The sequence below is a fragment of the Methylobacter sp. Wu8 genome (assembly GCF_036440755.1).
GTDB lineage: Bacteria > Pseudomonadota > Gammaproteobacteria > Methylococcales > Methylomonadaceae > Methylobacter_A > Methylobacter_A tundripaludum_A.
Genome location: NZ_JAZGVT010000068.1, coordinates 1 through 57,671 on the forward strand (window position 1 = coordinate 1; position 57,671 = coordinate 57,671).

Here is a 57,671-nt window from a genome sequence, read left to right on the forward strand (position 1 = left end):
ATTTATACTGCACAGTTGTTAATCGTTGGGACGAAAGTGGGGGTGTGTTGACTTTAGAAAGTGATACCCTCGCCCCGTCGTATCAACGCAGTTATACGACGGGGCGAGGGTATCACTTTCAAGAAGAAACAACAACATAAAACCTCTTTTGTTTCAATCGATTAACGTATCTATGGGGTATAAATGTTGGCTAACGTAATATATACGACATCGATTGTCGTATAAAAAAATCGTGTTGTCGTATATTCTTCATAAAACCATCTAATTATCTGTTTTTATTAAGCCAACTTTACAGCAACAGGACATATCGCACAAACAAATACGACACCATCAACCCCAAAAAAATCACTCCCCCAACAACGCCAAATATTCCTCTTCACTAATAACCCGCACACCTTTTTCCGTAGCGGCAGCGATTTTTGCCGCCCCCACATCCGAACCGGTAACCAAAAAATCGGTCTTCCCGGTTACCGATGCGCCAACTTTTGCGCCCAGGCGCTTGGCTTCCTTACTCATGTCATCGCGTTTGCCGTGGATCATGGTACCGGTAAAGACGATGGTTTTGCCGGAAATCGGGCTGATGTTTTGCTGCTGCTCGGCGATTAACGGCGTTGGCATTAAATTAAAACCCAGCCGGTAGATTTGCATGAAATCGGTTTTGATTTTCGCCAGACATTCAACCACGGCGGCGCTGGTTTTCTCGGCGAAGCCTTCGATATTGATCACGTCTTCAACGGTCAGCTTGAAAATATCCATCAGGTGATGATGTTGCAGCAGGCGCTCGCAGTTGCCCAGCCCCATCCGATGAATACCGAAAGCGCCGAGGAATCGCCAGTCTTCTATGGCTTCGCTACGGCTGCGTTGCAACTGGTCCAGCAGGTTTTGCGCGGTTTTGTCGCCAAAGCCCATGTCCTGCAATTGCTCCATGTCCAGCTGGTAAACGGCATAAACCGAGTTGATGCCGCAAGCGTGGAGTTTTTCCACGGTTTTCCCCCCGAAACCGTCGACATTCGCCAGAGTCCTGAAAAAATGCTCGATGGTGTTTTCAATTTGCGCGGGGCATTTTGTGGTATTCAGGCAATAAAGATAATCGCTGTCCCAAACCAGCTCGCTGCCGCAACTGGGGCAATGCTCCGGGATTTGAGGTTTTTTCGGGGTAATGACCCGCTCGATTTTGGGTATCACCAAGCCTGAGCGCGTTAATTCAATTAACGTACCCTTACCGATACCCAGCTCCTTGACCATGCCGTAATGATGCGCGGTTGCCCTGGAAATCACCGCACCGCTGAGTTTGGTCGGCGTCAGCTCGGCAACCGGATTGACCCGGCCGGAACGGGAGGTTTGCGGGGTGACATTCAGCACGATAACTTCGGCGGTTTCGACATTGCTTTTATAAGCTATCTGCCAGCGGTGATGGTGCCGCGTTGCGCCGAGGTATTTTTTTATCTGTTCATTGCCGACCAGCTCGAAAACGACACCGTCCACATCGTAATCGACCAATGTGTACACTTTTTCGATAACGCGGTCGAAATCGGCCAGCACTTCGGCAGCAGTGCCTTGCCAAGCGGGCAACTGGGAGAACGGGAAGAAAACCGCCGCATGGTTTTGTATGGCTTCCAAAGCGTGTTGCTCCAGCTCTTTTTCTTTGATGATGCTGGCCTGGAAGTTCCGGGAGTTTTCAAAATATTCGGCCAGATGGCTGTTGAAATAAGTCTGGCTGACCACGATTTCGCCTGCGCCCTGCCCTCGCTTGCCGTTGCCGCCGACTTTCAGGCCGCGCTCGAAAACCCGGCTGATGTCGGTGCCTTTGCGGCCGTCGCCGCGCGTGTACAGCAGTTTTCCGTCATCGTAAGCCGCATAACCGTCCAGCTTGGGCGTGGCGCGAATCAGCAGCGTGGAAAAATCCACATCGCAGTCATCGGCGGCTTTTTCCAGCCGGGCCAGCCATTTTTCGATGCCGCTCTGGGAATAAGTTTTTTCGGTCGAGAGCATAGGCTCCGGCAACGCAACGGTCTTGCCGACAAACCCGGCTTCCGGTTCGACGGTTTCTAAATAGGGGTGGTGCGGGTGACGTTTTTGCAGTTCGGACAGGAAAACGAAGTCATAATCCGCATCGGAAATTAGCGGTTCGCCGCCTCGATACAGCGCGTTGCAGACCTGCAGAAACTGAAGCAGCTGTTCGTCGGTCAGTTCTTTGGGATTGGCTTGGGCTGCGATTTGAGCGATCAGCTCAGTGGATAAGCTGAAATCAAGATCGGCTTCTTTTAAAAGCGCCAACTGGGTATTGCTAAGGGATGGCATCTAAATAACCTGAACAGGTAAACGCAAATGTGTAGGTCGATTCGTAGTTTCGTAGAGTATGCGGTGCATACCCATTAGGCATTCAATAGTACGCACAGCGCACCCTACAAAGGTGTGGATTAGCTGAAAATTTTAAACAGAATGGAAACAGACATAGCTAGATTAAAACCAATCATCCATTTTACAAGTGTGAATTCGCCTTGTATTTTTTCAAATCGAGTGTCAATCTTTAGTTCCAGCTCTTTGATGTCGTGCTTTGTAGCCACCTCGGTGTTAAGCACTTCCTTTAACGCTTCTGATTGCGCTCTGGCTTGATTTTCTGGGACACCGCCATTTTTCAAGGCTTCCACATATTTCAAAGTGTCGAAAGTAACTGTACTCATAATTTTTCCCTTTCACCCATTAGCACACGATGGCGGACTTAAACGGATATTTTAAAGGATAAGGTCAAATACCTTATCCGTGTTTATCCGTCAATTCCGTGTCATCTGTGTTCTATTTTCTAAGTTAGAACATCAAAATCACAAACTCTGCCGAATGGCCTGAATGGTCGCTTCGGTCAGCGGCTGTCTTCTGTGATCGAGTATCACGCCGTCCAGTTTATCGGCTATCAAGTTGATTGTTTCTATATAGTCGTCGAAAACGGCCGGTGCATCATCCAATGCTTCAGGCTGCATGAAAAACACGATGCCGGGGCAGTAAAACTGGTCTAGGTCTTTTTCCGGGAAAGTACCGGGCTCCACAATACAGGCCACGCCGAAATCGACCAGCCGGTTGGAATCCAGACGTTCAAATATTTTCAAATTGCCGTATTCAAGGCCGACCATTTCAAAGGCTTCAACCAGATCGGCGCCGTTAAAATCTTCGTCCGCCTTGGTGATAATACTGAACTGAATGATCGCCGGCGCGGCGGCGCGTGGCGGCGGCTCTACGTCGTCATCCTGTTCATAGTAATCATCTTCGCCATCGTCTTCATCATAATAGCGATCCGCTTTGCTATGGGCATGATGGACACCGGCGCTACTTTTAGCGGCTCCCAGCGGAATAATATCAAAGTCGTCCCTGGTGTCCCTGAGGGTATCTGCTTCCAACGACTCATCGTCATCATAATCGCCCTCGTCATCGTAAAGTTCCATTTCTTCCTGGGCCTTTTTGTCCTTGATATATGCCCAGATCAACATGCCGATGACTACAACCATGCCGGTTGCAATAATTACAATTCTTAATATCTCTTTATCCATTAGTTTTCCGCCAGACTAACTGCTTCTTCAATATCAACTGCGACCATCCGGGACACGCCCGGCTCTTTCATAGTAACACCTGCCAGCTGTTTTGCAATTTCCATAGTCACTTTGTTGTGTGAAATATACAAAAACTGCACCGATGCCGACATTTCTTCGACCATTTTTGAAAACCGCCCGACGTTAGCGTCATCCAGCGGCGCATCAACTTCGTCCAGCAAGCAAAAAGGCGCAGGATTGAGCTCGAAAATCGAGAACACCAATGCGACCGCCGTTAATGCTTTCTCTCCACCGGATAACAAATGGATGGAGCTGTTCTTCTTGCCGGGAGGCCGGGCAATAATGTTTACGCCCGCTTCCAGCTCGTCCTGTTCGGTCAATTCCAGATAAGCGTGACCGCCGCCGAATAATTTTGGGAACTTCTCCTGCAAACCGGTGTTTATTTTATCGAATGTTTCCTTAAAACGCAGCCGGCTTTCCTTGTCGATCTTGCTGATCGCCTGATCCAGGGTTTGCAGCGCCTCGACTAAATCGGCATGTTGCTCGTTAAGAAAATCCATCCGCTCGGACTGCGCCTTGTATTCTTCTATAGCAGTCAGGTTAATGGTACCTAATCTTTCGATTTGAGCCAATAAGTCGTCAACCGTTCTTTTCCAGCTGTTTTCTTCGGCCTGCTCAGGCAAGTTTTGCAGCACCTGCTCGACATCCGCATCGATTTCTTTAAGCTGTTCGTTGACGGTTTGCTGGCGCACCTTGCTTTCCTGCAACTCAAAGCGGATCGTATCCAATGCTTCTTTTTGCTTTTCCAAGGCGCGTTGCACCCGGACATGTTCTTCGGACAGCTCAGTTATTTCCGCTTCAAGCTCTTCCTGAAGCCGGCGTTGTTGCTTCAGCGTCTTTTCCATCTGTTCCTTATCCACAACCATCTGCTCCAGCTGCTTTTTTTCCTCGTCCATCGGGGTCAGCGTTTGGTTTAGGTTAAGCTCCAGTTCGGCAATGCGTTCAAGCGACTGCTGGTGTTGCAACTGTAACCTGTCGAGCTGTTTACCGGTTAAAGTTTCGGATGATCGTAGCGATTCGATCTGCGACTTGATACTGTAAACCCGTTGGCGGGCTTCATTGGCCGCCTGATCGATTTGCTGTTGCCGGGATTGCAGCTCCTGATTTAACGCCTCCAGGTTTTGCTTTTGTTGCTCCTGCTCGGCCATGACCTGTTCGGCCTGTTCCTGCAATAGCTGGGATTCGGCAATCGTCTCGGCGTTTTCGGCCGTTTCGCGGCTTAACTCATCAATATCGTTGCAGACCTGCCCCAGACGACGTTGCTGATGCTCCAGCCGCGCCGAATGCGCGCTGAATTCGGCGCTTTTTGCCGACAATTCAGCGCCCAGGCTATTATCCTGTTGCTGGATCGATTCGCGCGTGGCTTCCGCCTCTTTCAAACCGGTTTCGACCGTTTCCAGCTGGTCTTCAACCAACTCGATTTCGCTATGCAGTTCTTCCTGGCGTTGCTTTAACAAACGCAACTCTTTTTCGCGCTGCAACACGCCGGTTTTGCTGTCTTTGGCGCGGATGATCTTGATCCAGCCGGAACCGAACCAGGTGCCGTCCGGGGTGATGACCGATTCATGCGCTTTCAGTTGGGCGGATAAAGCTCTAGCAGTTTCGGCATCGTCGGCGCAGTAAACCCCGGACAATAAATTACTCAAATCCCACGGGGCACTGACTTTATCTAGTAACATCGCCCCTTCTCCCTCAGGGAGAAGGATGGGATGAGGGGATTCAAATAAGCTTTCTTCCTTATTTTGGTTTCCCCTCACCCAACCCTCTCCCTCTGGAGAGGGCTTTGCACGGCCGGTTTCAACCAGCATCAACGATTCATCGGTCAAACGCTGCAAGCCCGGAATAACCTGATCGGCGCTCTCAATGCAAATCGCCTCAAGGTAACTGCCCAAAACCGTTTCAACCGCCTTATCCCAGCCTACCTGCACGTCCAGAAACTCGGCCAGACGCCGGTTTTCGGTCAAATCCACGGACGCAAGCCATGCGCTTAGGTGCTTGTTGTCTTTACCCATCGCATGCTGCTGCAATAACTCCAGCGAAGTGATTTTGCCTTTTACGCTTTGCATTTCCGAGCGGCGCGCATGCAGCTCATCATGATACTGCTTGATCTGCTGCCGTTGCTCGCGTATCTGCTGATGCAGGTCTTCAAGCTGTTGGTGCAGCTCGGCGCGCTGAGTCTCGATAATTTCGATGCCGGCATCCAGCGATTCAATCTCGCTTTGCAAGTCGCCGGCCTCCAGTTCACTGCGCTCGCCGTGCAGCTTATCCAGACGGATTTGCAACTGGCGATTCTGGTTTTCCAATTGCACCGATTTTACCCGCTGCACTTCGGATTGTTCTTTGTAGCTGGAACTGGTCGTCCGGTACGCTTCCCACTGCTCCTGCCAAGCTGTTTTTTGTTGCTGGACTTCCTGTTGGTTATATAAAACGTCTTCCTGCCGCTCCTCGGCAACAATCAACGCTTCTTCCGCTTCAAGCAGAGCCTGTTTGATTTCTTCCAACTGCTGCACATCGGCTTCGAGTTCTTTTAACGACTGGTCGGCCTGCTGGCGCAAACGGTTAATTTCAATTTCGGTTTGTTCGCGGCTGCTTTCGCTGTGTTTGATGGTCTGCTCAAGACCGCTGACCTCAGCGACGATCTGGTAATAATCGCCCTGAGAGCGGGTGGTCTGCTGCTGTTGGGTTTTATGTTCCGTGCGTTTGGCTTCGATGTTGTTATCGATGTCGCGCAATTCCACAAACAAACGGTTATGCTCGTGAGCCACTTCCTGCAATTTTTCATCCAATTGCTTGGCGGCCTGATGGTAGGTATTCCAGCGCATCGCCAACAGTTCCAGCTTGTATTGGCGCTCCTGTTTTTTAAGCTCGGTATATTTTTCGGCCTTTTCGGCCTGCTTTTGCAGGTGCTTGATTTGTTTTTCAACTTCGTCGCGCAAGTCGTCCAGCCGCTCCAGGTTTTCCCTGGTATGTTTCATCCGGGTTTCGGTTTCGCTACGGCGTTCCTTGTATTTGGACACGCCCGCCGCTTCCTCGATATGAATCCGCAAATCATCCGGCTTGGCTTCGACCATCCGGGAAATAGTGCCCTGCTCGATGATCGCATAGCTTCGCGAACCCAGTCCGGTGCCCAGGAATATATCGGTGATGTCCTTGCGGCGGCAACGCGAACCGTTCAGCATGAAAACGGAGGTGCCGTCGCGGCTGACCTGGCGCTTGATCGCAATGGTATCGTATTGAGAATATTCTCCGCCCAACTTGCTGTCGGTGTTATTGAAAACCAGCTCGACCGAAGCCGTGCTGACCGGTTTGCGTCCCGACGAGCCGTTAAAGATCACGTCGGCCATGCTGCCGCCGCGCAAATGCTTGGCCGAACTTTCGCCCATCACCCAGCGCACTGCATCGATAATATTGGATTTGCCGCAGCCGTTAGGCCCGACGATGGCGGTCAGATTACCGCTGATCGGTATGACCGTTTGATCAACAAAAGATTTGAAACCCGAAAGCTTGATTTTTTCCAGTTTCATAGTACTGGTATGAATATCCCGACAGTTGAATTAAAATAACGGCCTATTATTAACGATAATTAGCCGAGTATCGAATTTTTTCGCCTAAAGCGCCTACTTTTGGTACCCCTTTTGATTTTATATACAAGCTGAAAATGACAACACAACCAAGCAAAGATCTGGAAACTTTCGACAACCCAAAACCAGGCCGCGATTACACGATCCGCATCGACGTGCCTGAGTTCACCTGCCTGTGCCCAAAAACAGGCCAGCCGGATTTTGCCACCATCCAAATCGAATACATACCCGGAGCGCTGTGCGTGGAACTCAAAGCGCTGAAACTGTACATGTGGGCATTCCGCGACCAAGGCGCATTCCATGAAGCGGTCACCAATGAAATCCTCGACGACCTGGTAAAAGCCATAGCGCCGAACTTCATGCGCATTCGCGCCGAGTTTAACGTGCGCGGCGGCATCTACACCACCGTCGTCGTCGAACACAAAAATCCCGATTGGCAAGCGCCGGAACTGGTTACGCTGCCTTAAAGCGATATACAGCTAAGATATACCATGCATATCCGACTCTATTATTCACCACGAAGACACGAAGAACACGAAGCTTATGTTTTTCTTCGTGCTCTTCGTGTCTCGGCAACTGCTCCTGCGTTGCTCTACCTCCTGCATCCATGCAGTCGTTCGTGGTGAGTAAAAGCCACCATGGCGAAGACCTACTACACATCGGACATTGCCGTCGCATTAAAATACGACGGCAAAAATGCGCCCAAGGTTACCGCATCAGGCACGGGTCTTACCGCAGAACAAATCCTACAAATCGCCGAACACCACGGAATACCGCTACAAACCGAGCCGGAACTGGCAAGAATTCTGGCTCAAATCCCGTTAGGCGATGAAATCCCCAATGAACTCTATGTTGCCGTCGCCGAAATCATCGCTTTCGCGTATTTCTTAAGCGGCAAAACACCCGACAATTACAAACCATGAATTTTAAAGAAGCCCTGACCACCCTGCCCCAATACGTTCTACCGCATCACGCCCTGTCCGCGATGATGAGCAAACTGACCCATTGCGAAAACAGATCCTTTAAAAACCTGTTTATCAAACAAATCATCAGGCATTACGGCGTCAATATGGACGAAGCGCTGGAGCAGGACATCAACGCCTACAAGAGCTTTAACGACTTTTTCACCCGCAAACTAAAACCCGGTGTTAGACCCATCAGCAGCGAAAGAAACGCGATTGTCTGCCCTGCCGACGGCGCAGTCAGCCAGGCCGGAGACATCACCGACGGCCAAATCTTCCAGGCCAAAGGCAAAAGTTTTACCGCAGCCGACTTGCTGGGCGGCGATGCTGCTCGCGCCGAACCGTTTAACAACGGCGTATTCACCACCATCTACCTGTCGCCCAAAGACTACCACCGCCTGCACATGCCGCTGACCGGCACCTTAAGGGAAATGGTGCATATACCCGGCCGTTTGTTCAGCGTCAATGCGGCCACCGTCAATTCCGTCCCCGGATTATTCGCCAGAAACGAGCGCGTTGCCGCGATATTCGACACCGAAATAGGTCCGATGGCCTTGATATTGGTCGGCGCAATCTTCGTGTCCAGTGTGGAAACCGTCTGGCACGGCGTCGTCACGCCGCCAAGCATTAGCTCAGTGCAAAGCTGGCAGTATGGCGATGATGCGCCTACGTTGAAAATCGGCGAAGAAATGGGGCGGTTTAATATGGGCTCTACGATTATTGTATTGTTTGGTGAGGATAAGGCGCAGTGGGATGACGAGTTTAAAGCGGGTAAAACGGTTAAGTTGGGGGAGTTGATTGGTCGGGTTGCGGGGGACTAACGTTTAAAGTTATTATTCCCCGCTGTGCATATTTTGGATTGGATCACTCATACTTTTAGGTGATGCTGCCTGGATTTACACAACAGAATAACAAGGATTTTTGATTTTTATAAATTCACAAATAACCAAATTACGCAATATTTTGCGTTTAGGATATCTATATTAGTTAAGAGCCACAATTGTCCATTACCACAAAGGAACATCCATGCAACAATTAAATAAAGTAATCATCCTATCTGTCACTTTTCTCTTATCCTTTGCACTTACTGGTTGCTCCGGTGAGCCATCCGTCAGCGATATTGAAAAAGCTATCAAGGCTACTGTTGATCAGGCTACTCAACAAGCGAAAAGCGTAGGTGGTTCTATGATCTCTGACGATATGCTACCCAAAGTATATGAGGTCAAAAAATTAGGGTGCGCGGCAGCGCAAGACGCCTCAGGATATAACTGCGACGTCGAAGTGGACTCCTCCGCACCATTTATTGGTCGTAACAAGCGGGTATCGAAAATCCGCTTTGTAAAAGGCAGTGATGGTTGGGTTATAACTGAATAACCAAAAACGCCAAGCGGGCCGGGGTTTGTAACCCCGGCCCTAACGTTTCTGAGCTATCTGAACGAAGCAGTCCTGTAGGCCGGAATAAGCTGGTTTGAGAGGCAGCTAAAATCGGCGTTTCCAGCAAACACTACCCAAACTACTGTTTTGAGAGCTGCCCATGAGTCCCGTAGGGTGCGCATCGTGCTCCTTTTCGGTGTCCAGCGTAATGAAAATCTTGATACCCTAAATGGATTGTCCATTAGAATGCTTTAAAATTTCAAAATCATTCTGGCATTCGTAAATGGTGCGCGATGCGCACCCTACCTGACTTATATCCATTCTGATATGATTAATTTATGAAACCTTCCATTGCACTTAACTTAAAGCGAGACGCAGTGCGCGAAGCTGCGAACCGCTTCCATACCGCAAACCCTCGAGTGTTCGGCTCCGTCCTTCATGGAGAAGATCAAGACGGCAGCGACCTTGATTTGCTGGTGGACGCATTGCCCGGTACCACTTTATTTGATCTTGGCGGTTTGCAAGTTGAACTGGAAGAGCTTCTCGGCGTCCCCGTCGATTTGCTGACTCCCGGCGATCTACCTCCGAAGTTCCGAGATCAAGTGCTTGCGGAGGCTCGGTCTATATGAATGAAAACCGTCTCCCCGACTACTTGGACCACATGTTCGAAGCCGCGCAACAAGCGTGCAACTACACAGAGGGTCTGAATAAGAATGACTTTATTGCCGACAAGCGCACTCAGCAAGCGGTGATCCTGAACCTCGTCATCATCGGTGAAGCCGCCACCAAGCTGCTCAAGGACTACAGCAAATTTCTCGACCAGCATCCTGACGTACCGTGGCGAAGCATGAAAGGCATGCGCAACCGCATCGCGCATGGTTACTTCGACATCGACCTTGATGTGGTATGGGAAACGGTGCAGACTGCATTGCCGCAACTGCTTGAACGGCTGCCCGCCATCCGTGAAGATGCGAACAATGAAGGAAATGAAGCCCTGTAGCCTCCTGGTGCGAATCAGCCCTGTAGGCCGGAATAAGCCGGTTTGAGCGGCAGCGAAAATCGGCGTTTCCGGCAAACACTACCCAAACTCGCCGGAAACGCCACCTCGCGCTACGCGCTTGCTGGTCTTATTCCGGCCTACTGTTTTGAGAGCTGCTCATGAGCGATTACCGACGCTTGTATATTCCCGGCGGGACATATTTCTTTACCTTGGTCACTTATCGTCGTCAACCGATCTTCTCCGATGACGAATGGGTGGAGCAGCTTCGCAAATCCTTTCGTGGGGTAAAAGAGAAACGCCCTTTCGATCTGCTGGCGGCGGTGGTTTTGCCGGATCATCTGCATTGTCTTTGGCGTTTACCTGAAGGCGATTCCGACTTTTCCACCCGCTGGCAAATGGTCAAGGCCGACTTTTCACGACATATTCCTGCAAAAATCCGAAAAAACGGAGCAAAAACGGTTTGGCAACCGCGCTTTTACGATCACTGTATCCGCGACGAAAACGACTTCCATAAACATCTGGATTATATCCATTACAACCCGGTCAAACACGGCTTGGTCTCCACGCCCGGCGAATGGCCGCATAGCTCTTTTGCGCGTTTTGTTGCGCTTGGTTGGTATGCAAACAACTGGGGCGATATTGCGCCTCCCGATGTGGAAGACATAGAACACGAGTAGCACCGTAGGCCGGAATAAACCGGTTCGAGCGACAGCGAGAACTGGCGTTTCCGGCAAATACCACCGGAACTCGCCGGAAACGCCACCTCGCGCTACGCGCACTTCGACAAGCTCAGGACAGGCTTGGATGGTCTTATTCCGGCCTACGATCATTTAAGACTGTGCAATCTTGAATAATTTGTAAAAATTCTCAGTCGATAATTTTGCAATTTCATCGACCGTCGTTCCACGCAACTCCGCCAGTTTTTCCGCAACGTAGCGCACGTAGGTCGGATAGTTGGGTCTGCCGCGAAAGGGTACTGGCGCCAGATAAGGCGAGTCGGTTTCGATCAGGAAGCGGTCGGCGGGCACTTTTTTGGCGACTTCCTGGATTTCCTTGGCGCTGTTAAAGGTGACAATGCCGGAGAAGGAAATATAAAAATTCAAATCCAAGGCTTTTTGGGCAAACTCCCAGTCTTCGGTAAAACAGTGAATAATCCCGCCTACTTCACTCGCACCCTCTTCTTCCAAGATGCGCAGGGTATCGTGTTTGGCTTCGCGGGTATGGATAATCAACGGTTTTTTCAATGCTTTTGCGGCGTTAATATGGTTCCTGAAACGCTGGTGTTGCCAGCTTAAATCGCCTTCGCTGCGAAAATAATCCAGGCCGGTCTCGCCGATGCCGATGACTTTGCCGGGTTCACCTAAAGCGATCAGTTCTTCGACGCTGGGGTCTTTGCCATCCTGAACATTAGGATGCACACCCACGGTCAGGGATATTTGCGGATAAGGGCTAACCAAATCCAGCATTGCCGGATAGGATTCCAAATCTATCGAGATGCAAAGCAGATGTTCAATTTTGCAGTTTGCCGCTTCGTGCATGAAGCAGGAAAAATCATTTTGATAAGGCGCCAGATCGATACGATCCAGATGGCAATGGGAGTCTATTAACATGAAAGTTTTTTTATAAAAGCAGGCGAAAGGCACAAGGCTAAGGGCGAAAAAACCTGAGCGTCAACGTCCGCCCTTAGCCTTTCGCCTTTTGTCTTATTTACATAGTATGCGTGGAACGGTCGCTCTCTAAGGAACCGGCCAGATAGTTTTCTATTTTGTTGCGCGATATGCCGCCGTCCTGATCGCTAAATTGTACGCCGATGCCGCCGGCTCTGTAGCCTTCCGAACCGGGCGGCGTTATCCAGATGATTTTTCCGGCTATCGGCAAACGCTCTGTCTCTTCCATTAAATTGAGCAGCATGAAGACTTCCTGCCCCATTTCATATTTACGGTCGGTCGGAATAAACAGCCCGCCATTGATCACAAAAGGCATGTAGGCTGCATACAAAGCGTTTTTATCTTTGATTGAAAGGGACAATATGCTTTGTCCGGCTGCATCTGCCATGGTCATTGACTCCGGTTAAGTTCGTGCCATTGGATTAAAATTTCTTCAAACAACAGCTGCTTGTTTATTTGGGTATCCAGCCGCTGCCGGCCCGCCAATAATAAATCATACAATTTATAAAGTCCTTTTAATTCTAGTCGTTGGGACAGCTCTTGCAATTGTCCGTTCAAGTCCGGGTTATACAGGTTTTCGGTCTTGGGGTGATAACAGCACTTGGTTAAATCGATAACCCAGGATGTGATCCAGAATATTAACGGCGATGCGGGCAACTTGTGCCAGTCTTCGGCAATCATGACCGGAGATTTTAGCTGTTTAGCTATCGCTACCCAGGCATTGAAACATTCATTACGCAAGGTTAAGGTTGCATCGTTGGCATAATCCAGCGCCAGTAAAGGTGTGCCTTGCGCCAAAGAGATGTTGCCTTGCAGGCTTTTGTTCGCGGCGGCATCGCAGTGCAAGGTCTCTGCCAGCCATGCAACGACAGTTTCCCTATTCGGTGTGGCTACCGGCAGTTTCTGGCAACGGCTGATGATAGTCGCCGGCAGTTTAGACGGTTTTTCGGTGATTAAGATGATAAGGGTACGCTCGGTCGGTTCTTCCAGACATTTTAAGAACGCATTAGCCGCTGCGTTGTTCATCTTGTCGGCCGGATTGATAATCACAACGCGATAAGTCTCAAACTGGGGTTTTAAGGTCAAGCGGGTAATCAGGCTGCGTATCTGTCCGATGGTAATGTCTTTGCCCGGTTCCTCGGGCTGTAGCTGGATGAAATCGGGATGCGTTTCGGCATTAATCAGCAAACAGCTATTGCAAAGACCGCAAGCCGTGCCGTCGGCCTTTGGCGTTGCGCAAAGCAGGGCTGCGGCGAACTGATCGGCCAGATGCTGTTTGCCTAGCCCTTTATTGCCGGTAATGAGTAAAGCCTGGGGAATGCGGTTTTGGGCAATATAACTGCACAGATGCTCCCAGTTTTGCTGTTGCCAGGGTAATAACCGGTTTGCTAAGGTCACTTTATGCTGCCATGCCTGAAGGAAGTCTGGCAATTCAGGGCGCATAAACCGAGCAAAGTGCGAATCACGTCGGTAATGGCTCTTTGCACATCGGCTAACGGCTGGTTGGCTTTTATCAGTTTGATACGTTCCGGGTACAGTTCGGCCTGCAACAGATAAGCCCGCCTGACGCTTTCAAAAAAACTGATTTTTTCCGACTCGAAACGATCGAAAGCACCGCGTTTCCTGACCCGTTCTATGCCGATCTCGACCGGCGCATCCAACAGCAAGGTTAAATCCGGTTTTAATGTGCCTTGCACCAGATGTTCCAGCCATTCGATGGTGCTGATCTTCATGTTCCGCCCCCCACCCTGATAGGCGTATGTGGCATCGGTAAAGCGATCGCAAAGCACCCATTTTCCTTGCGCCAACGCGGGTTCAATCACATGTTTGATATGCTGGGCTCTCGCCGCAAACATCATCAATAACTCGGCCTGTTCAGAAATGGCCTCGCTTTTGTTGTTCAGCAATAATTGGCGTATTTTTTCGGCAAGCTCGGTGCCGCCGGGTTCGCGGGTCACGACAACCGAAATGTTGTGTTGCTCCAGGTAGTCTTTTATGAAAGCCATATTGGTGGATTTGCCTACCCCTTCCCCACCTTCGAGTGTAATAAATTTCCCTCGGATCATTTCTTTTTCCTTTGAAATTTGTCTACGGCCGAATTATGGTCTTTTAAGGTCGCTGAAAACACATGCGTACCATCGCCTCGCCCTACAAAATAAAGACTGTCGCCTTGGTCAGGATGCAGCACTGCATTAAGAGCGGCCCGTCCCGGCATCGCAATCGGCGTTGGCGGCAAGCCGCCGATAACATAGGTATTGTACGGTGTGGCTGCGGTTAAATCTTTAGATTTAATATCGCCCTGATAACTGTCGCCCATCCCGTAAATAACGGTAGGGTCGGTTTGCAGCAACATCTTTTGTTCCAGCCTGCGGATAAACACACCGGCTATCTGAGGCCTTTCGGCGGCTGCGCCGGTTTCCTTTTCTACAATTGAAGCAAGAATCAGGGCTTCGTAAGGCGTTTTAAACGGCAGGCCTTCCGCTTTATTGAGCCACTCTTGTTGCAATACCGACTGCATTTTGTCGTAAGCTCTTTTTAATAACGATACATCGGGTGTATGTTTTTCAAAGAAATACGTGTCGGGGAAAAACAAACCTTCGGGGGACTGCTTGGCCGCGCCAGTTCCCGACTGGCTTGCGGCATTCACACCATCCTTGGCGATCGCCGCGCCAGTTCCCGACTGGCTTGCGGCATTCATATCGTCCTTGGCAATCGTCACATCAGTTCCAGGCTGGCTTGAAGTATTCACACCATCATTAGCGGTCGCCACCTCAGTTCCAGACTGATTCACAGCATTCACGTCGTCCTTGGTAACCGCTACGCTGGTTCCCGGCTGAGTTGCGGTATTCACATCATCTTTAGCGGTCGCCGCGACTGCATCAGGTGGGTTTGCGGCATTTTTTTCAGGTTCGGGAGGCGGAGCAACTGCCGAAAATTTGGCATCCAGGTTGAGTTTGCTCATTACATTTTCAAAAGCAACGCCGCTTAAGGTATGCTCAATATCGGCATTTTTCTCGATTTCATGCATTATTTCCTTAAAGCTCCAACCTTCCGGAAATGTAATCGCATGTTGTTTTGTTTTTCCCTGAACAAATAACGCTATTATTTTGGGAGCGGTTAAGCCGGGGGTTAACTCGTATTCTCCGGTTTTGAGCTTTCTCAGTGCATTTTTTTGTAAGGCGATGACTTTAAACCAGAACGGCTTAAGGACCAGTTTTTCAGCTTCCAGCTTATCGATAATGCGATCAAGCGAGTCGCCTTTTTCAATTTCTATCAAAACCGTTCTATCGAACAGCAAAGGCTGGCGTACCGCGCTTTGATAGTCCATCCATATCCAGCCGCCGGCAAAACTCAGGATCAACACAGCAAAGCCAATGATTTCATTGTTCCTTGTTAAGTGTTTCGACAACCACTTTCTGAATTGCTCTATCTTTTTCATCCTGCCTCCATGCAGTCATTACGGGTAAATCTGTACAGCCAGCTTTGAATGCTTTGGGTTACCGGGCCGACTGAAAAGTGCGCCGTTTCGATTTGCTTGATCGGCCAGACGCCGATAATAGAATTACAGACGAACGCTTCATCAGCCGATAACAGCTCGTCTTTGCTAAACCTATGCTCAATGACCGGAAGACCGTGGTCGACCGAAAGCGCCGTTATAATGCCGCGCATAATACCGGCAACGCCTGATTGGACCAGTTCCGCAGTATAGAGGCTGTTATTTTTAACGTAGAACAAATTGGTCATTGTTCCTTCAATAACATAATCATTGACGTCCAGCATAAGCCCTTCCTGAATGTCCGGTTCACTCCATTCAGCCCTCGCCATAACCTGCTCAAGCCGGTTCAGGTGCTTGATGCCCGCCAAAGCCGGATTCAGGCCTAACCGGGTTGCGCAAAAACGGGCGACTACGCCCCGCTCCGAATAGGTTTCAGGATAATCAGGATAAGGATGAAGACTTAAGACGCGGGTCGGGTGAATGGCATCGGGTTGGCGATAACCCCGCCCCCCCGAGCCGCGCGTGACTATGATTTTAAGCACAGCCCGGCGGTGCGTATGCCATCGGCGGCAAAGCTCCTTAGCTTCAAGGCGGAGCAATTCGGCATCGGGACAAGGGATATGCAGCCGACGACAACCTGAATTTAACCGCGCTAAGTGGCGTTCCAGAAAAACAGGCTGATCGTCCCTGACTTCAATGGTTTCGAACAAGCCGTCGCCATATTGAAACCCGCGATCGGATATTTCGATATGCGCCTTGCTTTCACCATTGATGAGGATCATTTTTTAGCCTGATAGGCAAATGGCGGGCAGAAAAGCGCTGCCCGCCCTACGACTAATTACTCGTAGCGTTTAAAAACTAACGTGCCGTTAGTGCCGCCAAAGCCAAAGGAATTGGACATGGCTATATCGATTTTCATATTTCTTGCGGTATTCGGGACGTAATCAAGGTCACATTCAGGATCCTGATTTTCCAGGTTAATGGTTGGCGGAGCAATTTGGTTTTTGATGCTTAATGCAGTCAACACCGCCTCGATACCGCCTGCAGCGCCTAATAAATGGCCAATCATGGATTTTGTCGAACTGACCGCAACTTTATAGGCGTGGTCGCCCAATGCCGCTTTCATCGCCTGGGTTTCACCCACATCGCCGGCTGGCGTTGATGTGCCGTGTGCGTTGATATAATCGATTGCATCGGCATTTAAACCGGCATCACGCAGTGCATTTTTCATGCAGCGCGCAGCGCCTTCGCCGCCGGGTGAAGGTGTCGTCATGTGATAAGCGTCGCCGCTCATGCCAAAACCGACCAATTCAGCATAAATCTTTGCGCCGCGGGCTTTGGCGTGTTCCAGTTCTTCAAGAACCACAACACCGGCGCCATCGCTTAATACAAAGCCGTCTCGGTCTTTGTCCCAGGGACGGCTGGCGGCTTGCGGATCATCATTGCGGCGGGACAAGGCTTTTGCCGAAGCAAAACCGCCCATTGCCGTCGGTGAGGTTGTGCAGCGCTCAGCCCCGCCCGCAATCATTACATCGGCATCGCCATGTTGAATTAAGCGTGCCGCATCGCCAATGTTATGCGTACCTGTGGAACAAGCGGTAACAATTGCGTAATTCGGCCCTTTTAATCCGTATTTGATTGAAAGGTTGCCTGAAATCATGTTGATAATGTTGCCGGGAACAAAAAACGGCGAGATACGTCGCGGACCGCTTTTGTCATAGGTTGCATAACATTCTTCAATGCCGGTAATGCCGCCGATACCCGATCCGATCGCAACGCCGATGCGATCGGCATTAGCCTCGGTGACTTCAATACCTGAGTCTTCAATAGCCTGACAGCCCGCCGCGATACCGTAATGGATGAAACCGTCCATGCGTTTGGCGTCTTTTTCAGGAATATATTGGCTAATATCAAAATTCCTTATAACGCCGCCAAAGGTAGTGGCGAAAGGAGAAATATCGAAGGAATCAATTGGGCCTATGCCGCTTTTACCATTGATAATACCATCCCAAGTTTCCGAGACTGTGTTAGCTAAAGGCGTAATTGCGCCTAATCCAGTTATTACAACTCGACGTTTGCTCAATGTGATTTACCGTAAGAATGAAAGGCGGGGACAAAAGGTTAGTTATGTAGGTTGGAAAGTGCAACGCAACACAACAGTTGAAGCAATATGCACTAAGTATGGGTTACGCTACGCACGGTTTGTGTTTCACGCACGTCTGGAACGCCTATTTTGGCATTCCATCTCCCCCGTCCCTGGGGTTGTAACCCAAACCTACACGCTTAAACTAAAAATCAGTTTTAAGCGTTTTTTACTACGTAATCGATAGCTTGCTGAACAGTGGTGATTTTTTCAGCTTCATCGTCTGGAATTTCGCATTCGAATTCTTCTTCAAGAGCCATAACGAGTTCAACTGTATCAAGAGAATCAGCACCTAAATCATCTACGAATGAAGCATCGGTAGCGATATCTTCTTTAACACCCAATTGTTCTGCAACAATCTTTTTTACTCGTTCTTCAATGTTACTCATAATTATTATCCTCAAACAATGTAAGTTACCCAGCGTCTAATCTGAGACCTACAATAGTATTGTTATTAATTTTATTTGAAATCCCGTCTCCGGAAATTCCAGACGGCGGGGGGATTATACTTTATATTGTAAAAATATCACAATATTAAGGCGGACATACTATACGGCCTATAGGCAACACCTCTTACGGCATGAACATGCCACCATTTACATGAATATTTTCACCGGTAATATACGCGGCACCTTCAGAAGCCAAAAATGAAACCGTATGGGCGATTTCTTCCGCTTTGCCCAAACGAGACAGGGGAATAGACGACAATAAATTGTTTTTAATATCATCACTCAGCTCTTTGGTCATATCGGTGTCAATAAACCCAGGCGACACGGTGTTGATGGTGATATTACGCGACCCGACTTCTTTGGCCATCGATTTGGCAAAGCCAACCATCCCGGCTTTTGCTGCTGCATAATTGGCTTGGCCGGCATTACCGGTCGAACCCACTACGGATGAAATATTGATAATACGACCTGTTTTGGCTTTCATCATGCCTCGCAGTACGGCTTTGCTCATGCGAAAAATCGAAGTCAGGTTAGTATTGATAATATCATCCCATTCTTCGTCCTTCATGCGCATCAACAAATTATCGCGGGTAATGCCGGCATTATTAACCAGCACCGTCGGCGCTCCAAACTCGGTATTAATAATGTCCATGACTTCCGCGATAGATTCAGGATTGCCGACATCAAGCTTTAAACCCTTGCCGTTCTCACCCAGATAAGTGGAAATTGAGTCGGCGCCATTATCTGTAGTCGCGGTGCCGATAACAAGAAAACCATCTTGAGCCAATCTTTCCGCAATTGCACGGCCTATGCCGCGGCTTGCGCCTGTTACCAAAGCTACTTGTTTAGCCATTGAGTTGCTCCAATACTGTATTTAATGTTCCCGGGTCATAAATAGACAAGTGCTCCGCATCCTTGGCAATTCGCTTGTTCAAGCCGATCAACACCTTACCGGGACCGCATTCGACAAAACAGGTAACGCCCTGATCATGCATGAATTTGATGCTGTCGGCCCAGCGCACCGGCTTATAGAGTTGTTCTTTTAATGCGTTGCGAATGACTTCGGGAGCGCTGTGCGATGCGACATCTACATTATGAATCAGCGTCATTTTTGGCGTATCAATAACGGTATCCTGCAATTGCCGATCCAGTTTTTGAGCCGCCGACTCCATTAAAGCGCAATGAGAAGGAACACTGACCGGCAACAGTACCGCCCGCTTGGCTCCCGCCGCTTTTGCCCCGAGCATCGCCCTTTCAACGGCAGCAGCATTGCCAGCAATAACCACCTGACCCGGCGAATTGAAGTTGACCGCAGACACTATTTCGGACTCAGCCGCATCTGCGCAAACCTTAACGACTTGATGATCCTCAAGCCCCAAAATCGCCGCCATTGCACCGGCGCCGGAAGGCACAGCCTCCTGCATCAGCAGGCCTCTTGTCGCAACCAGTTTGATACCATCTTCAAACGCCATCGCATCGGAACAAACCAAGGCGGTGTATTCACCCAAGCTGTGCCCGGCCATCCACGCCGGACGGACATTACTGTGCTTGCACCATATTTCCCAAACGGCGACACCGGCAGCCAACATTGCAGGCTGGGTATTATGCGTTTGATTAAGCTCCTCTGCCGGTCCTTTGGCGACGATAGACCATAGGTCCTTGCCCAACGCGTCGGATGCACGCTCGAAAGTATGTTTCACTTCAGGATAGCTGGCAGCCAAATCGGTTAACATGCCGACAGATTGCGAACCCTGCCCCGGAAACACAAAAGCTAAGTTGTAAATTTGGTTATTCATTTCAATACGCTTTTAGTATTTAATTAATGCGGAACCCCAAGTGAATCCCGCCCCAAATGCTTCAAGCAAAACGACTTGTCCACGCTGAATACGTCCATCCCGAATCCCCTCATTGAGGGCAAGCAGCACCGATGCGGATGAGGTATTACCCTGATTCTCAAGCGTCAAAACCACATGATCCATGGACATTTTTAATTTTTTTGCTGTCGCCGCAATAATCCGCATGTTCGCCTGATGAGGAACCAGCCAGTCAATATCGGATTGCTGCATGTTGTTTGCAGCCAGCGTTTCATCGACTATACGGCCCAGCGTGTTAACAGCGACCTTAAATACTTCGTTGCCGCGCATGTTGATGTAACCGGCTTCATCTTTACCTGCCTCAATTGCCACCTGAGGATTTGGACAATACAACAGGTCCTCATACTCACCGTCAGAATGAATATGAGTCGATAAAATACCGGCTTCATCCGATGCACTCAGCAATACCGCTCCCGCGCCATCACCAAATAAAATACAGGTACCCCGATCCGTCCAGTCAACAAGACGCGAACAAATTTCGGTCCCCACGACCAGAACCTTCTTGGCCGCACCTGATTTAATATATTGATCGGCAATACTCAGAGCAAAAATCGAGCCTGAACATGCCGCCTGCACATCAAAAGCGACGCAGTTTTTAATACCCAAGCGCTGCTGCAACAAACAGCCTGTGCTAGGGTAAACACGATCAGGTGTCCCGGTCGCGACAATAATCAAGTCAATTTCGTTGGGATCGCAAGCCGCAGCCTCTATGGCTTGCCTTGCGGCAATTTCAGCCATGCTTGAGGCGGTTTCATCAGCCCCTGCAATCCGACGACTTTTAATGCCGGTTCGTTCAAAAATCCAGCTGTCGGAAGTATCAACGGTTTGTGATATTTGCTCATTGGTGCGAACTTCTTCCGGCAAATAGCCCCCGGTACCGATTACTCTTGAATAACGAGTCATGCATTTTCTCTCAGAGCCAAAGTCTTTTCGACTTGTTCGCTTATTTTTCTAATAACATCTTTCTTGACTTCAACTTCAGCAAGATGAACGGCTGTTTTAAACGCCAACACATCAGCGCCGCCATGGCTTTTAATAACCAGTCCGCGCAATCCTAAAAAGCTTGCGCCATTATATAAACGCGGATCAATACGGTTTTTAAACGATTTAAGCACCGGATAGGCCAGCAGCCCCGCCAATTTGGTTACCGCGTTTTTGCCAAAAGCCTCTTTTAGCGCCGTGCCGATCATTTTTGCCGCGCCTTCAATGGACTTGAGTGCGACATTGCCGACAAAACCGTCCGCGACAATCAGGTCGACCTGGATATGACCGGCATTTAAAGAATCCCCTTCCACATAGCCTATGTAATTTAACGGCGAATTTTCCAGTAATTTTGCAGCCGATTTAACCTGCTCATTACCTTTCACGTCTTCTTCGCCGATATTTAACAAGCCCACTCTGGGATTATCAATATTTTCAACCGCTTTGACCAGCTCTGAGCCCATTACTGCAAACTGAAAAAGGTGTTCCGCCGTGCAATCCACGTTTGCACCCAAATCAAGCACATGGGTATGCCCGTTAATTGACGGTAATGTGGAAATGATGGCAGGACGATCAATACCGGGAATCATTTTAAGCACAAAACGGGCAGTAGCCATTAAGGCTCCGGTATTACCGGCGCTAACGCAGGCGTCCGCACGCCCGTCATGAACCAGGTTAATAGCAACCCGCATTGACGAATCTTTTTTATTTTTTAGCGCCTTGGACGGCGATTCATCCATTCCTACGCATTGTGATGCATGCTGAATAGAGAGCCTGTCCCGGTAATCAATTAGCGCCCGGGCTAACTGCGGCTTCAGAACAGCCTCATCGCCCACTAAAATCAGTTTTAAGTCTGGATTGCTTTTAAGACAATCCAATGATGCAGGAATGGTGACTTCAGGACCGTAATCCCCGCCCATTGCATCAATCGAAATTGTTAGGCTCACGCTTACGGATGACTCCTGAGTTATTAAAAAGAAGCCGAAGCTGATTAGATCAGGTTCGGCATATCATCATGCTAAAGGACGGAAATTTTATTAATCTTCGTCGCCGGCGCTTACGATTTGACGGCCTTTAAAGAAGCCATCGGGAGTTACATGGTGACGGATATGGGTTTCACCTGTCATTGCATCTTGAGACAAGGTTTTGCCTGTTAACGCGTCATGTGAACGACGTTGACCGCGTCTTGAACGCGTTACTTTACTTTTTTGTACGGCCATTATAAATCTCCAGTGTTTTTAAGTTTGGCTAAGATGGAAAAAGGATTTTCGGTAGACGACTGCTGCTCATGAGATAAAGAGTCCACCTTTTTGATGTCCGGCTTCTGGGCGAGACAATTGTGCTGATGCTTGGGAAAAGTCGGCAAGATAAGCAATAACTCGTCTTCAACAATGTTCTTTAGAAGAACTTTCCCTTCATCGACCAACAACGGCTCGTATTCCTCGGGCAACCTGTTTGCTTGATCTATTGAAGTAACGATACCTAGTTTAATGCTATTGCTAACAGGCCATTGCACCGCCTGCAGGCAATTTTGGCATTCAAGTTCCAAAACCGCTTCTATTTTTCCTTCAACTTTGGCCAACCTTCCTTCCCGGCCAAAAAAAAGATCCACAGTCACAACTCCCGAATCGCTAAACAGAATATCCGCCAAACGATCCAGACTACTTACAGGTATTTGCCCCTTCAATTCACCACGCTTATCCGCCAGGTGCAAAGGATCTATGAATTCAGGTAATCGAGCTAACATAACCGCGCAATGGTATATGGAAACAACAAATCCGTCAAATCCAAAAAACTCCCGGCGCTCAAGCGGATACCATTAAAAGCCCGTATATTCAAGCAATAAGATGTAAGTTAATTAATTACAAGCCGAGTATCAACGCTTAACTATTACCGGTTTATTGGAAAGTTCATTCGAATTATCTGCGGTGGACGGAAAATGAGTAGCCAGCAACAATGTAATGCTCTCAATGCCTTGCAGAGATCCACGCAAAAAATCACCCCGTTTAAATGCTTTTCGCATAGCCTCTGCTATAGCATCCCACTCGCTTTGACTCACAAGCTTAGTAATACCCCGGTCTGCGATAATATGAACCTCACGATCCGCCAGCAGCAGGTAAATTAAGACACCGCTGTTTTCCTCGGTATCCCAGACCCGCAAATCCGAAAACACTTCTATCGCACGTTGACGGGTCGACACGCCACGCCAAACTTTACCCAGTGCAAGCGCATTTTCAACGGCAAAACGAAGTTCGCCGCTATGCTGATGCTCGGAGTGTTTAATTGATTTTTCTATGCCGTCCAACGCCTTCTTGGAAAATAACACGCGCCAACGCCAAGGCGGCATAAAGGCATGGCGAAACCAACGTTTAATATTTACCATGACCCTGATGCGCCTCCTCCGCCAAAATCGCCTCCGCCGCCACTCCACGAACTTCCACCACTACTCCCGCCGAAGCCGCTGTCGCCGCTCCATGAACTCCCGCTGCGGCTTCCGCCGTAGCCGCCGCCAGACCAATCTCGCCCGCCCACTTGTAAAAGCCCGACAATAGCAAAAACCATTATCCCGATAAATAACGCCAGCCACAAAGTCAACCCAAAAAACAATACAGCCACCATACCGCTACCCAATCCTGCCAGCATCGAGCCGATTAAGCGTCCTACTATCAGGGACAGCACGAAACCCGCAATCAAGCCTCCGAACAAGGTCATCATAAATGCCGCCTCATCCTGTGGATCGCCTTGATTTTCAGGCGGCGGAGGCAAAACCTCGCCTTCTATCAGCTTCATTAGACGTATAACCCCGGCATCGATACCGCCCGCATAGTCGCCGACCTTAAAATACGGCGTAATGGTCTCCTCTATCACCCGCTTTGCGACAGCATCGGGAATAACGCCCTCCAGGCCGTAGCCGACTTCGAGACGTAGCTTCCGGTCATCTTTAGCCACTATCATGATGACGCCATCATCGACGCCTTTACGGCCGATTTGCGATAAATCGGCAACCTCAATGCCGAATTCGGCTATATCTTTGGGCTGAGTGCTCGGGACGATTAATACCGCAATCTGACTGCCTTTTTGAGCCTCAAATGCAGCCAACTTGTCTTCCAGCGCTACGACCTGCTCGGTGCTGAGCGTAGCGGTAAGGTCGATGACGCGACGCGACAGCTCGGGAACGCCAACAACCGCCCAGGCCTGCATGCAACATAGCAGCAGGAAAAAGCCGAGCCCGTAGCGGGTGCGGAAAAATATCGAAGATAACATATTAATGACTGCTAACCGGCGCAGCTGCACCAAAATCCACTTTAGGCGGCTGCGCAATGGCTTGTTCGTTTTCTACCGTAAAGCTCGGCTTGGTTTGATAACCGAACATCATCGCGGTAAGGTTGAAAGGAAAAGAACGCACCGTAACATTGTATTCCTTTACCGCAGCAATATAGCGATTGCGCGCCACAGTAATACGATTTTCCGTGCCTTCCAATTGTGCTTGTAAATCACGGAACAAGCCATCGGCTTTCAGTTGCGGGTAATTTTCCGCCACCGCCAACAACCGTGAAATCGCACTGGTCATTTGCCCCTGCGCGGCAATAAATTTCTGGAGCGCTTGCTCATCATTGACCAATTCCGGCGTAGCCTGCACCGCGCCCACTTTGGCGCGGGCCTCGGTCACTTCGGTCAGTACATCCTTTTCGTGAGCCGCATAGCCTTTCACCACATTCACCAGATTCGGCACCAGATCGGCGCGGCGCTGGTACTGGTTTAATACTTCCGCCCAGGTCGCTTTAATATCCTCGTCACTGGACTGCAACGTGTTATAACCGCAGCCGGACAAAACCGTCATCATCAACAAAACAATCAGCCGTTTAAACATATCACCCTCGCGCTTAGATTTTGTTCTTTAAAAATTAAACCGCCACGAACCGAAAGAAACCACCCCGTTTCGATTCATTTTTTCGCATTATCCCACGCACCGGCCGCATTAGCCATCACCACTGCCGACAGGCAACCGAAAGCCGCAATGATGCCAAGTAAAGGGTATAAACCGCCGTTACGCAAGACGCAACTGTTTGAGTTTAGCGCGAGCTTCACCGCCATTGATGTCCGGCATTATTCTTAACTCCAGCGTCTTTACCTGATCAAGCCTGACCTCATAATGTTCGATTTCGCGGGTGGTATCAGGAGGACTAAAGTGATATTGCTGACGTAAAAGCTCCCGGTAAGCGCTTTCCTTATCCATCAACCAACATAGGACAAATTCCTGGGTGCGTGACTGCTGTTGCTCATCGATCACCAGAAAAATATGTTCAACGATGCGAGGTTGATCGAACACAATACGAATCGTTTGCTCGCCGCTGCTTGCCGCCTGCCATCCTGTTGATGAATCCTCAGTCAGCAACAAGGCTGACTCTACAGGATATTCACGGCACTCCGACGTAAACTCTACTTGAGCAAGCTGCTCAAGATCCAGAAAATTTAAATCGGAGGGCAGAATGTTTTTAGCGACCTGATTGATCATTATCTTGCGCATTATGGCTCACCTGTTGCAATGTGTTGTTCCGGCTTGGCGCTGCTCGTTGTGAATAAACAGTTTAATCCACTGCTGCCCGGTAAAGATAAGTATTTTTCATAGCCCCCTATTTTTATGCTCCCATTGCGCAGCCTGCTAGAGGGATGAATACCTAAAAATACTGGGACAGTCTTCCTGCTTCAAGCATCTATACACCCCGCCACAAACCTCAGATGAATACACAATCAGAAGCCAATTTGTTATTCCGGCGTGGCCAACCCATGTTTTTTTTGAAACCTTTAAACCCACGCAGGGGAAATTTGGTTGTACCTTGTCCGCTTCATATCTTACAATCCTGCCGGGTGTACAGTAAGGTTACTGGGCGTGTAGGTTCCACCACATTAATAACAAATAACATTAATAAATATTCTGGAGGATAGTATGTTTAAAATTCGTTCGCTGGTTACAGCGCTGGCGTTAGCAGGTTCGGTTTCTGTCGCTTCGGCTTGGGATGCATTACCGACACAAGCTGATGCTCCGGCTGATAACCCCACTACCGCGGCTAAAGTTGAGCTGGGGCAAATGCTTTATCATGACCCGCGCTTATCTTCTACAGGCACTGTTTCCTGCGCTTCCTGCCATAACACCATGCTCGGAGGCGAAGACAACAGACCTAATTCCATGGGCGTTAACGGCCAAACCGGCGGACGCAGCGCACCGACAGTTTGGAATTCCGCATTTAATAAAGTCCAGTTTTGGGATGGCAGAGCCGCAAGTTTGGAAGAGCAAGCAGCCGGCCCCGTGACCAATCCTATTGAAATGGGCATGAAAAGCTGGGATGACGTAGTCGCCCGCTTGCAGTCGATCGAAGGTTATCAAAAAGCATTCGAGGAAGCTTTCGGAAAAGGCACTATTTCCAAAGAAAATGCAACCAAAGCGATTGCCGCATACGAAAGAACATTGATTACGCCAAACAGCCCTTACGATAAATACTTAGGCGGCGATAAATCGGCTTTGTCGGCGCAACAGGTTCGCGGCATGGAAAAAGTTGCTGAATTGGGCTGCACAAGCTGCCATAGCGGCCCGGCGTTTAACGGTCCGGGTACGTTCCAGAAGTTTCCTGTGATTCCAAATGGTTACTGGGAAGCACAACATCATTTCGGCAAGGATAAAGGTTTAGCGGAAGTCAGTAAAAAACAGGCGGACGAGCATTTGTGGAAAGTACCGACTTTGCGTAACGTGGCTTTGACCGCGCCTTATTTCCACAACGGTTCGGTTAAAACACTGGATCAAGCAGTCACTTTGATGGCCAAATTGCAATTGGGCAAAGATTTGAGCAAAGACGAAGTTGCCGATATTGTGGCGTTTTTGAATAGTTTGACCGGCGAGTTCCCTAAACAGAAAATGCCTGTTTTACCTGGCACTCCGGGGTCCACTTTTAACTAGATTGTGATCAAGCGATGACTCATTGCCATCGCTATCACTTTGTAAGGGCGCATTGTATGCGCCCTTTTTTGTGCCGCCGTTTTTGCGTTATTCTGCGTTGTAAATAGGCATTGCGGCAATACGGGCATCGATCTGCTGCAATATCTCCTGATAAACAGGGCTGTCTATGGATTCAAAGCGCTGTTTGAATTCAGCCTCATTCATATGCTCGGGAAGATCTCTGGGGTCCGGCATGAAATCGCTGTAATCTTTTATCCCGGACATGGCTTTTTGCATTTTGCGCGCACTTTCCGGTGACGATGTCGCCATTTCACCGAAGCGCGTACCGGCTTTGTCTGCGGCCAAATCAATAAAACTGAAACCACTGCCGCTGTGCGCGTCGCTTAATTCTTTTTCTTCACCGGCGATTTGCGACGCCTGCTTGTTTACCGACGCGGTCAGCGCGGCCGAACCTATAAAATGTTGGGCCAGATCTATGCGTTTGTATAAAAAAGCAGAATATTGTTGTCCGGTTGCGGGCATGGATTCCGGCATGGACAGAAGCTTTTTAGTCTCCTGCTTATTGACATAATCATTGATTGCGGCAATAGCAATTCTGTTTTCGTCTATCGCGGTTTCCAGTGTAGAACGCTGGTAAGCCAGCTCAAACAGCGGGCGTAACAGCTCGGCCAGCGATAAGCGCCACGCAGGATCATGTTTGGCGACGATCTCGACCAATTTTTGTTGATAAATGTTCAGCGTGGAATTGTCGCCTGTGTGAGTCAGGAAGTTTTTCGCCTGAATCATTGTATCCTTGTTCGGAAAGTAGGTAATGCAGAGCTTTTCCGCATCGATTTTAACAGCCTTGATGGGGCGGGTTGCCAGAATAAAATATTCATTCAACGATGTCCGCTGAATAATGGTATCGATAACAAAGGCGGCCAATTTTGCCGGCAACAATAGCTTTCCGACTTTAAACTTGGTAATGACCGGAAGATCGCTGCCTTCAATATTGCCCAATCTAAAGCTGACGTTTAAATACTTGCCTAGCCTATTCTCGGGCAACGTTATCGTAACAACAAATCTCAACTCATTGTTCTTTATATCTAAATCGGCCGCACTTTTGCTGTAGCGATTTAGCAAATAATTACCGGCAAGATTGAGATCGGCTTCGCTTAACTCGATAATACCGATTTCATCCGGTTTGGTTTTAGCCCCTTCATGCAGAATTTTTTTTGCCCTGACCAAATCATCGCGCGTTGGCGACCAGCCCACTTGAAGATCAGGTTTGTCGCCAACACCGAAAAAAACCAACATCGCGCATAAAATGATCAGCGCAATAAAACTATAAAATAGAACGCGTAATAAATGTTTCATCAACCGACGGTTAGGCAAATTCCAGCTTGAATCCTGCGGATTTTAAATAATCGGCTTCTTGAGTTAGGTCGGCATGGGTTAACGGCGCTTGCGCCAACCAATGATCTGGGAACTGTAAGCGGATTTTTGATTTTATCAGCGATATTTTAAAATCAGGCAGCTCATGCTCCTGGCGATTGCGGTGCAACAATACTGACAGTCGCAAAATAACAGTCAATTTAGGGGCATCGACACTCCACGGAGATGGCAGCTCATCGAACAGTGATCGTGGAAACTTGCGCCGGTGCGACTTTACAATAGCCGATAACAAAATCTGGTCCTGTCTGGAAAAACCGGCAAAATCGCCGTTCTCAATAATATAGGCGCTGTGTTTATGATACTGGCTGTGCGCGATGTCACGCCCTATCTCATGCAGGTCCGCCGCCCAGTTTAAAAAGTGTGCAACGTGTTCCTGGTTGGGGCTGCAAAAGTCATCGCCCAACTGGGCAAGTATATTACCAATCGTCCGTTTAACGCGGGAAGCATGTTCTTTATCGATATGGTAACGATCAACCAGAGCCTGCACGGTTGCGGAGCGAATATCGTGATCATAGATTCGGCCCAGCAAGTCCTGAATCAGCCCCTCTCTAAGCGCGCCATCGGAAACGGTCATTTGCTCAATGCCCAGACTTTTGAAAGTCGCGTAAACGATGGCTACACCGCCTGGAAACACCGGCAGACGCTCTGGATCGAGTTCAGGCAGATTAAGCTCATTAACATGGCTGCACTGATTGATATGGGCGACCAAAAGCTCCAGGCCTTCCCTGGTTATGCCGTTATTGCTCCAGTTCTTGGCTTGCAGGACCTTATCGATCGACCGTAAGCTGCCTGATGCGCCGATGGCTTCATCCCAGTTTTTGCGCAGGAATTGCTTCTGGATCGGTTCAAGCTGCTGTTCGGCGAACAAGCTTGCCTGGGTGAACGCATTTTTGGACAGCTTACCCTCCTTAAAAAAAGCATTGCTGACCAGTACGCAACCCATCGGCGTACTTTCTTTTATCCTGGGCGTATCGCCTGAGCCGATAATATACTCGGTGCTGCCGCCGCCAATGTCCATGACCAGACGCAGATTGGCGTTGCTGCCCAAACTGTGCGCAACGCCCTGATAAATCAAGCGGGCTTCTTCGATGCCGGAAATGATATGAATGGGGTGGTTGAGCGCTTTCTCGGCCTTTTCCAAAAACTGTTGCGAGTTTTTAGCCTGACGCAAGGTGCTGGTGCCGACCACTCGAACGCTTTCCGGCGGAAAGTTACGGATTCTCTGTCCGAACCGCTCCAGACAACCCAAAGCCCTTTCCTGAGTTTCGGTATCCAGGTAATTCTTTTTGTCCAGGCCGGACGCAAGCCTGACCATTTCCTTAAGCCGGTCCAGCGTTTGTAAATTGCCATCAGTTAAACTGCAAACAATCATATGAAAGCTGTTAGACCCCAAGTCTACAGCGGCAACGATTTCGGGGGGGTTCTTCGGCACGGGCTATCCAGTTTTGTCTATGAAGCGTGTCAATATCTGATAAAATTACACGGTTTTAGCCATCCGCACACGGATGCAGCGCGTAATTTAACTTATTTGAAGGCTTCCGTTAAGTGTTAGTTTCAGCATGAATGCATTATCCCTGCGTAATCTAAAAAAAACCTATAATAATGGCTTCGAGGCCTTAAAAGGCATCGATCTTGATGTCGAGGCCGGCGATTTTTTCGCTTTGCTGGGGCCAAATGGCGCCGGTAAGTCAACCGCTATCGGCATTATCAGTTCGCTGGTCAATGCAACCAGCGGCTCGGTCAGCATCTTCGGACATGACTTAAAACATGATCTGGCAAAAGCTAAAAGCTGCATCGGCCTAGTTCCTCAGGAAGTCAATTTCAACCAGTTCGACACCGTCAAGAGTATTTTACTCAATCAGGCCGGTTATTACGGCACGCCGCGTAAACTGGCCCTGCAACGCGCCGAATACTGTCTTAAGCAAATGGATTTGTGGGACAAACGCGATACCGTTTCCAGGCGTCTGTCAGGCGGCATGAAACGCCGGGTCATGATAGCCCGTGCGCTGGTTCATTCGCCCAAGCTGTTGATTCTCGACGAGCCGACCGCAGGCGTCGATATAGAAATACGCCGTTCCATGTGGCAAATGATGCAGGAAGTGAATGAACAAGGTACGACGATCATTTTAACCACGCATTATCTGGAAGAAGCGGAAAGCCTGTGCCGCAATATCGCCATCATCAATCACGGACGTATTGTCGAAAATTCCGATATGGCGGGCTTGCTGGCGAGACTGCATGTGGAGCATTTTGTGCTGGACTTGGCTCACCCCGTCGCTGCGGCGCCGGTGATTGAAGGCTGCCAAATTGAACTTATGTCTGACAAATCTCTTAATGTCGCCATCCCCAAAGAACACGGGCTTAACAAGCTATTCAGCCAATTAACCGCGCAAAATATCGAAGTCATTAGCCTGAAAAACAAAACCAATCGGCTGGAACAGTTATTTATGGATTTGATTGACTCAAACCCCAAATACTCAAAACCTTCAGGTGATAACGAATGAATTACTCCATTGCCTTTAGAACCATTGTCGTCAAAGAGGTATTCCGGTTCATCCGTATCTGGCCGCAAACCCTGCTCCCGCCTGCCATCACCACCGCGTTGTATTTCCTGATTTTCGGCAAGCTGATCGGCGACCGCATAGGCACTATCAGCGGAGCCAGTTATATGGACTATATCGTCCCCGGCATTATTTTAATGTCGGTTATCAACCATTCCTACGCCAATGTCGTGTCCTCATTTTACTCGACCAAATTCCAGCGCAATATTGAAGAGTTACTGGTCGCCCCGATTCCCAACTGGGTGATTCTCGGCGGCTATGTCAGCGGGGGTATTGTCCGCGGATTGCTGGTCGGTGTTGTCGTCACCTTAATATCCCTGCTGTTTACCGACATTCAGGTCAATAATATCGCCGTCACCCTGTCCATCGCGGTGCTGACAGCCGCGGTATTTTCTTTGGCCGGTTTTATCAATGCGATATTGGCTGAGAGTTTTGACGATATTTCGATTATCCCGAACTTTGTGCTGACCCCGCTAAGTTATCTGGGCGGCGTTTTCTATTCGGTCGATATGCTGCCCGGCATTTGGCAGAACATCTCAATGGGAAATCCGATTTTGTACATGGTCAATGCCTTTCGCTACGGTTTGATCGGCGTGACCGATATTGATATTCAGCTGACATTTATCATTACCGGCGGGTTTATCGTTACCTTGACCTTGTTCAGCCTTTACCTTTTGTACAAAGGCATTGGGATTAAGAATTAATGAGGTATACTTTTCAACTCACAGGAGGCGCTAGAAATACGGCTTTTCGCTGATGCCTTGCGAACGACAACTCCTGATACGCAGTGACGGCTTGCTCCGCCACCTGAGTGCCAAACACCCTATCCGCGATTAAAAGCAATCAACAGGAGAAATATCATGTTATTAAAAAAAGGTTCAACAGGCGACGATGTTAAAAAGCTCCAAAACCGCTTGGGTTTAACCGCCGACGGCGTTTTCGGATCGGGTACCGAAGCGCAAGTAAAAACATGGCAAGCACAAAACGGCTTGGTCGCCGACGGCATTGTAGGCGACGCCACCTGGGCAAAGCTGTTTCCGCCATCGTCAGCAGGGTTTAACCTCACCGACGCCCAGACCAAACTTAAAGGGCATATTCCCGATGGAGTCATTGCTCAAATACCCGCTATAGCCGCTATAACCAATTCCTTGAGACTGGCTCATTTTTTAGCCCAGTGCGCTCACGAAAGCAGCGTCTTTACGGTCGTCTATGAAAACCTGAACTATTCAGCCGACGGCTTGAAAGCAACATTTCCAAGCTATTTCCCTGGGCAGTTAAGTGAATCTTATGCGAGAAACCCCGAGAAAATTGGCGCAAGAGTTTATGCCGACAGAATGGGCAATGGCAATGAAGCGAGCGGTGACGGTTATACATTCAGGGGCAGAGGTTATATTCAATTAACCGGAAAATCCAATTATGCAAGTTTTGGCAAATCTGTCGGCGAAGACACCGTTGCCAATCCCGATTTAGTGGCCACCCGCTATCCGCTGGCTTCCGCCGGGTTCTTCTTTGATACCAATAACATCTGGACTGTCTGCGACGGCGGCTCAACGGATTCAGTGATAACGTCCGTGACCAAGAAAGTTAACGGGGGAACAAACGGCCTAGCTGATCGCACCAAGCTTTTTAATGAATATTATGCGATATTAAGCTAATCGTCTGCGAGATGCGCTATGCTTCTCCGGCAGACGGAACTTGTCAAAATCCAATCATCCAGCAGTCCCTTTTTTCGGAGAAGAAATGATTAAATATGCCATACTGACTTTATTGCTGACCGTATCGAGTCTTGCGTCCGGCGAACCGGCGCATCATTGTGAGAAAGATGCCGTCGTTCAAGCCAAAAAACTACTGGATTTCCACTTTGGCTTGGATGACAGAACCGAAATTGATCAGCATGTCACCGTGCTTAAGCCGATAAAAAATCCAGCCGGAAAAAGCAAATTCGATGTTCTGGAAGTATACGGACACATCTACAAAGGAACTTATCGGATGCATTTTATTTATGGTCAAATGGCGGATCAATGCGTTCTCGTCGGACAGGAAATTCTGGAGCTTACTGATTTATAAAGCGCCGGATTATCTTTAACTGATGTCACGCAAGTCAAATACCGGCACCGAGAAAATACGAAATCTTATATTTTTTCCTCCACCTCCCTCAAACGCCTGCCTTTAGGGAAGCGCTGAACAAATCGATTCCGCTCATGGTTCGACAAGCTCACCACGAACGGAATCAACAATTACCGTTCGTCCTGAGCCTGTCGAAGGACTTAATCAGCGCTTCCTTAGCGCCCTACATCCTGCATATCCTGGCTGCGGGCGTAGGCAGACACACTATCCGTCCATACAGCCGTTCATATCCTTCGCATCTTCATGATAAAAAGTATCTTAGCTATTGCGCAACATCAGAACTTAAGCATAAAGTGATACCCTCAAAACATACAATCGAGAGACCAAAGATGTTAAAAATACCAACCACCGGACTCATTACGGCAGCACTTGCAGCGCTATTCCTTGCCGGCCCGCATACTGTTTTTGCTGAACAGAAAACAGGCTTCAATAGAACCGTTTTATTAGAAAAAAAGCTGGAGCTTCCGAGCCCGAGCATTGATACCAAAATGATACGGGTCGAATTTCCACCCGCATTTAAAACACCTTGGCACACCCATGAAGGGCCGGGGCCGCGTTATGTCGTCAAGGGTACATTAAAAGTCGTTGAAGGCGGCAAAACCAACACCTATTCTGCCGGCCAGGTTTTTTGGGAAACCGGCGAGCTTATGTCGGTGGAAAACGTCGGTGACAATGTTGCTGAACTCATTATTTTCGAGTTAGCGCCAGTCAAGTAACTTATCCGATCGAAACTATCCCAAGCAGGACTCCTAGTATTCAAAATTGCCTTATACGCTTTTGTACGCCATTCGATCTAAATTGATGCGCATCTATCTGGCCTACATCAGTATTGTGTTACTTTGGGCGACGACACCGCTGGCGATCAAATGGAGTGATGAAGGCGCCGGCTTCCTGTTTGCGGTGACCGGACGAATGGCGATTGGCTTGGTATGCATATTTTTGATGCTGGGCCTATCCAGACAACGCCTGATCTGGCATCGCAAGGCGCTGCAAACGTACCTGGCCGTGTCGGTGCAAATTTACGGATCGATGCTGGCGGTTTATTGGGCGGCGCAATTTATCCCTTCCGGCTGGATTTCAGTAATATTCGGCCTTTTACCATTGATGACGGCTTTATTGGCGGCGATCTGGTTAGGCGAACGCAACTTGGCTCTTGGCAAACTGCTGGCCTATATTCTGGGTATTAGCGGTTTGTGGGCGCTGTTCGGCTCGGCCATGCAATTGGGCCATGATGCAGTGCTCGGTATAGTCGGCGTACTGGTATCGACGTTTTTGCAAGCCATCAGCACGGTTTGGGTCAAACGCATCGATGCCAAAATACCGGCCCTATCCCAAGTAGCGGGCGGCCTGTTGCTGTCCCTTCCGGTTTACCTGATTACCTGGGCAACGTTTGACGGCCATTGGCCGACTGAGATTTCACCGATCGGTCTGACATCCATCATCTATCTGGGCGCAATAGCCACAACCTTTGGCTTTGTGCTTTATTACTATTTGCTGATCCATCAGAGCCCCAGCAAAGTTGCACTGGTTACCCTGGTTTCGCCGGTCATGGCCCTGCTGTTGGGTCATGCCGTCAATCACGAACCGCTGACCATAAAAGTGGTGGCGGGAACACTGCTTATACTCTGCGCATTGCTGGCGCACACATTTTCTGGCCGGTTAAACAGCTCAAAATAAACGACTCTCCCCAGGCAATGCCGCAAAAGGCGATTCCTGAAGAATAACTAAAACAATGCGACGCCTTCAATAGCGCTTTCAACTGTTTCCGCCCTTATTTGCCGCCGGTTGCCTGCAAATTGCTTTTTGATCACTTTGGCTTCCCCGTTTTTATCCGCCCATGCGATAAATACGGTGCCGACCGGTTTATCAGGCGTTCCGCCATCCGGCCCTGCTATGCCGGTCACCGCAACTGCAACATCCGCCTCGCTGTGCGCCAAAGCACCTGCCGCCATTTCAGTTGCGGTCTCGGCGCTCACCGCACCGTGTTTTTCCAAAGTTTCCGGGCTGACGTCCAACATCTGCACTTTTGCCGAATTGCTGTAGGTCACAAAGCCCCGGTCGAACCAAGCCGAACTGCCCGGCACGTCGGTAATCGTTTGCGCAATCCAGCCGCCGGTGCAGGATTCGGCTGTGGCTATTTTTTTGCCGTTGGCTTTTAATTTGCGGCCCAGTTGCTCGGCCAGTTCAAATAATTCAGACTCCATGATGTGACCTCGCGCGACTTCGGATAAAATAGGTCCATGAGTATAAAACAAAAGACCGCCGACCATACGCCGATGATGCAGCAATTTATGCGCATCAAGGCCGAACACCCCGATACCCTGCTGTTCTACCGTATGGGGGACTTTTACGAACTGTTTTTCGATGACGCCAAAAAAGCCTCGCAACTACTCGATATTACGCTGACCAGCCGGGGACAATCGGCGGGGCTTCCTATCCCAATGGCGGGAATTCCTTATCACGCCGCCGAAGGCTATCTTGCCAAGCTGCTAAAACACGGCGAATCCATCGCAATATGCGAACAAATCGGAGACCCGGCAACGTCCAAAGGGCCGGTCGAGCGCAAGGTAGTGCGCATCGTGACACCCGGCACGGTTACCGACGAAGCCTTGCTGGAAGACCGCAAAGATAATCTGCTGGTCGCGGTGTGCTCCTTCCCAAATTCACGACACGGCATCGCCAGCCTGGATTTAACCAGCGGCCGTTTTGTGTTGCAACAGGTCGAATCCATCGATCAGTTATTAAGCGAAATCGGCCGCCTTAACCCGGCCGAACTGCTGTTTAGCGAAGACTGGCCACTGCCTGCCGGCTTAAAACAGCGTAGCGGCTTGTGCAGAAGACCGCCCTGGCATTTCGAGGCGGAAAGCGCCAAACAACTGGTGCTCAAGCAGTTCAACACGCTGGATTTGAAAGGCTACGGCTGCGAGGACATGCCCGCCGCGATCGCCGCAGCGGGCGGTTTGCTGCAATATGTCAAGGACACCCAACAAAGCGCTCTGCCCCACATCCAGGGCATCCGCACCGAAAACAGCGACGACAGCATTTTGCTCGATGCATCCAGCCGCCGTAATCTCGAACTGGATTTTCACCCCTCCGGGCAACTGCAATACACGCTGTTCGGGGTGCTGGACAAAACCGCGACGGCAATGGGCGGCCGCTGTTTGAGGCGCTGGATTAACCGGCCGTTACGCGACCACGACATTCTGAACAACCGCTACGCCTGTATCGACACCTTGCTTAATGTCTTGTTGTATCGCGACATTCAAAGCCACCTGCGGCAGGTTGGCGATATTGAACGAATCAGTTCCCGCATCGCGTTAAAATCGGCGCGACCCCGCGATTTGCTGGTATTGCGCAATACCCTGGCGGTGTTGCCCGCGCTGCAACAGGCGCTGTCCGGCGGCGATAACCCGCAGCTTACAGCTTTATGCGAACAGATCGGCGAGCATCCCGAGATGTTAAAGCTGCTGCAATCCGCAATCATCGACAATCCGCCTGTATTGATCCGGGACGGCGGCGTAATTGCGCCCGGCTATCATCAGGAACTGGATGAACTTCGCAACTTAAGCCAGAACGCCGACCAGTTCCTGATCGATATGGAGAACCGGGAAAAAGCGGCAACCGGCATCAGCACACTGAAGGTCAATTACAACCGGGTGCATGGTTACTATATCGAGATTTCCAACCTGCATGCGGAAAAAGTCCCGGCGCATTACACCCGCAAACAGACCTTAAAAGGCGCGGAACGCTATATCACCGAAGAGCTGAAATCGTTTGAAGACAAGGTGCTCAGCGCCAAGGAAAAATCGCTGTCTTTTGAAAAAGCCTTGTACGAGGAATTGCTGAACATCATCGGCGCGTCGTTAATTCCGTTGCAGCAGTGCGCCGCAGCGCTGGCCGAGCTGGATGTGTTGGTCAACTTTGCCGAACGGGCCGAGACTTTGAACTTATCGCAACCGATCCTGGTCGATAAGCCCGGCATCACGATTGAAGCCGGTCGGCATCTGGTCGTTGAACAGGTTTCGGATATTCCGTTCGTACCCAATGACTTGTCGCTTTCCAGCAAGCGCCGAATGCTGGTCATTACCGGACCGAACATGGGCGGTAAATCGACTTACATGCGCCAAGCGGCACTGATCGTGTTAATCGCCCACATCGGCTGTTATGTCCCGGCAAAAGCCTTGACCTGTGGGCCTGTCGACAAGATTTTCACCCGCATCGGAGCGTCCGACGACCTAGCCAGCGGCCGCTCCACGTTTATGGTGGAAATGTCGGAAACAGCCAACATCCTGCATAACGCAACCTCGAAAAGCCTGATCCTGATGGACGAGATCGGCCGCGGCACCAGCACCTTTGACGGCCTGTCGCTGGCCTGGGCCTGCGCCGATCATCTGGCTAAAGAAACCCAGGCGTTTACGCTGTTTGCGACGCATTATTTTGAGCTGACCACGCTGCCCGACGAGCAAAAAACCATCGCAAACGTGCATCTGGATGCGATGGAGCATGGCGATAAGATCATTTTCCTGCATGCGGTCAAAGACGGCCCGGCCAGCCAGAGTTACGGCTTGCAGGTAGCCTCTTTGGCGGGCGTGCCTCGCTCGGTGATCGATAAGGCCAAAGCCAAGTTACGACATCTGGAAGACCACGCCTATCTTGAACAACAGGCGGAAACCGGGGTTAACCAGCTGGATTTGTTTTCATCGAAGGAATGCCATCCGGCGGTGGTGGCGCTCGAAGACATGAACCCGGATGATTTGAGCCCGAGACAGGCATTGGACTTGCTATACCGACTTAAGGGGATGGTGTAATAAAACCCAAATGTACAAGGAGCCGCGACTTCAGTCGCGCCCGATGTCGAAAGCGCCGATCTGCATAGCTAAAGTTGCGGTTCCTCGTGAATGCCGTAAAAGCGCTTATCAGCATCTTTTAATCCAGCTTTAAGCGCGTTGTTTTTGATGTATTCGTAAGCAATACAATAATGTCTTTCATCGCGTATTTGTTTGTCGTAATAATCCTTTTGCCAGAATTTCCCTTGTCTTCCTAACACTTGATTTAGGAGTATCGCAGACTCGCCCTTTAGTTTCTGCATAAGGCAAGACAGCCCTGTTTTTTGGGTAAACAGAAGGTGTACATGGTTAGGCATAATGCTAAAAGCGATTAAATCGTAAAAATTGGACTCAAGGCTTTTAAGGTATGCCGCCAAAAGGCAAATCATGTTGCCATACAAATAAGCGCCTTCGCGCGACTTGTCCAAATATTGATCGATTCGCCATTGTTTTTTGGACATTTCAAGGTCGGAACCAATCAGCTGATTTAAGTAGGCATCTAAGCTGTCTTGAGTCCTGAACGTGACAAACTGGACTGCGTTTAGCCGACTGTAATGATGCAAATGTTTAAATATTTTCATGATCTATTCCGAAACAGCGACTTCAGTCGCGCCCGATATTGAGAGTATCGTGATTATTGTTTCTCGTGCGCGACTGAAGTCGCGTCTCCTTCGTGAAAGCATAGGCAAAAATAACCGCTAGCCCGACCAAGATAAAAGCCTACAATGCACATTAATACTGTACAGAATGAGGAGTGAATATGAACTCAGTCAATGTCACCGAATTACGCCAGCATTTGCCCGGTTATCTCAAACAAGTGCAGCAAGGCGAAGAAATCGCAATTACGCTGCACGGCAAAACCATTGCCCGCATCGTGCCGGACCGCAATGAAAGCAAACGCGAAGCCGCGTTAAAACGGTTGGAAGCGTTGCGCGGCACCGTCATCGTCGGCGATATTCTTGCACCGTCGGATGAAGAATGGACGGGCGATGCTGACAATCTGTGACACCAATGTCCTATTATTTTGGGCGGATCGTCAGGATCGATTAACGGCTGTTGCGCAACAAGCACTGGATAGCGGGCGAGCAGAAGGCAATCTGGCCTATGCTGCAATTAGCTTCTGGGAAATCGCCTTACTGTTTCGCAAAAATCGACTGGTGTTGCCAACGCAACATACGCCAAGCTCTCGTTGAGTCGCTTGGCCTAAATATTCTCCCGCTCACGCCTGCCATCGCCGCATTGGCTGAAAGCGGTATCACTGCGCATGGCGATCCGGCAGACCGGCTTATCGCCGCTACCGCCCTAGCCCATCGCGCCGCTTATTACTGCCGACCAAAAGCTCCGTGCCACGCCTGGATTGCGCTGCATCTGGTAATACACAGAATTATCTGTAAAACGCCAGAATACAACTTTCCGCCCACATCACAAATGCATTATAACCTTACGCCAATTGGTTGCCATGTTAGAATCGTTCACAGTTGCAGGCTGATGATATGGAATTACCAACCTGCATAGGATGTGACTCCGAGGAATCCACAGCAATCACAAACGATGCGCTCCGTAGCTCAACGTATCCTATGGACTACGACAGTCCATTGCCAAATACGCCTGAAACCCAACAGCAACGATTATGCCCAGATTCTTTAGCCCTATACTCGCAGAAATTCCCGAAGACGTCGCACGGCTTGCGTCCGAACTTCATTACCAGCGCACCCCAAACATCACGATTGAAGTTTTAACACCCATTTCCTTTTCGCCCAAGCAGATCGATGAACTTTATTGCATCGACGGTAATGAATTGAAATTCACCTCAATTGAAGCCAGAAGTCACTGTACAGCAGTGCATAGTTTCCGCAAATTCGAGGAGTCAGAATTACCGCCGGATGCACGAACAATGTTTGATGAAGCACACCAATTATGGATTCAGGAAATTGGACATACTGATTTTACCGACGGACGATTCTTGGGGTTGATGTCTGAAAAGTTGAATATTCTAAACGCCGGAACCGAAGCAATCGCCAATTCGGATGTTCACAACGTTTTTGATGTTTTGAGAAGTATCGGCAATGCACTGCCGTTTATCGCCAATATAAGTGTGGTGGATATAGTCGAATTAGCGACAGTGCAACATTCAAAAACCTCAGGCGATATGTTTTTCAATCAACTGAGCGACTATTTGACGGCACACATCCATCTTGCCAGAGAGCTATACACATTTGTCCGAGAAAACATGTCAGTAGCGAATACTAATTTGTATGGAACGGCTTTGAGCGGCTTGGTCGCCGCCGGGCAAGCCCGTGAGGCCATTGAACTTGCAATGTCAGATACCGACTCTGCTTGCAATGAGCGATTGGCAGGTGCTTTGTGGATACTGGGGCGATTGAGTCATCACTGGGAAAAGGAACCCGATTTGAAAAACCGTGTTCAAGAAATTCTAAAGGCGATGGGGTATCATTCGGATTCAAATGTCAGTCGGCAAGCTTGGCAGGCGCTATCAAATGCCGCTGTATCGCAACCGGAATTGGTTGCCGAGCTGTTGTTACATGCGCAACCCGACAACCAAGCAGCGTTGCAGGTGCTAGGCAACTTCGTTTTTATGAATCCCAAAATCGTCAAAGACCATCCAAATCTGGCAGAGATGCTGGATGCCTTAATCGATTTAGATGCCGGACTCGCAAATAATTTTGACTCTTCGCTTTCAAGGTTGATCGAAACGGGTATCCCAGATCAACTGGTATATGACTGTTTAACTGCTTGGATGCTTAAACATTACAGCAGCAGAGCTTCGGATGAAAAGTTGGATTTGTGTTTTCCCCAAAGCATGATGAAATTGGCAAACAAGCCGTTGTTAAATGAATTGATTACGCGCTGGCTGATTTCTGATGAGCGTGTTTTGGCTGCGGCTTATGCTAATCTAATTAGTCATTTATGGGTGCATGGAGTCAAGCAACCGGTCTTTGCTAAAGAAATTCTCGACACTTTGAATGCCGATGACTTTAAGTACCTTGTGCGGCGGTTAATAGGCTGGACTTTTCATGAAGAAGCTTTACTTTCACTGACCTTTTCATTGTTGAAGACCAATGAGGCTCAGCAGCGAACTTTCGGATGGGTACACGCGTTGTTGGTTAACGAAGTAGGACGAAATTATTCTCATGCCACATTGAAAGCTATTCAAGAAAAATTGGAGGGGGTTACGCCTGAAGTAAAAGAATTATTAAAATCCGCCCATGCAGAACTACTTGCTTACACCGAAGCAATCAACCAGTTGCCCATTAGACACGAACTACGCCCGCCAATCCCCGAGCGCATACGACATGCCGTTGCATTGAAAAAATCAAGGGAAACACGAGAGGCGAGGGATAAGGCAGACGAGCAATCGGTATGGCAAAATGTTTTTACAAAAATCCAGCTAAAAGCAGGCACAGGTAGTTTTTCCATCTATGGCGGCAAGATTGGCCCCATCAACCGCCTTGGATCCCATTCCTATTCAGTTACGTTACCAGCTCAATATGTTATTGATCCTCTCAACGATGAAATCACAAAATTAGGGCTCAGGTTTGCCAAACGAGGTGAAGAATGAAACTGGTCATCGCTGAATACCTGCGCACGCTTAAAGAGCGGGATGAGCTGGATCGTTTACTGCCTGACCTGCTCGTGGAAATGGGTTACGTTCCCGTAGCTCGTCCACAAACAGGCAATCGGCAATACGGAGTAGACATCGCAGCTAGAGGTGAAAATTCAGACACAGGGACTGACGAGTTATTGCTCTTAGTGGTCAAGCAAGGCGACATTGGGCGCACGGAATGGAATAGCGGGAATCAGGCTGTTCGCCAAAGCATTGATGAAATTTTTGATGTTTATTTGAAGTGTCACCTCGAACCACAAGATCAAAGCCGTAGTATTCGCATCGTTGTTGCTACCAGTGGCGAATTAAAACAAACCGTACAAGCCAATTGGAGTGGTTTTGTCACCGACAACCAAGCCAAAGCAGTTATTGAATTTTGGGGTGCTGATGCTATCGCCACCCTGATCGAAAAACATCTCTTAGATGAACATATTTTTCATGACCAAGATCGGCGCGATTTACGCCGTGCGTTGGCCCTATCAGGCGATAGCGAGTACGACAGACGAGATTTGCATCGTTTGTTTATGCGCACCCTGGATTTGAATAACGAGGGGCAGTTGATTGACAAGCCGAAGACCGGCAAAGCCTTGTTGAAAGCCTTGCGTATCGTCAATCTGTCGGCTCAGGCGTTCGCACACTGGACGCTACGTGATGATGGCGACACCCGGCAAGGCCTCTTGGCCGTGGAACGCGCCATGTTATGGTCGTGGCATCGCATTCAACTCGCCGATGAAAAAACCAGAAAGGACGCTGTTGCCGGGCCGTTCAGCATGATCTGGTGGGGGTATTATCGTTTTGCGTCGCAATACTTCGCACGGGTTCAACCGCACTGTTTTGTGGAAAACAGCTTGACTAAATATGCCTCTAATGGCGTAGAATCCTCCCTGATCGCTTTCGAGCAAATCGGTATTTTGGCAAGTATTACATTGTTTTTAGGCTCCCATCCGGTATCTACGGAGGAAGAGAAAAAGTCTTGGTATTGCAATGCAATTATAGTGACTGATGCTTTAGAGGCATGGTTACAAAATAACGGGGTTTGCAGTTCACCCTGCCTGGATCGGCATAGCCAAGATATTACTTTGGCTATATTTGCATTAATTGGCATGGGGCGAACGGAAGCTGCCAAAAAATGGTTGCGGAAACTGTTTCTGAACGTGGATTACGCCTACAAAGCGAAGAAATTTGTGCCCGTTGATACAGACTTTTTGGACGACTTGGTAGAAGAAGGCGGCTGGCTTGGTGGACAGACGACAGACCGTATGATGGAAATGTCCTGGATGCTGGCGACTATCGCTGGCTGGAGCGTCATTCTTGGTATGGACGAAATTTATGAAGTGTTGGCGAAAAATGCCAAAGATGATTACCCCAACGTCTGCATCCAGCTCTGGCATCCTGAAAAAGACCTGTATCAATACCTTTATTTTCAGCCCGCTCATTTTGAGTCAGGCGTAGCAGAAGCACCAATCCTGCTGCCTCCTGTGGCAGAAGACTATCGAAAACAGATGGATATGATAAGGGAATCGGAATTTGGAAAAGTCATTCTTGAATCGCCCGCGACAAAGGTGGGACTTATAGCGCTTGATCTCATTGCGCATCGGCACTTTTCAACGCCTGTTTCGCCTGCATTTTGGTACTCTTTGATGGACAATACTTCTACTTGAATGGCAATCCACCGCCGGAATAAGTCAAGTAGGGTACGCTGTGCGTACCATTTGACGTAAAGGTATTCGCAACAAATTCCACTTCGCTCGGTATAAAGGTACGCACAGAGTACCCTACGTCACTGGATTTGTTTTCTTCAAAGAAATGCCATCCGGCGGTAGTAGGTTTGCTAGAAGATAGCCCGGATAGGCGACGCTTTGAAGTTGCTTTATCGGCTTAAGGGGATAGTTTAACGAGAATGAAAGGCTCTCGGATTTATTGGATTACAAGGGCGGCCGAAGCCGCCCCAACATCACAAGCAATCTGTTTATTTTTGGCCTTTCTCATCGGCCAGCGCTTCAGCCAGCTGCTTTGCGGGCAGATAACCGGGGAAGATATTGCCTTTTTCGGTAACGATCATCGGCGTCCCTTTCACTTCAAATTCTTCGGCCAATTGCATGTGCTCGTCAACCGGATTGTCGCAGGTTTTAGCCGGCGGTGTATCGCCTTTTTTCGCCGCCGTCAAAGCCGCTTTGCGGTCATCGGCGCACCAGACCGATACGGCTTTGTGGTATGAATCGGAACCTTTACCGGCTCTGGGGAAAAACAAATACTGGACAGTAATGCCTTCAGCCATGTATTGATCGATTTCCGAATGCAATTTACGGCAGTAACCGCAGTCAATATCGGTGAAGATGCTGACCGTATATTTGCTTGTTTTAGGCTTGAACACGATCATTTTATCCTGACCGAGTTTCTCTAACGCCTGTTTACGAGCGCCGCCCAATTTTTCTTCGGTTAAGTCGGTACGCGCTGCAACATCAACCAAGTGTCCCTGAATCAAATACTTGCCATCATCGGAAACATAAACGATATTACCGCCGACTGTTACTTCATAAAGTCCGCTGATTTCAGAAGGTTTGACTGCTCCCACTGTGACCGATGGCATGGCTTTGCCCAACGCTTGCCTGATTGCGTTTTCATCGGCATGCGCTACGGAGAAAGCCAGGCCGAGTAGCGATACTGCGGCAATCTTAATAACTTTTTTCATAATGTTCCTTAAATTGAGTAGGGACAAACCGCTTATTCCTGAATTATTGAAATAATCGTCCAATATCCAAAAACATAGCCAATGCCATTAACGACACAAGTAATGCAATACCGATTTGTTGAAAGAATATTTGCACCCTCTCTGAAACAGGGCTGCCTTTAATGCCTTCTATCGCAAAAAACAATAAATGCCCGCCGTCCAGCACCGGTATCGGCAATAAATTCAATATGCCTAAACTGACGCTAACCAAGGCCATGTACTTTATAAAAGGAGTCAAGCCCATCGTGGCGGACTGCCCCGCATATTGGGCAATGCTGATAGGGCCGCTTAAATTTTCAACGGAGGCCTTGCCGATCAGCATCTTCGCCATCATTCTTAAGCTGGTGACGGAATAATAATAAGTAGTTTCAAATGCAACAGGAATCGCTGCCAGAGGCGACAACGCATATTCAACGCTCACCGACTTCATCAGTGCTTCAGGGATGTAAACCGATGCACCGACTTTACCCTCAATTTGGTCGCCCACTTTGACGCTTTTCGGAGTAATACTTAAGGTCAAACGCGCACCATCCCGCTCAATCAACAGTTTGATTGCGCCATCGGGGTGACGTTTTACAGTGTCGACCCATTGCATCCAGTCTTTGATCATCGTATCGTCAGCGCTGACAATCAGGTCGCCTTGTTGCAAACCGGCTGCCAGTGCGGCGCTGTCGGGGAGCACTTTTCCTATGATAGGCTGCAATTTTGGCGACCAGGGCTTAAAGCCTAAGCGTTGATACAATACATCAGGGCTTTCACTGTCTTTATCGGCAAGCTCAAGCACCTTGATAGCTTGTTGACCATCAAAGTTTCTTACCTCAACCTTTATGCTGTGTTCTCCATCAAGCCCCGAGGATACTAATACACTCATGGCCTCGGTCCAGGTTGGCGTCGTCTTGCCGTTAACCGAGACGATCTCATCGCCTTCAACAAAGCCTGCGGCTGCGGCTAATGTACCCTGCTCTACCGCGCCGAGTATCGGTTTTATGCCGGTCTCGCCAATGACCAACACGCTCCAGAACAACACGACTGCGAGCACCAAGTTAAACAGGGGGCCTGCCGCAACGATGGCCGTTCTGGCCAATACAGATTGGCGATTAAACGCAAACGGCAAATCGGCTTCGCTGACTTCGCCTTCCCGCTCATCGACCATCTTGACATAGCCGCCCAGTGGAATTGCCGATATGGCATACTCTGTCGCACCTGGTTTTTTCCGGTACGACCATAAAACCTTGCCAAAACCGACCGAAAACCGGAGTACTTTGACTCCGGCTTTGCGCGCCACCCAGAAGTGTCCGAATTCATGAAATGAAACCAGGACGCTGATGGCGACCAGAAAATAAAACAGTGTATGCAGCAAATCCATCAATAATTAAGCTCTTCAATAATCTGCCTAGACGTTAACCGGGCCTGCTGATCCGTATCTAAAATGATTTCCAGCGTATCGGCAGGCTTGGCCTCGAATTCTCCCATACAGCGCTCAATAATAACCGGAATATCGGTAAAGCGAACCTGTTCATTCAAAAATGCTTCGACAGCAATTTCATTCGCCGCATTCAAAACAGTCGGCATGGTGCCGCCCGCAGCAATAGCCTCATAAGCCAGGCGTAAGCACGGAAAACGTTCAAGGCTTGGCTCCTGAAAATCCATACGTCCGACATCGAAAATATTCAACGGCTCAACGCCCGAATCGAAGCGTTCCGGCCATGCCATCGAATAAGCGATCGGTATGCGCATATCGGGATTGCCCATTTGCGCCAAAACCGTTCCATCTACATAATCCACCATCGAATGAATAACGCTTTGCGGATGGATAACCACCTGTATCTGATCTGGGGCCATATCGAATAAAATGCAAGCTTCGATCATCTCCAGGCCCTTATTCATCATCGTTGCCGAATCCACGGAAATTTTTCTGCCCATATCCCAGTTAGGGTGAGCCACTGCTTGGGCGGGCGTTACATCAACCAGCTGATCGACCGGCATTTCCCGGAAAGGGCCGCCGGAAGCGGTCAATAAAATACGTCTGGCTTGCTTCGCCTGCATGCCTGTTTTATAGCCTGCTGGCATGCACTGGAATATCGCATTATGCTCGCTATCGATCGGCAGCAACTGTGCTCCTGAATCGCTGACGGCTTGCATGAAAATAGAACCCGACATCACTAGCGCTTCTTTGTTGGCCAATAATACGGTTTTACCCGCTTTGGCCGCCGCCAGACTCGGCAATAAGCCCGCCGCGCCTACGATGGCCGCCATGACTGAATCGACGTTGTCCAGTGTGGCGACATGTTCCAAGGCCTTGGCGCCTGACAGGACTTTTATATCGGCTATCGTCGAGTCTTTAAGCTTTTGTTCAAAGATTCGCGCCTTATCTTCATCCACTACAACGACGATCTCTGGATGATGCTCCAGACATTGCTCGTAGAGGGTGTCAATATTGGTATTGGCGGTTAACGCAACAACCTTGTACAGACTTGAATGCCTGGCTACCACATCTAAGGTGCTGACACCGATCGAGCCGGTCGCTCCAAGTATGCAAATGCCTTTCATGACATCAGTCCTATCAATAATATGCCGGCATAAAAAAATGGAATGGCTGCAATCAAACTGTCAACCCTGTCCAGAATACCGCCGTGACCGGGTAGTATTGAGCCCGTATCTTTAACGCCGCGCTGACGTTTGACCACGCTAAAAAATAAATCGCCATAAATAGAGATCAACACCGTCAATACAGACAACATTATAAAATCGGATACTCTCATCCAGACAAAACCATCTCGATAGCTATAATAGCCAATGAACGCTATGGACCAAACGGCGCCGGCTAGTAAAGCCCCATACATGCCTTGCACCGTCTTGCCTGGGCTGATTTCAGGCGCCAACTTGATTTTACCGAATTTCTTACCGGCAAAATAAGCCGCAATGTCCGCCGTCCAAACTAAAATCAAAAAGTACAAGGTCATTTCCGAGCCGTAAAAAGCTCTTAACCTGCTTAAAAACATCCATGTCGCCAACAAAATACCCCATCCGATTAAGGCTTTATATCGGGTTCTCATTTCCAGCTTTAAAACGCCCTCAGGCGTGTTCCTGATTAATATCATGACCAGTATCCAGAACAGCACCGGCGGTATAACCAGCCACTCCAGAGCACCTGAATAGTCCCTGATATCAGGCCAATCCAATACTTGGGCGGCCAGCTCCAGAAATTGTGTCCAAAAATGCAGCCATAGCATCGGTAGAATCAACGCGAACAAAAACAACCCGCGTTTAAGCAGCGAATTGATACCGATAAGGTTAGCCCACTCCCATGCCGCCAAAAGAGTGATCAGCCCTATAAGCAATGAAAAATACTCTGAAGGCAGCTGAAAAACGGCAAGCACAACTAGAGGAACCAGAATTAATGCGGTAATAATTCGCTGTAGTAACATTTTGATTATTATTATGATGAAGTTGGAATTAAGTGTTAATTTTCAGTAAAAAATCGGCCAGTTATTTTAAAGTAATTGATTCAAGTTGCTCTCCGGTATAACCAAAGCGCCTTTGCCTGCTTTTAAAGCTCTTGATAGCATCTTCGAGTGAACTCTGGTCGAAATCCGGCCATAGCGTTTCGGTAAAATACAATTCTGTATAAGCCAGTTGCCATAACAAAAAGTTACTGACGCGCTGCTCGCCGCCGGTCCTGATAAACAAGTCGGGTTCTGGCAGATCCGCGGTTGATAAGTACTGGTTGATCAGCTGCTCATTAATGTCCTGATTTTCCAATTCTCCGGCGGCAATTTTTGCCGCCACTGTCCGAAACGCCTGACACATATCCCAGCGCCCGCCATAATTTGCCGCGATAACCAGCGTTAAGGCATTATTATCTTTGGTTTGCGCCTCTCCATCGGCCATTTTGGCTTGTAACTTATCAGAAAATGCCGTCCTGTCGCCGATAAATCGCAAGCGGATGTTATTACGGTCCAGCTTATTGATTTCTCTTTGCAGAGTCGCCATGAACAAGCCCATCAACAATGACACTTCTTCTTCGGGGCGACGCCAGTTCTCACTGCTAAAAGCAAACAAAGTCAAGACTTCAACCTCGTGCTTCGCGCAATACTCGACAATTTTCCGAACCGCTTTAACCCCGGCCTGATGCCCGACGGCGCGAGGCATAAATCTTTTCTGCGCCCAACGACCGTTACCATCCATGATAACGGCGATATGGCGCGGATTGTTGCTATTTATCCCTGTATTGAGGGTGGGGGCCGATTCCAAACTGTTACAGTCATCCGTAGACATTGTTTAAATCCCAATTACATTGACAGTAAATCAGCTTCTTTTGCTTCCAGCAATTTCTCAACGTCTTTTACATATTGATCGGTCAATTTTTGAATTTTTTCTTCGGCCGCACGTGCCTCATCTTCGGAAATCATTTTTTCCTTTAAGGCATCTTTTATTGCTGAATTGGCATCGCGGCGAATATTTCTGATTGCAACGCGACCATTCTCCGCTTCATTCTTGACCACTTTAACCAAGGCACGACGGCGCTCTTCAGTCAACGGCGGCAATGGAATCCTGATAGTCATGCCGTTGGTAGCAGGGTTTAAACCCAGATCCGATTTCAAAATGGCTTTTTCAATCGCCTGGACCATGCCTTTTTCCCACGGTGTAATCGTCAATGTACGTGCGTCTTCGACCGCTATGTTGGCAACCGATGATAAAGGGGATTCAGTCCCATAATAGGTAACGCTAATTTGATCCAACAAACTGGGATGCGCCCTACCCGTCCTTATTTTTGAGAATTCATGTTTCAAGGCTTCAATACTTTTGCCCATGCGGGTTGAAGCATCCTGTTGAATGTCACTAATCATTATCTGTTCCTCGTTGAATAAGAGATCCTATCTCTTCGCCCATCATCAATCTCATTACTGCACCTTTCTCAAAAATATTCATCACCCGCATTGGCACATTATTATCCCGACATAATACCAACGCAGTGGTGTCCATTACATTGAGGCGCTGATCCAGCGCTTCGTCATAAGTTAATCGTGGATAGAATTTAGCATTCTTGTCTTTTTGCGGATCGGCGGAATAAACGCCTTTCACTTTAGTCGCCTTAATCATCAACTCGGCATTGATTTCAATCGCCCTGAGACTGGCTGCCGAATCGGTAGTAAAAAAAGGATTGCCGGTTCCCGCCGCAAAAATAACAACCCGGCCTTTTTCCAGATGTCTGACCGCCCTGCGGCGGATATAATCTTCACAAACCTGATTGATTTTCAGCGCGGACATTACCCTGACCTGCTGTCCGTGAGCTTCCAGCGCATCTTGCATGGCTAAGGCATTGATCACGGTAGCCAGCATACCCATTTGGTCGCTGGTTACTCTATCCAATCCTTCCGAAGCTTTTTCCGCGCCACGCAATATATTACCGCCACCGATAACCAAACCAATTTGAAGACCGGCATCGCATAACTCTTTAATTTCAGTAGCAAGACGTTTAACAATATCTGCATCAATACTGCCACCTGTCTCACTCATTAAAGCTTCACCGCTTAACTTAAGTAAAATTCTCTGGCAAATCAATTTAGTCATTTTAATTATCGGGGGCTGGTAGTTATTATCGATGCGTATTCTACGGAGTTAGCCGAAGAGTGAATTAATTGCCTCTAACTTGCGCCATAACTTCTTCGGCAAAGTTTTCTTCTTTCTTTTCAATACCTTCGCCCACTTCCAAACGGGCAAAACGGACTACGCTGTTACCTTTAGATGCAAGCAGTTTGCCGATAGTAACTTTATCGTCCTTAATGAAAGGTTGACCCACCAGGGTGATTTCGGCCAAAAACTTGCTAATACGGCCGACTACCATCTTCTCAATAATGTCTGCCGGTTTTCCGCTTTCTGCAGCTTGAGCCGAGAAAATCTCTTTTTCTTTCTCAATAAGTTCCGCAGGCACTTGCTCGTCGGAAACACAAGTCGGTTTACTTGCTGCAATATGCATCGCAATATCTTTGCCTAATTCGTCATCAGCCTTGGCTAATTCAACGATCACGCCGATTTTTTTGCCGTGCAAATAACAAGCTGTACCACCCGTAGCGGTGTGGTATTTCAGGAACCTTCTGACAGTAATATTTTCGCCCAACTTGGCAATCAGACCGCGACGAACTTCGTCTACGATAGTGCCGTCGGCCAACTTCATTGCCAGCAGTTGTTCTTCTGTTTCGACATCGGAACTCAACAAAGCCGCCGTGACGTTATTGACGAAATTCACGAAATCATCAGCCTTGGCAACAAAATCAGTCTCGCAATTGACATCGGCAATCGCCACAGTTTTGCCGTCATCACTGACTTTTACGCCGATGATGCCTTCGGCAGCAATGCGATCGGATTTTTTATCGGCCTTGGCTAAACCGGATTTGCGCATATTTTCAATCGCCAATTCCATGTCGCCATTCGCTTCAACTAACGCTTTTTTGCACTCCATCATGCCGGAGCCAGTTCTTTCACGTAGTTCCTTAACCATTGCAGCACTAATAGTATTACTCATTCTTTGTTTTTCCTCATTAGTTCATCACTATAAAAACGCCCCCGTGAGGAGGCGTTTTTTTTGCCTAACTTCTAAGCGCCCAAAAAGCGCCTGTAAAAAAATAAAACCGTATTTTATTCAGCCGCAGCTTCTTCAACAAAATCATCCGCTTTTGCTGATAACCCCAAACTAGCTGTTTTAGCTTCCATGACTGCCGCGGAAACACTTTCGCAGTAGAGTTTAACGGCACGGATCGAGTCATCATTACCAGGGATGATGTAATCAATTTTTTCCGGTGAATTATTCGAATCCACAATGCCGACGACTGGAATACCTAATTTCTTGGCTTCACTAATCGCATTCTTTTCATAACCGACATCCAATATGAAAATCACGTCAGGGACGCCTTTCATGTCTTTAATTCCGCCCAAACTGCGTTCCAGCTTTTCAAGCTCGCGTTCCATACCCAACGCTTCTTTCTTGCCGAAACGTTGATAAAGGGTGCCGTCAGCCTTCATCGCTTCTAATTCTTTTAAGCGATTGATAGATTTCTTGATGGTTTTGAAATTTGTCAGCATGCCGCCTAACCAACGATGGTTAACATAAGGCATGCCACAACGTGTTGCTTCTTCGGCAACCACTTTACGCGCTGCTTTTTTGGTGCCGACAAACAGGACGGTGCCTTTGTTTGCTGTCATCTGACCCAGATAATTCATTGCGTCGTTGAACATTGGAAGCGTTTTTTCCAAATCAATGATATGGATCTTGTTACGTGCGCCGAATAGGTATGTAGCCATTTTCGGGTTCCAATAACGAGTTTGATGTCCAAAGTGAACACCCGCTTCAAGCATTTGACGCATAGATACTGCTGCCATTAATTTCTCCTAAGATAAAAAATTCGGAACCGCTGTTCCGAGTTGGGTTACGCCTCCACCTATCCCGATTGGAAACCGGTTACAATAACTTGTAACCAGCACCCTTCCAAACGTGACGATAGGCGTGAGTATTAGTTCAAAAAAGAACTTCCCTTTATACCATAATTAGCCATTCACAACAAGCTGATCTCTGTTAAAATGGCATTATTACACGGGAGCAAGAAGAGAAATTCACGACTAAAAACCCAGTCGCTTGCGCCTTTTGCCTTTTGCCTTATACCTGATTTTTATGAGCATAATTATTAAGACCGAAAGTGAAATTGAAAAAATGCGTATCGCCGGAAAGCTGGCGGCCGAAGTCTTAGAGATGATCGAGCCTTATGTCGTTCCCGGCGTCACCACAGACGAGCTTGATCAGATCTGTCACGATTATATTGTCGACATCCAAAACGCCGTACCTGCGCCACTCAATTACCGCGGATTTCCGAAATCAATTTGCACGTCAATTAACCAGCAGATCTGCCACGGCATTCCCAGCGGGAAAAAACTCAAATCAGGCGATATCGTCAACATCGACATTACCGTTATCAAAGACGGCTACCACGGAGATACCAGCAAAATGTTTTGCGTCGGCGAAGTAAGCCAGCATGCAAAACGCCTGGTTAGAATAACCCAGGAAGCCATGTTTTTAGGCATCCAACAAGTCAAGCCGGGCGCCACACTAGGCGATGTCGGCCATGCCATACAAAAACATGCGGAATCCAATCGCTACTCCGTCGTCAGGGAGTTTTGCGGACACGGTATCGGTAAAAACTTTCACGAAGAGCCCCAAGTGCTGCATTACGGCAAAGCCGGTGAGGGAGAAGTCCTTGAGGCCGGCATGATATTAACCATCGAACCCATGATTAATCTCGGAAAACGGCATATGAAGGTGTTGGCCGACGGCTGGACGGCTGTAACCAAAGACAGAAGCTTATCCGCGCAATGGGAACACACCATCCTGGTAACCCAGAACGGCTATGAAATCCTGACTTTACGCCAAGAAGAAATGTGAACACTTTGAATAAAACGATTTTCAGCCAAAAAGACAGCCTGCAACAATTCAAACAGCTGTTAAAGCAAAAAGATGCTGAACTAAGACAAAAATTCAACCCGCACAAATCAGTCGCCAAACTACTTCAAGACAAATCCGATTTTATCGATGAAATCTTGATCTGCTGCTGGCAACATTTTCTCGGCGAACACACCGATCAGCTCTCGCTGTGCGCCGTCGGCGGTTACGGAAGAAGAGAGCTATTCCCCTACTCCGATATCGATCTGGTTGTCTTGCTGGATTCCGAAGACACAACCGCCTACCAGGAAGCATTGTCAAATTTCTTTACCTTTCTATGGGATATCGGCTTAAAACTGGGACAAAGCGTCCGCACTATCAATCAATGCATCGACGCCGCGATAGCCGACCAAACCATCATGACCAGCCTTATGGAAATTCGGCTGATCATCGGCAACGCAAAGCTGCACAAAACACTAAAACAACAAACCACTTCAGACAAAATCTGGCCGTCAGATCAGTTTTTTGCCGCGAAAATGGAAGAACAGCGCCAGCGTTACGCGAAATTTCATGACACCGCCTACAATCTTGAACCCAACGTCAAAGAAGGACCCGGCGGGTTACGCGACAGGCAAGTCATCGCCTGGGTATTCAAGCGCCATTACAACTCATCAACACTCAAGGAGCTGATTAAATACGGCTTCATGCCCGAATCCGAATATCTAGAGCTGGTTGCCGCCCTGGAAGTGCTATGGCGGATTCGTTACGCACTGCATCTTTTAACCAATCGCTGCGAAGATCGGCTTATTTTCGACTATCAGCGCGATCTTGCCAGACAATTCGGCTTCAGCACCGAGCATCAGGAATACAATCAGGACGTCGAACAGTTCATGCAGTTTTACTTTAAAACCGTACTCGGACTTGAGCGCCTCAATGAAATGCTGCTGCAATTGTTTAATGAACGCTTCGTTTCCGGGGAGGCCATTTGCAAAGCCATCCCCCTTAACGACAAATTTGTCGTCATCAACGGCTACCTTGAAGCCGCTGATGACACCCTTTTCGAACGACACCCGCTTGCCTTACTGGAACTCTTTTTAGTCCTGGAACAGAATTCCTCAATTAAAGGCGTCCGGGCAACAACCATACGCCTGATTCGCAAAAACCTGCACTTAATCGACGACGCATTTCGCCACAACAAAGCCGCTAACCGTCTTTTTATAGAAGCCTTTCGCCAACCTTTAGGCATTACCGACCAGCTCAGACGGATGAATCGTTACGGGATTTTAGCCGCCTATATCCCTTGCTTTGCCAATATTGTCGCCCGTATGCAGTATGATTTATTTCATATTTACACGGTAGACGAACACACTCTTTTTGTTATCCGTAACTTACGCCGCTTCGCCTTAGAAAGACATCTGGACGAACTCCCTTTCTGCAATGACATTTTCCAACTGATTGCAAAACCGGAAATACTGTATCTTGCCGGCCTGTTCCACGACATAGCCAAAGGCAGGAGCGGCGACCACTCCGCCATTGGCGAAGAAATCGCCAGGGAATTCTGCGTTCAGCACGAACTTTCCTCACACGACACCAACCTGATATGCTGGCTGGTGCGCAATCACTTGGTCATGTCGATGACCGCGCAACGAAAAGACATCAGCGACCCCGACATCATTCATCAATTCGCGCAAACCGTCGGCAGCATCGAATACCTGAACTACCTGTACCTGCTGACCGTGGCCGATATTCGCGCAACCAACCCCGAACTTTGGAACGCATGGAAAGACGCCCTGCTAAAAGAGCTTTATTCGGCGACCTACAGCACCCTGCACAGAGGCTTGCACAATCCCGTAAAAATAGCGGACCGCCTGCTTGAAAATAAAAAAGAAGCAAAAGACGAACTGATAAAACTCGGCATCTCCGAACCGGTCATCATCAGATCCTGGCAACACGCCAGCGACGATTATTTCTTAAGATATTCAGCGGATGAAATAGCCTGGCATACCATTGCCATAGCCTCATCCAAGGAAGATGAGCTGCCCCTGGTCTTGCTGCGTCCGCAAACCCAACGAGGCAGCGCGGAGGTTTTTGTTTACACAAAAAATGAAGAAGCTATTTTTTCACTCAGCACAGCCACGCTTGATCAACTGGGGCTCACCATTCTTGACGCCAGAATCATGACCACCACTGATGACTATGTACTTAATAGTTTTTTGGTCCTTGAACAATCGGGAGACCCCATCAATGAATTGTTCAGAGAAGTGCATATCTGCACCGCGCTTCGCAATAACCTGCTGCACCACGAAGTGAAAAAACACAAAAACATTCACCGCCAATCAAGGCAGGCCAAACATTTCCCCATCCCCACCAGCATTCAATTCCATGCGGACCCTTTAAACAGGCATACGATCATTGAACTCATCACTACGGACCATGCCGGGCTTTTGTCAAAAATAGGCCGTGCGTTTGTGCAAAAAAACATTCACCTGCACAGCGCAAAAATAACCACCATCGGCAGCCGGGCTGAAGACATGTTTTACATTACAGACAACCACTCACAACCTATCGCGGACACCGCCAAACAGGAGCAAATACGCGAAGAGATGTTGAAAATGCTGGGCGCAACAAGCTGACACAGACATGGTTCTGCATAGCCCCGATTAACTCATCTCGATGCCGGCGCTTCTCTCAATAAATTGAACCAGCCACTCATGATCATGGCTTCCAATATCGGCATAGCGCAACCCGATTTTGCACTGATCGCTAGACATGCGCCGCGAAAAAACCACTTGGCATCGCGCGGCGATTTTGGACGACTGCCCCTCCCCATCAAACAGATTCAGATCAACAAATACAGACACCGGCTTACCGTCACGAACGAAACTCCCACCCGGCGTAATCATATTCCGTTGTCTGATATTACACTCAACACCAAGCCCATCACTGGATACATCTACCGCAACCACCTTAATGCGCACACCGTCTTCGGTAGTGACAATAGCAGAAACCTGTATTGGAACCCGTTGATAAAGCCTTCTTTCCATAACTATCCACACCCACTATCACATCACACAAATTTAAAGATTTTAGTTTAAAAATTTAATTATTCCAGCATCCGATACCGCCGGAAACAATGATCAAATAATCGGTTCACCTCGGGCAAGCTTGGGCAAATTACCCTCCAAGCCCATCGCACCGCGCATCACTTTATTTTTAGCGGGCAAAATCCGCTCAGCCAAACCCAGTCCCAAGTTGCGTAAAAACTTGACCGGCAACACCCGATTACTAAACACCCGGTAAAAAACATCCATTACCGTCATCATTTTCAAGTTTTCATTGCGGCGCATTTTTTCATAACGCTTTAAAACCGACACATCGCCCAGCTCAAGCTCCTGTTTATTTGCATCAATCAGCACCTCGGCCAATGCCGCCGCATCCAGCAAACCGATATTAACCCCCTGTCCCGCCAACGGATTGATCATATGCGCCGCATCGCCAACCAGAACCACGCCGGGCTTAACATAACTTTGCGCATGCTGGCGTTTCAATGGAAAACTCGCAGTCCCCAGGATGGCATTAACCTGACCCAGGCAATCGGGAAAAGCCGCCGTCAACTCTCGTAGCAAATCTTCGTTGGACAACGCTTTCAACCGACACACTTCATCCGGCGAGTTATACCAAACAATAGAGCCATAATGCCCGGTTAACGGTAAAAACGCCTGCGGACCACTGGGTACAAAACGTTGCCAAGTTATATCCTGTTGCCCGTACTCCGTTTCGATATAAATCACCAAAGCGTGCTGCTTGTAATCCCAACTGGTTACGCCCAAACCCACTGCCTGCCTGACCCTGGATTGACCGCCGTCTGCCGCAACCAGCACTTTTGCCGACAAAATCCTGCCGTCATTCAACTCCACTTCGGTCGATTTTCCAGCCGAATAATTGATTTTATTAATTGCAGCCGGACACATCAGCTCGACATTATCAAAATCCTGCAAACGCTCCAATAACGCCAGTTGAGTCACCCTATTTTCAACGATATAACCCAGTTCGGGATAATTAATATCATCACTGCAAAACTCGGTATCCCCCGCCGTTTCCCACACCCGCATCCGGCGGAACGGGCAAAGCCTGCGATTGACGACGCCACGCCAAGCGCCGACGGTTTCGAGTATGTTTTTTGACGCAATACTGAGTGCGGAAACCCTTAAATCATGCGGCTGATCGGCAGCAAAAGCCTGTGGCGGAGCGCTCTCTATCACTGCGACACGCAATGGGCTCCCGCCGAGCCCGCAAGCAACGGCAGCGCCAACCATACCCCCGCCCACCACTACAACATCAAAATTTTCTTTCATAATCAACCAAATCATATTAAGGTGAATTCACTCGGACTATTGCAATACCCTAAAAAGCACAGTTCGCTTGCAAAAATCGAAGAGATATTCAATGGAAACAATCAGCCATCAAAACCAAAGCGGAAAGATACCACATCTATCACAAGCAACATGACAAAAACCACAACCAACTTTGCGACTATGAACCACATATCAACTAATTACAGGCGTACACAACAAAAGACTGCGTGACAGAATCGCCTGCAATCCGTATAATTACTTGGTTTTGCCGTATCGCCGCCTCTGATATACGCATCAGAACGAGCGCGGAACGAGGGTTCTTGAATTACAGATTAGCAACCCTTTTGTAATATTTTTTAGAGGTAACAATGAGTCAAAGTACGCTACCCGCCAGACAGGGTTTATATGATCCGCGCCACGAACATGATGCATGCGGCGTGGGTTTTATCGTTCATATAAAGGGTCAAAAAAGCCATGAAATCGTACGTCAGGGTTTAGA

At 48.7% G+C, this 57,671-nt stretch carries 59 protein-coding genes (1 of these 59 running past the window's edge); 22 read left to right on the top strand and 37 right to left on the bottom strand.

The window, feature by feature from the left end:
* Positions 1-345 precede the first annotated feature (345 nt).
* The 4 genes from V3O24_RS12190 to smc form a co-directional block, all read right to left on the bottom strand.
* A complete protein-coding gene (locus tag V3O24_RS12190; protein WP_331307413.1) occupies positions 346-2,301 on the bottom strand; it encodes a helix-hairpin-helix domain-containing protein in 1,956 nt (651 codons plus the stop codon).
* A gap of 119 nt (positions 2,302-2,420) precedes the next feature.
* The gene (locus tag V3O24_RS12195) at positions 2,421-2,684 is read right to left on the bottom strand and encodes a DUF1640 domain-containing protein (protein ID WP_331307415.1); all 264 of its coding nucleotides are present in this window, start codon (positions 2,682-2,684) and stop codon (positions 2,421-2,423) included.
* Positions 2,685-2,822: 138 nt separating this feature from the next.
* Complete coding sequence (locus tag V3O24_RS12200) at positions 2,823-3,542, bottom strand: cell division protein ZipA C-terminal FtsZ-binding domain-containing protein (protein WP_104424329.1); 720 nt, start codon at positions 3,540-3,542, stop codon at positions 2,823-2,825.
* Entirely contained in the window at positions 3,542-7,126 is a 3,585-nt protein-coding gene (gene smc, locus V3O24_RS12205; RefSeq protein WP_331307417.1) for a chromosome segregation protein SMC, read from the bottom strand. The genes V3O24_RS12200 and smc overlap by 1 nt, the downstream gene beginning before the upstream one ends.
* Positions 7,127-7,260: 134 nt before the next feature.
* Between smc and queF the strand changes: the two genes are divergently transcribed.
* The 7 genes from queF (at position 7,261) to V3O24_RS12240 (ending at position 11,196) form a co-directional block, all read left to right on the top strand.
* Entirely contained in the window at positions 7,261-7,650 is a 390-nt protein-coding gene (gene queF, locus V3O24_RS12210) for a preQ(1) synthase (RefSeq protein WP_331307418.1), read from the top strand.
* Positions 7,651-7,821: 171 nt separating this feature from the next.
* Positions 7,822-8,106: an EscU/YscU/HrcU family type III secretion system export apparatus switch protein gene (locus V3O24_RS12215; RefSeq protein WP_331307419.1), complete on the top strand. Its 285-nt coding sequence runs from the start codon at positions 7,822-7,824 to the stop codon at positions 8,104-8,106.
* Complete coding sequence (gene asd / locus V3O24_RS12220) at positions 8,103-8,966, top strand: archaetidylserine decarboxylase (protein WP_331307420.1); 864 nt, start codon at positions 8,103-8,105, stop codon at positions 8,964-8,966. The genes V3O24_RS12215 and asd overlap by 4 nt, the downstream gene beginning before the upstream one ends.
* Before the next feature lie 205 nt (positions 8,967-9,171).
* Entirely contained in the window at positions 9,172-9,519 is a 348-nt protein-coding gene (locus V3O24_RS12225; RefSeq protein ID WP_331307421.1) for a hypothetical protein, read from the top strand.
* A 338-nt stretch (positions 9,520-9,857) separates the two neighbouring features.
* Positions 9,858-10,148: a nucleotidyltransferase family protein gene (locus V3O24_RS12230; RefSeq protein WP_331307422.1), complete on the top strand. Its 291-nt coding sequence runs from the start codon at positions 9,858-9,860 to the stop codon at positions 10,146-10,148.
* Positions 10,145-10,519, top strand: a complete 375-nt coding sequence (locus V3O24_RS12235) for a DUF86 domain-containing protein (protein WP_331307423.1) — start codon at positions 10,145-10,147, stop codon at positions 10,517-10,519. The genes V3O24_RS12230 and V3O24_RS12235 overlap by 4 nt, the downstream gene beginning before the upstream one ends.
* Positions 10,520-10,677: 158 nt before the next feature.
* The gene (locus tag V3O24_RS12240) at positions 10,678-11,196 is read left to right on the top strand and encodes a transposase (RefSeq protein ID WP_331307424.1); all 519 of its coding nucleotides are present in this window, start codon (positions 10,678-10,680) and stop codon (positions 11,194-11,196) included.
* 153 nt (positions 11,197-11,349) lie between these two features.
* Here the strand turns inward: V3O24_RS12240 and V3O24_RS12245 are convergent, their stop codons facing one another.
* From V3O24_RS12245 to V3O24_RS12330, 18 genes are all read right to left on the bottom strand, one after another.
* On the bottom strand, positions 11,350-12,129 hold the full coding sequence (locus V3O24_RS12245; protein ID WP_331307425.1) for a TatD family hydrolase: 780 nt from the start codon (positions 12,127-12,129) through the stop codon (positions 11,350-11,352).
* 97 nt (positions 12,130-12,226) lie between these two features.
* Positions 12,227-12,574: a PilZ domain-containing protein gene (locus tag V3O24_RS12250; RefSeq protein WP_104424426.1), complete on the bottom strand. Its 348-nt coding sequence runs from the start codon at positions 12,572-12,574 to the stop codon at positions 12,227-12,229.
* Positions 12,575-12,576: 2 nt separating this feature from the next.
* Complete coding sequence (locus tag V3O24_RS12255; RefSeq protein WP_331307426.1) at positions 12,577-13,584, bottom strand: DNA polymerase III subunit delta'; 1,008 nt, start codon at positions 13,582-13,584, stop codon at positions 12,577-12,579.
* Positions 13,581-14,252, bottom strand: a complete 672-nt coding sequence (gene tmk / locus V3O24_RS12260) for a dTMP kinase (RefSeq protein WP_331307427.1) — start codon at positions 14,250-14,252, stop codon at positions 13,581-13,583. The genes V3O24_RS12255 and tmk overlap by 4 nt, the downstream gene beginning before the upstream one ends.
* Positions 14,249-15,625, bottom strand: a complete 1,377-nt coding sequence (gene mltG / locus V3O24_RS12265; protein ID WP_331307428.1) for an endolytic transglycosylase MltG — start codon at positions 15,623-15,625, stop codon at positions 14,249-14,251. Before mltG ends, tmk begins: the two co-directional genes overlap by 4 nt.
* Positions 15,622-16,464 carry an aminodeoxychorismate lyase gene (gene pabC / locus V3O24_RS12270; RefSeq protein WP_331307429.1) on the bottom strand — a complete coding sequence of 281 codons (843 nt, stop codon included), beginning with the start codon at positions 16,462-16,464 and terminating at the stop codon, positions 15,622-15,624. Before pabC ends, mltG begins: the two co-directional genes overlap by 4 nt.
* A gap of 56 nt (positions 16,465-16,520) precedes the next feature.
* Positions 16,521-17,765: a beta-ketoacyl-ACP synthase II gene (gene fabF, locus V3O24_RS12275; RefSeq protein WP_104424341.1), complete on the bottom strand. Its 1,245-nt coding sequence runs from the start codon at positions 17,763-17,765 to the stop codon at positions 16,521-16,523.
* A gap of 218 nt (positions 17,766-17,983) precedes the next feature.
* The gene (gene acpP, locus V3O24_RS12280) at positions 17,984-18,214 is read right to left on the bottom strand and encodes an acyl carrier protein (protein WP_006890004.1); all 231 of its coding nucleotides are present in this window, start codon (positions 18,212-18,214) and stop codon (positions 17,984-17,986) included.
* A gap of 184 nt (positions 18,215-18,398) precedes the next feature.
* On the bottom strand, positions 18,399-19,127 hold the full coding sequence (gene fabG, locus V3O24_RS12285; RefSeq protein ID WP_331307430.1) for a 3-oxoacyl-ACP reductase FabG: 729 nt from the start codon (positions 19,125-19,127) through the stop codon (positions 18,399-18,401).
* The gene (gene fabD, locus V3O24_RS12290) at positions 19,120-20,070 is read right to left on the bottom strand and encodes an ACP S-malonyltransferase (RefSeq protein ID WP_331307431.1); all 951 of its coding nucleotides are present in this window, start codon (positions 20,068-20,070) and stop codon (positions 19,120-19,122) included. Before fabD ends, fabG begins: the two co-directional genes overlap by 8 nt.
* A 12-nt stretch (positions 20,071-20,082) precedes the next feature.
* Entirely contained in the window at positions 20,083-21,051 is a 969-nt protein-coding gene (locus tag V3O24_RS12295) for a beta-ketoacyl-ACP synthase III (protein ID WP_331307432.1), read from the bottom strand.
* Complete coding sequence (plsX, locus tag V3O24_RS12300; RefSeq protein WP_104424345.1) at positions 21,048-22,076, bottom strand: phosphate acyltransferase PlsX; 1,029 nt, start codon at positions 22,074-22,076, stop codon at positions 21,048-21,050. The genes V3O24_RS12295 and plsX overlap by 4 nt, the downstream gene beginning before the upstream one ends.
* A gap of 90 nt (positions 22,077-22,166) precedes the next feature.
* On the bottom strand, positions 22,167-22,349 hold the full coding sequence (gene rpmF, locus V3O24_RS12305; protein ID WP_104424346.1) for a 50S ribosomal protein L32: 183 nt from the start codon (positions 22,347-22,349) through the stop codon (positions 22,167-22,169).
* Positions 22,349-22,876 carry a YceD family protein gene (locus V3O24_RS12310; protein WP_104424347.1) on the bottom strand — a complete coding sequence of 176 codons (528 nt, stop codon included), beginning with the start codon at positions 22,874-22,876 and terminating at the stop codon, positions 22,349-22,351. Before V3O24_RS12310 ends, rpmF begins: the two co-directional genes overlap by 1 nt.
* 129 nt (positions 22,877-23,005) lie before the next feature.
* Positions 23,006-23,512 (bottom strand): TPM domain-containing protein, encoded by a 507-nt coding sequence (locus V3O24_RS12315; RefSeq protein WP_331307434.1) that lies wholly within the window; start codon positions 23,510-23,512, stop codon positions 23,006-23,008.
* Positions 23,506-24,393, bottom strand: coding sequence for a TPM domain-containing protein (locus tag V3O24_RS12320; protein ID WP_331307435.1), 888 nt, complete (start codon positions 24,391-24,393; stop codon positions 23,506-23,508). The genes V3O24_RS12315 and V3O24_RS12320 overlap by 7 nt, the downstream gene beginning before the upstream one ends.
* A gap of 1 nt (position 24,394) precedes the next feature.
* Positions 24,395-25,000 carry a LemA family protein gene (locus V3O24_RS12325; protein WP_331307436.1) on the bottom strand — a complete coding sequence of 202 codons (606 nt, stop codon included), beginning with the start codon at positions 24,998-25,000 and terminating at the stop codon, positions 24,395-24,397.
* A 177-nt stretch (positions 25,001-25,177) separates the two neighbouring features.
* Entirely contained in the window at positions 25,178-25,657 is a 480-nt protein-coding gene (locus V3O24_RS12330) for a carbohydrate-binding protein (protein WP_331307437.1), read from the bottom strand.
* Between the two features lie 420 nt (positions 25,658-26,077).
* On the opposite strand from V3O24_RS12330, the gene V3O24_RS12335 reads away from it, so the two are divergent.
* A complete protein-coding gene (locus V3O24_RS12335; protein ID WP_331307438.1) occupies positions 26,078-27,082 on the top strand; it encodes a cytochrome-c peroxidase in 1,005 nt (334 codons plus the stop codon).
* Positions 27,083-27,169: 87 nt separating this feature from the next.
* On the opposite strand, the gene V3O24_RS12340 is transcribed toward V3O24_RS12335, so the two are convergent.
* Positions 27,170-28,438 (bottom strand): hypothetical protein, encoded by a 1,269-nt coding sequence (locus V3O24_RS12340; protein ID WP_104424353.1) that lies wholly within the window; start codon positions 28,436-28,438, stop codon positions 27,170-27,172.
* Positions 28,439-28,448: 10 nt separating this feature from the next.
* Entirely contained in the window at positions 28,449-29,948 is a 1,500-nt protein-coding gene (gene ppx, locus V3O24_RS12345; RefSeq protein WP_331307440.1) for an exopolyphosphatase, read from the bottom strand.
* Between the two features lie 127 nt (positions 29,949-30,075).
* Between ppx and V3O24_RS12350 the strand changes: the two genes are divergently transcribed.
* From V3O24_RS12350 to V3O24_RS12375, 6 genes are all read left to right on the top strand, one after another.
* Positions 30,076-31,020, top strand: coding sequence for an ABC transporter ATP-binding protein (locus tag V3O24_RS12350; protein ID WP_104424355.1), 945 nt, complete (start codon positions 30,076-30,078; stop codon positions 31,018-31,020).
* A complete protein-coding gene (locus V3O24_RS12355) occupies positions 31,017-31,781 on the top strand; it encodes an ABC transporter permease (protein ID WP_104424356.1) in 765 nt (254 codons plus the stop codon). The genes V3O24_RS12350 and V3O24_RS12355 overlap by 4 nt, the downstream gene beginning before the upstream one ends.
* A gap of 156 nt (positions 31,782-31,937) precedes the next feature.
* On the top strand, positions 31,938-32,732 hold the full coding sequence (locus V3O24_RS12360) for a peptidoglycan-binding protein (protein WP_331307442.1): 795 nt from the start codon (positions 31,938-31,940) through the stop codon (positions 32,730-32,732).
* A gap of 85 nt (positions 32,733-32,817) precedes the next feature.
* Entirely contained in the window at positions 32,818-33,144 is a 327-nt protein-coding gene (locus V3O24_RS12365; RefSeq protein ID WP_219820850.1) for a hypothetical protein, read from the top strand.
* Between the two features lie 389 nt (positions 33,145-33,533).
* Positions 33,534-33,920, top strand: a complete 387-nt coding sequence (locus tag V3O24_RS12370) for a cupin domain-containing protein (protein ID WP_331307444.1) — start codon at positions 33,534-33,536, stop codon at positions 33,918-33,920.
* A gap of 85 nt (positions 33,921-34,005) precedes the next feature.
* A complete protein-coding gene (locus V3O24_RS12375) occupies positions 34,006-34,881 on the top strand; it encodes a DMT family transporter (RefSeq protein ID WP_331307446.1) in 876 nt (291 codons plus the stop codon).
* A 47-nt stretch (positions 34,882-34,928) separates the two neighbouring features.
* Here V3O24_RS12375 and V3O24_RS12380 read toward each other — a convergent pair whose 3' ends face one another.
* A complete protein-coding gene (locus tag V3O24_RS12380) occupies positions 34,929-35,408 on the bottom strand; it encodes a CinA family protein (protein ID WP_331307447.1) in 480 nt (159 codons plus the stop codon).
* A gap of 36 nt (positions 35,409-35,444) precedes the next feature.
* Here V3O24_RS12380 and mutS point away from each other — a divergent pair, with 36 nt between their 5' ends.
* Positions 35,445-38,012: a DNA mismatch repair protein MutS gene (gene mutS / locus V3O24_RS12385; protein ID WP_331307448.1), complete on the top strand. Its 2,568-nt coding sequence runs from the start codon at positions 35,445-35,447 to the stop codon at positions 38,010-38,012.
* Between the two features lie 68 nt (positions 38,013-38,080).
* Here mutS and V3O24_RS12390 read toward each other — a convergent pair whose 3' ends face one another.
* Positions 38,081-38,611: a transposase gene (locus tag V3O24_RS12390; protein WP_331307450.1), complete on the bottom strand. Its 531-nt coding sequence runs from the start codon at positions 38,609-38,611 to the stop codon at positions 38,081-38,083.
* 179 nt (positions 38,612-38,790) lie between these two features.
* Here V3O24_RS12390 and V3O24_RS12395 point away from each other — a divergent pair, with 179 nt between their 5' ends.
* From V3O24_RS12395 to V3O24_RS12410, 4 genes are all read left to right on the top strand, one after another.
* A complete protein-coding gene (locus V3O24_RS12395) occupies positions 38,791-39,036 on the top strand; it encodes a type II toxin-antitoxin system prevent-host-death family antitoxin (RefSeq protein ID WP_331307452.1) in 246 nt (81 codons plus the stop codon).
* A complete protein-coding gene (locus V3O24_RS12400) occupies positions 39,020-39,223 on the top strand; it encodes a hypothetical protein (protein WP_331307453.1) in 204 nt (67 codons plus the stop codon). Before V3O24_RS12395 ends, V3O24_RS12400 begins: the two co-directional genes overlap by 17 nt.
* A gap of 437 nt (positions 39,224-39,660) precedes the next feature.
* Complete coding sequence (locus tag V3O24_RS12405) at positions 39,661-41,610, top strand: hypothetical protein (RefSeq protein ID WP_331307454.1); 1,950 nt, start codon at positions 39,661-39,663, stop codon at positions 41,608-41,610.
* Complete coding sequence (locus V3O24_RS12410) at positions 41,607-43,316, top strand: hypothetical protein (RefSeq protein WP_331307455.1); 1,710 nt, start codon at positions 41,607-41,609, stop codon at positions 43,314-43,316. Before V3O24_RS12405 ends, V3O24_RS12410 begins: the two co-directional genes overlap by 4 nt.
* A 308-nt stretch (positions 43,317-43,624) precedes the next feature.
* On the opposite strand, the gene V3O24_RS12415 is transcribed toward V3O24_RS12410, so the two are convergent.
* The 9 genes from V3O24_RS12415 to rpsB all read right to left on the bottom strand — a co-directional run bounded on the left by V3O24_RS12415 (position 43,625) and on the right by rpsB (position 51,766).
* Positions 43,625-44,347 carry a DsbC family protein gene (locus tag V3O24_RS12415; protein WP_331307456.1) on the bottom strand — a complete coding sequence of 241 codons (723 nt, stop codon included), beginning with the start codon at positions 44,345-44,347 and terminating at the stop codon, positions 43,625-43,627.
* Positions 44,348-44,390: 43 nt separating this feature from the next.
* The gene (gene rseP / locus V3O24_RS12420; RefSeq protein ID WP_331307457.1) at positions 44,391-45,752 is read right to left on the bottom strand and encodes an RIP metalloprotease RseP; all 1,362 of its coding nucleotides are present in this window, start codon (positions 45,750-45,752) and stop codon (positions 44,391-44,393) included.
* The gene (ispC, locus tag V3O24_RS12425) at positions 45,752-46,936 is read right to left on the bottom strand and encodes a 1-deoxy-D-xylulose-5-phosphate reductoisomerase (RefSeq protein WP_331307459.1); all 1,185 of its coding nucleotides are present in this window, start codon (positions 46,934-46,936) and stop codon (positions 45,752-45,754) included. Before ispC ends, rseP begins: the two co-directional genes overlap by 1 nt.
* On the bottom strand, positions 46,933-47,814 hold the full coding sequence (locus V3O24_RS12430) for a phosphatidate cytidylyltransferase (protein ID WP_331307461.1): 882 nt from the start codon (positions 47,812-47,814) through the stop codon (positions 46,933-46,935). Before V3O24_RS12430 ends, ispC begins: the two co-directional genes overlap by 4 nt.
* 61 nt (positions 47,815-47,875) lie before the next feature.
* Positions 47,876-48,664: an isoprenyl transferase gene (locus tag V3O24_RS12435; RefSeq protein WP_104424367.1), complete on the bottom strand. Its 789-nt coding sequence runs from the start codon at positions 48,662-48,664 to the stop codon at positions 47,876-47,878.
* 14 nt (positions 48,665-48,678) lie between these two features.
* Positions 48,679-49,236 carry a ribosome recycling factor gene (frr, locus tag V3O24_RS12440; RefSeq protein ID WP_104424368.1) on the bottom strand — a complete coding sequence of 186 codons (558 nt, stop codon included), beginning with the start codon at positions 49,234-49,236 and terminating at the stop codon, positions 48,679-48,681.
* A complete protein-coding gene (gene pyrH / locus V3O24_RS12445; RefSeq protein ID WP_104424369.1) occupies positions 49,229-49,960 on the bottom strand; it encodes a UMP kinase in 732 nt (243 codons plus the stop codon). The genes frr and pyrH overlap by 8 nt, the downstream gene beginning before the upstream one ends.
* 64 nt (positions 49,961-50,024) lie before the next feature.
* On the bottom strand, positions 50,025-50,912 hold the full coding sequence (tsf, locus tag V3O24_RS12450; RefSeq protein ID WP_104424370.1) for a translation elongation factor Ts: 888 nt from the start codon (positions 50,910-50,912) through the stop codon (positions 50,025-50,027).
* 113 nt (positions 50,913-51,025) lie between these two features.
* Complete coding sequence (gene rpsB / locus V3O24_RS12455; protein WP_104424371.1) at positions 51,026-51,766, bottom strand: 30S ribosomal protein S2; 741 nt, start codon at positions 51,764-51,766, stop codon at positions 51,026-51,028.
* A gap of 289 nt (positions 51,767-52,055) precedes the next feature.
* On the opposite strand from rpsB, the gene map reads away from it, so the two are divergent.
* Positions 52,056-52,820 (top strand): type I methionyl aminopeptidase, encoded by a 765-nt coding sequence (gene map, locus V3O24_RS12460; protein ID WP_331307466.1) that lies wholly within the window; start codon positions 52,056-52,058, stop codon positions 52,818-52,820.
* Positions 52,817-55,450, top strand: coding sequence for a [protein-PII] uridylyltransferase (gene glnD / locus V3O24_RS12465; protein WP_331307467.1), 2,634 nt, complete (start codon positions 52,817-52,819; stop codon positions 55,448-55,450). The genes map and glnD overlap by 4 nt, the downstream gene beginning before the upstream one ends.
* Positions 55,451-55,477: 27 nt before the next feature.
* Here the strand turns inward: glnD and V3O24_RS12470 are convergent, their stop codons facing one another.
* On the bottom strand, positions 55,478-55,861 hold the full coding sequence (locus tag V3O24_RS12470; protein ID WP_104424373.1) for a PilZ domain-containing protein: 384 nt from the start codon (positions 55,859-55,861) through the stop codon (positions 55,478-55,480).
* A gap of 93 nt (positions 55,862-55,954) precedes the next feature.
* A complete protein-coding gene (locus V3O24_RS12475) occupies positions 55,955-57,172 on the bottom strand; it encodes an FAD-dependent monooxygenase (protein ID WP_331307469.1) in 1,218 nt (405 codons plus the stop codon).
* Between the two features lie 368 nt (positions 57,173-57,540).
* Here V3O24_RS12475 and gltB point away from each other — a divergent pair, with 368 nt between their 5' ends.
* Positions 57,541-57,671, top strand: partial view of a glutamate synthase large subunit gene (gene gltB / locus V3O24_RS12480; protein WP_331307470.1) — the beginning only. Its footprint extends 4,489 nt past the window's final position; only the first 131 of its 4,620 coding nucleotides appear in the window; its start codon is at positions 57,541-57,543; its stop codon lies off the right edge, out of view.

What these genes read in the sequence shown, in the direction of transcription:
- smc (WP_331307417.1), bottom strand. Translation starts at nt 7,126, where the DNA reads ATGAAACTGGAAAAAATCAAGCTTTCGGGTTTCAAATCTTTTGTTGAT.
- V3O24_RS12375 (WP_331307446.1), top strand. Translation starts at nt 34,006, where the DNA reads ATGCGCATCTATCTGGCCTACATCAGTATTGTGTTACTTTGGGCGACG.
- frr (WP_104424368.1), bottom strand. Translation starts at nt 49,236, where the DNA reads ATGATTAGTGACATTCAACAGGATGCTTCAACCCGCATGGGCAAAAGT.
- V3O24_RS12325 (WP_331307436.1), bottom strand. Translation starts at nt 25,000, where the DNA reads ATGTTTAAACGGCTGATTGTTTTGTTGATGATGACGGTTTTGTCCGGC.
- V3O24_RS12195 (WP_331307415.1), bottom strand. Translation starts at nt 2,684, where the DNA reads ATGAGTACAGTTACTTTCGACACTTTGAAATATGTGGAAGCCTTGAAA.
- V3O24_RS12405 (WP_331307454.1), top strand. Translation starts at nt 39,661, where the DNA reads ATGCCCAGATTCTTTAGCCCTATACTCGCAGAAATTCCCGAAGACGTC.
- V3O24_RS12395 (WP_331307452.1), top strand. Translation starts at nt 38,791, where the DNA reads ATGAACTCAGTCAATGTCACCGAATTACGCCAGCATTTGCCCGGTTAT.
- V3O24_RS12295 (WP_331307432.1), bottom strand. Translation starts at nt 21,051, where the DNA reads ATGACTCGTTATTCAAGAGTAATCGGTACCGGGGGCTATTTGCCGGAA.
- queF (WP_331307418.1), top strand. Translation starts at nt 7,261, where the DNA reads ATGACAACACAACCAAGCAAAGATCTGGAAACTTTCGACAACCCAAAA.
- V3O24_RS12335 (WP_331307438.1), top strand. Translation starts at nt 26,078, where the DNA reads ATGTTTAAAATTCGTTCGCTGGTTACAGCGCTGGCGTTAGCAGGTTCG.
- V3O24_RS12230 (WP_331307422.1), top strand. Translation starts at nt 9,858, where the DNA reads ATGAAACCTTCCATTGCACTTAACTTAAAGCGAGACGCAGTGCGCGAA.
- rpmF (WP_104424346.1), bottom strand. Translation starts at nt 22,349, where the DNA reads ATGGCCGTACAAAAAAGTAAAGTAACGCGTTCAAGACGCGGTCAACGT.
- V3O24_RS12355 (WP_104424356.1), top strand. Translation starts at nt 31,017, where the DNA reads ATGAATTACTCCATTGCCTTTAGAACCATTGTCGTCAAAGAGGTATTC.
- V3O24_RS12235 (WP_331307423.1), top strand. Translation starts at nt 10,145, where the DNA reads ATGAATGAAAACCGTCTCCCCGACTACTTGGACCACATGTTCGAAGCC.
- pabC (WP_331307429.1), bottom strand. Translation starts at nt 16,464, where the DNA reads ATGATCCTCATCAATGGTGAAAGCAAGGCGCATATCGAAATATCCGAT.
- asd (WP_331307420.1), top strand. Translation starts at nt 8,103, where the DNA reads ATGAATTTTAAAGAAGCCCTGACCACCCTGCCCCAATACGTTCTACCG.
- V3O24_RS12350 (WP_104424355.1), top strand. Translation starts at nt 30,076, where the DNA reads ATGAATGCATTATCCCTGCGTAATCTAAAAAAAACCTATAATAATGGC.
- rpsB (WP_104424371.1), bottom strand. Translation starts at nt 51,766, where the DNA reads ATGGCAGCAGTATCTATGCGTCAAATGCTTGAAGCGGGTGTTCACTTT.
- V3O24_RS12380 (WP_331307447.1), bottom strand. Translation starts at nt 35,408, where the DNA reads ATGGAGTCTGAATTATTTGAACTGGCCGAGCAACTGGGCCGCAAATTA.
- ispC (WP_331307459.1), bottom strand. Translation starts at nt 46,936, where the DNA reads ATGAAAGGCATTTGCATACTTGGAGCGACCGGCTCGATCGGTGTCAGC.
- V3O24_RS12470 (WP_104424373.1), bottom strand. Translation starts at nt 55,861, where the DNA reads ATGGAAAGAAGGCTTTATCAACGGGTTCCAATACAGGTTTCTGCTATT.
- acpP (WP_006890004.1), bottom strand. Translation starts at nt 18,214, where the DNA reads ATGAGTAACATTGAAGAACGAGTAAAAAAGATTGTTGCAGAACAATTG.
- V3O24_RS12400 (WP_331307453.1), top strand. Translation starts at nt 39,020, where the DNA reads ATGCTGACAATCTGTGACACCAATGTCCTATTATTTTGGGCGGATCGT.
- V3O24_RS12370 (WP_331307444.1), top strand. Translation starts at nt 33,534, where the DNA reads ATGTTAAAAATACCAACCACCGGACTCATTACGGCAGCACTTGCAGCG.
- tmk (WP_331307427.1), bottom strand. Translation starts at nt 14,252, where the DNA reads ATGATCCGAGGGAAATTTATTACACTCGAAGGTGGGGAAGGGGTAGGC.
- V3O24_RS12415 (WP_331307456.1), bottom strand. Translation starts at nt 44,347, where the DNA reads ATGAAAAAAGTTATTAAGATTGCCGCAGTATCGCTACTCGGCCTGGCT.
- V3O24_RS12430 (WP_331307461.1), bottom strand. Translation starts at nt 47,814, where the DNA reads ATGTTACTACAGCGAATTATTACCGCATTAATTCTGGTTCCTCTAGTT.
- map (WP_331307466.1), top strand. Translation starts at nt 52,056, where the DNA reads ATGAGCATAATTATTAAGACCGAAAGTGAAATTGAAAAAATGCGTATC.
- V3O24_RS12250 (WP_104424426.1), bottom strand. Translation starts at nt 12,574, where the DNA reads ATGGCAGATGCAGCCGGACAAAGCATATTGTCCCTTTCAATCAAAGAT.
- V3O24_RS12410 (WP_331307455.1), top strand. Translation starts at nt 41,607, where the DNA reads ATGAAACTGGTCATCGCTGAATACCTGCGCACGCTTAAAGAGCGGGAT.
- V3O24_RS12475 (WP_331307469.1), bottom strand. Translation starts at nt 57,172, where the DNA reads ATGAAAGAAAATTTTGATGTTGTAGTGGTGGGCGGGGGTATGGTTGGC.
- V3O24_RS12310 (WP_104424347.1), bottom strand. Translation starts at nt 22,876, where the DNA reads ATGTTAGCTCGATTACCTGAATTCATAGATCCTTTGCACCTGGCGGAT.
- V3O24_RS12360 (WP_331307442.1), top strand. Translation starts at nt 31,938, where the DNA reads ATGTTATTAAAAAAAGGTTCAACAGGCGACGATGTTAAAAAGCTCCAA.
- tsf (WP_104424370.1), bottom strand. Translation starts at nt 50,912, where the DNA reads ATGAGTAATACTATTAGTGCTGCAATGGTTAAGGAACTACGTGAAAGA.
- mltG (WP_331307428.1), bottom strand. Translation starts at nt 15,625, where the DNA reads ATGAAAAAGATAGAGCAATTCAGAAAGTGGTTGTCGAAACACTTAACA.
- pyrH (WP_104424369.1), bottom strand. Translation starts at nt 49,960, where the DNA reads ATGACTAAATTGATTTGCCAGAGAATTTTACTTAAGTTAAGCGGTGAA.
- fabD (WP_331307431.1), bottom strand. Translation starts at nt 20,070, where the DNA reads ATGAATAACCAAATTTACAACTTAGCTTTTGTGTTTCCGGGGCAGGGT.
- V3O24_RS12190 (WP_331307413.1), bottom strand. Translation starts at nt 2,301, where the DNA reads ATGCCATCCCTTAGCAATACCCAGTTGGCGCTTTTAAAAGAAGCCGAT.
- V3O24_RS12320 (WP_331307435.1), bottom strand. Translation starts at nt 24,393, where the DNA reads ATGTTATCTTCGATATTTTTCCGCACCCGCTACGGGCTCGGCTTTTTC.
- V3O24_RS12315 (WP_331307434.1), bottom strand. Translation starts at nt 23,512, where the DNA reads ATGGTAAATATTAAACGTTGGTTTCGCCATGCCTTTATGCCGCCTTGG.
- V3O24_RS12330 (WP_331307437.1), bottom strand. Translation starts at nt 25,657, where the DNA reads ATGCGCAAGATAATGATCAATCAGGTCGCTAAAAACATTCTGCCCTCC.
- V3O24_RS12245 (WP_331307425.1), bottom strand. Translation starts at nt 12,129, where the DNA reads ATGTTAATAGACTCCCATTGCCATCTGGATCGTATCGATCTGGCGCCT.
- V3O24_RS12200 (WP_104424329.1), bottom strand. Translation starts at nt 3,542, where the DNA reads ATGGATAAAGAGATATTAAGAATTGTAATTATTGCAACCGGCATGGTT.
- V3O24_RS12435 (WP_104424367.1), bottom strand. Translation starts at nt 48,664, where the DNA reads ATGTCTACGGATGACTGTAACAGTTTGGAATCGGCCCCCACCCTCAAT.
- V3O24_RS12215 (WP_331307419.1), top strand. Translation starts at nt 7,822, where the DNA reads ATGGCGAAGACCTACTACACATCGGACATTGCCGTCGCATTAAAATAC.
- mutS (WP_331307448.1), top strand. Translation starts at nt 35,445, where the DNA reads ATGAGTATAAAACAAAAGACCGCCGACCATACGCCGATGATGCAGCAA.
- V3O24_RS12340 (WP_104424353.1), bottom strand. Translation starts at nt 28,438, where the DNA reads ATGAAACATTTATTACGCGTTCTATTTTATAGTTTTATTGCGCTGATC.
- V3O24_RS12390 (WP_331307450.1), bottom strand. Translation starts at nt 38,611, where the DNA reads ATGAAAATATTTAAACATTTGCATCATTACAGTCGGCTAAACGCAGTC.
- rseP (WP_331307457.1), bottom strand. Translation starts at nt 45,752, where the DNA reads ATGGATTTGCTGCATACACTGTTTTATTTTCTGGTCGCCATCAGCGTC.
- V3O24_RS12365 (WP_219820850.1), top strand. Translation starts at nt 32,818, where the DNA reads ATGATTAAATATGCCATACTGACTTTATTGCTGACCGTATCGAGTCTT.
- V3O24_RS12225 (WP_331307421.1), top strand. Translation starts at nt 9,172, where the DNA reads ATGCAACAATTAAATAAAGTAATCATCCTATCTGTCACTTTTCTCTTA.
- fabG (WP_331307430.1), bottom strand. Translation starts at nt 19,127, where the DNA reads ATGGCTAAACAAGTAGCTTTGGTAACAGGCGCAAGCCGCGGCATAGGC.
- V3O24_RS12240 (WP_331307424.1), top strand. Translation starts at nt 10,678, where the DNA reads ATGAGCGATTACCGACGCTTGTATATTCCCGGCGGGACATATTTCTTT.